Consider the following 55,734-nt stretch of genomic DNA (forward strand, 5'->3'; position numbering starts at 1 on the left):
ATCGCCCGGCCGGGCACCGCGCGTTCATCTGGGCGACACGCGCATCATTTAGCGTCCGAGGGATGACCGATGTCGAGATTCGCCCGATCCCCCGTGATGTCAGCGAGATCGCCGATCTCGCGACCGTCGTCAACCTGGCCGACACCACCGGATTCACGGTCGACGACAGCGACGACGACGATCCGATCCTGCTCACCGAACCCGGCGGCCTGGTCGTCGACACCTGGCGCGAGGGCTACCCCTACGACGAGCGTCTCTCACGCCTGCAGTACGACCTCGACAAGCGATTACTACAGATCGAACTGCTGAAATTGCAGAACTGGGTGAAGGCGACCGGTCGCCGCGTCGTCATCGTGTTCGAGGGTCGCGACGCCGCGGGCAAGGGCGGCACCATCAAACGGTTCATGGAGCACCTCAATCCGCGCGGGGCCCGGGTGGTGGCACTGGAAAAGCCCTCCGCGCGCGAATCCACCCAGTGGTATTTCCAGCGCTACGTCGAGCACCTGCCCGCCGCGGGCGAGATCGTGCTGTTCGACCGCTCCTGGTACAACCGCGCGGGTGTCGAACGCGTGATGGATTTCTGCACGCCCGAACAGCATCGACGCTTCCTGTCGCAGGTACCGCTGTTCGAACGGATGCTCGTCGACGACGGCATCGACCTGGTCAAGTTCTGGTTCTCGGTCTCGCCACTGGAACAGCGCACCCGCTTCGCCATCCGCCAGGTCGACCCGGTGCGGCACTGGAAGCTCTCGCCGATGGACCTGGCCTCGCTCGACAAGTGGGACAAATACACCGAGGCCAAGGAAGAGAACTTCGAGCACACCGACACCGACCACGCGCCGTGGATCGTGGTCAAGAGCAACGACAAGAAGCGCGCCAGGCTCAACGCGATGCGGCACGTGCTGAACGGGTTCGATTACGACAACAAGGATCTGGAGATCGTCGGCACCGCCGACCCACTGATCGTGGGACGCGGGCGCGACGTCATCGGTTCGTGAACGGTCTAGCGGCTCAAGGCGACCCGGTGGGCTTCGAGCATCAGCACGGTGAGCTCGTCGAACTCTTTCTCGTCGAGCACGTCGAAGCAGGGTGCGATCAGTTCGTCGGTCAGTTTCTCCGCCGCCTCCCAGCGCCCTCGCACATCGTCGGTGACCGTCTCGAACGGTTCGGTCCAGCCGAGAAATTTCGCGTGGCCTGGTCCGTCCAGGATCGGTGAGCCCGCGACCAGGATCGCCTGCAGCGGGGTGAGCCCGTTGGCCATCACCGCGACCAGGTGCAGTCCGCCGCGTAGTTCACGCAGCACATGCGTCAGCTGCAGGACCGCGGCCCGCCCGTCCTCGGGCACCGGCATCGCCCGCCACCCGGCGAACAACGGCAACCCGGTCGCGGGTGCGGCCTCGACCACGCGCCGCAGCAACTCGGCGAGCCGGTCGGACTGTTCGAACGCGGCGAGCTTGCGCTGCCCGAAGTCGCGACATGCGCCCATGTAGTCCACCGCGGCGTCGGCGGCGGGCATCGGCACCGATTCCCACGCGGCACGGACACATCCGGGCTCGAAGAAACCGAACGCCGCGGTCACGACGTCGGCGTCGACATCACCGAGCACCCCGCCACGTCCCCGCGTGTACGCGCCGTGGAACCCGGCCACCCCGGTCGTCTCCCCGAATGCCCTGGCCTCGCGCGAGATCATGAACGCCCCGCCGAGTTCGAGCACCTGCCGTTTGACCGTTGCCGACGTCATTCGTCTGTCACCTTCCGCTGTAGTCCACTCCAGGCAGACTTTAGCGTCCAATAGCCAGATCGAACAGTCCTATGCCGGGATAACGACCGAAATCCCATCGACCGCGGCGTTCGACCAGCCCTACGCTGGGTCCCATGACCACGCAACTCGTCGCGATCCTGTCCGGCGCCGGCGTCTCCACCGACAGCGGAATCCCGGACTACCGTGGCCCGGCGGGCCTGTGGCAGCGCGACCCCGACGCCCAGAAACTGGTCACCTACGACTACTACATGTCCGATCCCGACATCCGCCGCCGATCCTGGCTCATGCGCGGCGAACATCCCGCCTGGCGCGCACAGCCCAACCCCGCGCACGAGGCCGTCACCACGCTGGCCGCGACCGGAACGGCGGTGCGCGTGATCACCCAGAACGTCGACGGGCTGCACCAGCTCGCCGGCCTGCCCGACCGCAAAGTCCTCGAACTGCACGGCAACGCCCGCACCGTGCTGTGTACTTCCTGCGATGACCGCACCACCACCGAGCAGGCCCTCGACCGCATCGCCGCGGGCGAACCCGACCCCGCCTGCCTGCGCTGCGGCGGCATCCTCAAAACCGCGACGGTCATGTTCGGCCAAGCACTCGACCCCGAGGTGCTCGGACACGCCATGGCGATCGCGCAGGCCTGCACCGTTTTCATCGCCGTCGGCACCAGCCTGCAGGTCCAGCCCGCCGCATCGCTGGCAGGTGTCGCCGCCGAACACGGCGCGCGCCTGATCATCATCAACGCCGAACCCACCCCCTACGACGCCCTCGCCGACGAGGTCATCCGCGAACCCATCGGCACCGCCCTGCCCGCCCTGCTGGCGACGCTGGCCACGACGAGCGCCGAGCACCGCTAGGACGTCGTACCTGCCCGCACCCAGTAGGCTCGGGGCATGACCGTCGACACCGGCCTGGACAGCCGGAAGGCCTGGCTCACAGTCGAATTCGTCGCCCTCTTCTTCTGCCTGACCGGGTTGTACGCACTGTTCCTGCGCGGCGTCGGCCCGCTGCCTTTCCTGCTGGCGATCACCGTCGGCATCGTGATCTACCTGCGCCGCACCGGCTTCGACCGCCGCTCCTTCTGGCGAGCCGACGCGCTGCTGCCCGCCCTGCCCGGCATCCTCACACTCTGGGCGGTCTCGGCCGTCACCCTCACCACCGCGGTAGCCGTCCTGCGCCCCGGCTTCCTGTTCGATCTGCCCCGCGAACGTCCCCTGATCTGGGTGCTGATCCTCGTGTTCTACCCACTGGTCAGCGTCTATCCGCAGGAACTACTCTTCCGCGCCTTCCTCTTCCACCGCTACACCCCGATCTTCGGCGACGGTCCCCGCATGGTCGCCGCCAGCGCCACCGCGTTCGGTTTCGCCCACTTCATCGTCGGCAACTGGATCTCGGTGCTGCTGAGCGCCGCGGCGGGTGTTCTCTTCGCCATCCGGTACCGGCGAACACGCTCGCTGCTGACCACCTCGGTAGAACACGCCCTGTACGGCATCCTGGTGTTCACTGTCGGTCTCGGCGACTTCTTCTATCACGGCGCCGCGGCCTCGTAACGGCTCCGGCGACTTAGCCGCCCAAGGCAGTTGGCCCGCCCTGATGGTGAACCATCGGTGCGGCAACCTCGTATCACTGGGCAGGCCGAGCCCGCGGCCGCCGGGGCGATGACGGAGATCGGATGCGAGTGCTGTTCGTGGCCATGCCGTTGATCGGGCATCTTTTCCCGATGATGCCTTTGGCGCAGCAGTTACGCGAGCGTGGGCATCACGTGATGGTGGCCACCGGTGGGGACGCCGCCACGGCGGTGCGGGCGCACCTGCCGGTGGCCGATGTCGCCCCGCCGATCGACTACCTACGGGCCGCGGTGCGCGGGCTGGGCAGGCATCCGGTCCTGGCGTTGCGGTCGGGCAAGGGGATGGCGGATGCGCGCGGCGGTGCCCACGTTTTCGCTGTCACCAATCGGCCGATGATCGAGCCATTGTTCCGTGCCGCCACCGTGTTCCGGCCGGAGGTGATTGTGCACGAGCCGTTCGCCTCGGCGGCGGCGATCGTCGCCGATCGACTCGGTGTCCCGACGATCCTGCACAACATCGCCCTCGACGACGGCATCGTCATCCGCCGTGAACTGCTGCGCCTGCTCACCGGCACCGCACTGCCCGCACCCGCGACCACCCTGTCCATCGCCCCGCCCAGCATCGTCGGTGTCGACGGCCGCCCGATGCGCTACACCCCGTACTCGGCCCCCGACGCGGACACACCACGATTTCTGCGGGAACCATCGACTCGCCGACGCATCCTCGTCACCCGCTCGACCATGCTCGGCGACGGTACGGACCCCATGCTGCGAGCGATCGTGCGGGCCGCCCCCACTGTCGATGCCGAAATCGTCATTGTCCGACCCGATCGAAAGACGTTGCGCACCAACGCACTTCCCGCGAATATCCGCACGACCGGTTGGATCGCCCTGCACGAAGCCCTGCCCCACTGCACAGCCGTGGTCAACCACGCAGGGGCCGGTTCGGTCTACGCCGCCCTGCACGCGGGCGTCCCCCAAATCGCCACTCCCGCCCCGGGGGACCGCGCCTGGAACGCCCTCGCGGTGCAGCGACGCGGAGCCGGACTGTCGGTGCCCGCCCGCTCGATCACCGCCGCGCATCTCAATGCCCTGATCGACGATCTCGACCTGGCGTCCAACGCTCGTGCGGTCGCCGCCGAGATCGCCGCGATGCCCAGTGTCACCGAAATCGCCGACGACCTAACACAATTCGCCACGCCCACCCACTGACTTACGGCGCCTGCACCAGCGTCAGCTTCGACTTCTTTCGAACGGTGAACCCCAACGTCTCGTACAAACTGATCGCCGATGTGTTGTGCGCGACCGCATGCAGAAACGGCGTCTCCCCTCGCGCCCGAATTCCCGCCCCGACTGCCCGAATCAACCGCGACGCGATCCCACGACCCCGGAACTCGGCGTCGGTGCACACCGCACTGATCTCGGTCCACCCCGGCGGATGCAGCCGCTCCCCCGCCATCGCCACCAACCGACCCTCGACCCGCAACCCCAGATAGGTGCCCATCTCGATGGTGCGCGGCGCGTACGGCCCCGGTTCGGTACGGGCGATCAGCTCGAGAATCTCGGGAACATCACCGGCAGTGAGTATCTCGAGTTCGGGATCGACGGCAACCCGCAACCCCGCACCATCCATCTGCACCGTGTCGAACTCGGCCAGCACCGCCCATCCCGACGGCAGAACATGCCCTGTCCCACGTATCCCAGCACTCCCACCCGCCCCGAGCACGCTCCCCAGATCAGCCCAATCCTGCCCATCCAACACCGCCGGATGCCCGACGAACCGCGCCACCTCGGGCTCATAACGCCCGATCCGCCCCGTCCACCGCGCGAACCGACTGTGCTCCCCCCGCAACGAACCCCGCACCGGATCATCGAGCGGATGCACCGCGATATCGACGTCGACCGTCAACACACCCTCCTAACCACCGAACCCAACCGCCGAAACGCTAACCGACCACATCACCACCGGTCACCGGTTGCACTCACCACGATTCCGACGCCTCGGCCTCGAGCACATCCCGCAACCGCCCCATCGCCGTCCGCCGCCACCCCCGCTCCAACGCGTTGCGCGCCATCTTCTGCCTCTTGTTCCCGATATCGAATCCCGTCTGCGTCAACAACAACCGAGTCCCCCGCCCCTGCGCTTGAATCGTCCAATCCAGCACCCACCGCGCCGGCCGCTCCGCCCGAAGATCGACCCAACTGAACTGCAACTGCTCCTCGTCCCGCACCACCAACACCTCACACGCGATCTCCGCCGAAGGCTCCGACGGCACCACAAAAATGAAATGCGACCCCACAGTGGCCGAAAACCCGATCGACCGCATCAACCACAACTCGAGCAACCCCGGCTCCGTCAACGCCCGCCACACCACCCCCGGCGGCTGCGCGAAGAAACTCCCGATCTCGATAGCCGCAGGATCCAACTCGGAATCCGACGTCATCCACCCACCCCTTTGCGCGACTCGGCCTGATGCCATTGTGCATTCGATCACTCGGTCTGGCGAAACGGCTCAGTTCCTCCATCAGCCCAGATCGCTCGACCTAGCGTCTGATCATGACCGAACCATCGCCAACCTCATCGCCACGGAATCCGCACTACACCCTCCCCAACGATTGGGATTTCGCGAAGGAACGCCTTGCACTGCTGGGCGCAGCCTTCGACCCTGAGAGCATCGCGCTTGCTCAACGACTGGGCGTGGGTGCGGGATGGCGGTGTCTGGACGCCGGAGCGGGCGGCGGGTCGTTCGCTCGCTGGCTATGCAGCGTCACATTGCCAGGTGGTCGAGTGCTCGCGGTTGACGCTGACGCACGACACCTGACGGACCTGCCCGACCGTGGCGGCGAAGTCGCCCAGATCGAACTCGTCGCCGACGAACTGCCCGAAGGCGCATTCGATTTCGTCCACACACGGTTCGTGCTGCTGCACATTGCCAAAAGGGACATCGTTTTGGAGCGGCTGGTCGGGGCGTTGGCACCAGGCGGCGTTCTCGTTCTCGAGGAAGGCGATGGGCTCGGCGTCCTCGATGAAATGTCGGGCGCGTTCGGAGACGTCTGGCGGGCCTTTGCACGTTCGACCGAGAACGCTGGAGCGAACCAAGCCTGGGCCCGGAGCTTGCCCAGACACCTAGAGTCGCTGGGGCTCGTCGACGTCCGAGCAGAGGCGGGGATCCCGATGTTTCGCGGCGGTTCGCCGATGGCGCGCATGTGGAACCTCACCTGGATACAGGTCCACGAAACGTTGGTAGCGCACGGGGTCTCACACAAGGTCATTGCCGCCGCGCGGGCCGAGTTGGAGGACGAGCATCGATGGTTCTACGCCCCGCCCACGGTCCGCGCGTGGGGCCGAGCCCCCCTGTGAAGGGAGCGGGGACATAACTGTGTCAGGCCGCCACACCGACGCTCTCGCACAACTCCCGCACGTCCTTCGTCATCCCCACCGGTGGACGCTTTGACAGTCCGAGCAGTAGTTCCTTCGCGAACCCGTTGAAGCTGACCGTCTCCGGTGCGGTGCGATGCGCTTTGCCCAACAGTGCCAGCACGGCGACGCCCTCGTCATGCTGGTCGTAGGCGCGGGCCACCTCGATCAGATGACGAGACCTACGGGGCACCGACACGATCGTGTCCTCATCGAGCGCACGTGCCGCCTGCAGCGCTTCACCGGACCTACGCAGGTCCACACCGAGGGTGACCGCGTTCGCGCCCTGGACTGCCTGCCCGAAGCTGGTCTGAATGTGCCGGTAGCCCGGGCCCAACAGCTGCGCCCAGCGGTCAGCACGGTCCCATGCCGCCCAGGCATCACCGTGTCGGCCGCGGCGAGCTTGCACCAGGGCTGCGCCTCGGCTTGCAACGCACCGGTGATGCCCCGCCAATCGTCGGGGGTGTCGTCGCGCTCTAGGTAGGGGACGAGGATTTCGGTGCCCGATTCGATCAGGGCGAGCGCCTCGTCCCACCGGCCGGAGTCCCGCAACGCCTGCACCATTGACCACGATGACGCTGCAACCAGGTATGGATCGTCGGCTTCGTACGCCTGCTCCAACGCGCGGTCAGCGACCATCCAGACCAACGAACTGTCCCGCTGATAGGCACAAAAAAGTCCACCAATTGGTAGACACCGGCCAGAACTCGACGTGCCTCCCGTCGAACGGGGCCTCGGGCACGGGCCGCTTCCTGGGCATCGCGAATCAGACTCGGCAGGATGACGCCGAGCTGCGTCCGGTGGTCAGGGCTGGCGTGTCGGACCTCCCAGGCCAGGCGTAGCCGCTCGGCCAGGTGCCCGACGTTGTGGGCGCGCCCGGGCAGCGGTCGACGGAAGTCGGTGAGTGCGGCCTGGACGTCACCGAGGGCCGCATGCTTCGCCCCTGCGTAGAGATTCACTGAGACAGCGTGCCCGTTGCCTGTCAGCTCGGCGAGGTCTGCCAGTCCCAGGGCATCTGCGATGGCCAACAGCATCGGCAGCTTCGGCGTTTGCAGAACGCCGTTCTCGACCTGTTTCACCCAGTCAGGAGACCGGTTGATCCGGTCGCCAAGCACCGGTCGACTGATCCCCGCACGCTCGCGATGGCGTTTGATGCGAAGCCCAATGGGTGCTTGATCTTTCATGTTCCGTACCCCTTCACGGTGGGCGTGGAAACCAATGTGTCCAGTCTAAGTGGGATGGGGGAGAAATCCTCCCCGTACCCGTGCTTTGCCGACCTTAGCGTTGCGGCATATCAACCGCCGGGCTACCAGCAGGTCCGCGCGACATTCCCACCGTGAAGGGCAAACATCAATGACCCCAGTTGAATCCAGCATTCTCGCCGAACTCAAACCGGGCGGCATGCCCACGATCACGATGACCGCCATGCTCCTCTGTGGCCGTGACCCTGGGCCGCTGACCGCCGAACAAGCCCATCGGGCCATGCAGGTCCATCTGGAATGCGCGGTCGATACCTGCCGGAGTCGGCGCCGTGCCAGGGCCACATTGGTGGAGCAGAACCGGATGGTCCTCGACACATCGAATAGATCACCGGCAACCTCAAAGTCGGCCCGAAGGCCAATCGGCAATGCCTGATCCTCTACTTGATTCGGCCTTTCGGGGTCCAGTAGTAATCGGACAAAACAACGACACTGGCTTTACCAGCGGAGATAGCGAGCTCCTGATTTGTCCTGCGGGGCACCGTGATTGGTGATTGGCTTGGCCGCCGCGTCGAGGACGAGGTGCTGGCCCATATCAGCTGGATTCAGCGGTGTGCGGTGCCGAGATCAGGATCAGCCCGCCGAGCAGGGCGCGGGCCAGGTCTGCCGCCCGGGCGCGGCCCAAGGGGAGATCGTCGGATTCGGCGATGGTGAGCGACATTTCGGTGAGGGCGCCGTAGATGGCGCTGGCGAGTAGTTCGGGCGGGTGCGGCTGGATACGGCCGGCATCGAGCAGGTGCTGGGCGCCTTCGACGACGAGCCCACTGAGGTGGCGCTGGTCGATTTCACGCCAGCGTCGCCAGCCCAGCGCGACGGGACCCTGCAGCAGCACGATGTGGCGATACGCGGGTTCGGTGCAAATGTCGAGGAAGGTTCCCATCGCGCGGTCGACGCGTTCCACCGGATCGGTCGAGGAGTCGATTGCGGCTCGGATGCGTTGTGCTGCTTGTTGTTCCAGATCGTCGATGACCGCTTCGAACAGCCCCTTCTTGCCGTCGAAGTGGTGATAGAGCGCGCCGCGGGTCAGGCCGGCGGCCCGCACCAGCTCCTCTGCCGACAGATCGGCGTACTCCCGTTCGGCGAAGAGGCGAGCCCCGGTCTCGAGCAGTGTCTGCCGGGTGTTCTCGACATGCTTGTCACGCAACGACGCCATACGCTATGTTTAGCACATACAGCGTGTATGACAGATGCACAGTGCATGGAGTGGAGCTGTTGGTATGGACAAGTCGGTGGATGTCGTGATCGTCGGCGCTGGTGCCGCGGGCTTGGTCGCTGCTCGTGACCTGGTGGGCGCCGGATCCGAGGTGCTGGTGCTCGAGGCGCGGGACCGGGTGGGCGGCCGCCTGCTCAACGCCGAACTGCCCGGCGGCTCGCCGATCGAGGTCGGCGGCCAGTGGGTCGGCCCGACCCAGCATCAGGTGATGGCCCTGATCGAGGAGCTGGGCCTGCGGACCTACCCCACCCACACCACCGGGCGTCACATCGTCGAGCTGGGCCGCTCCCGCTCGGAGTACACCGGCCGCATTCCCCGGGTGAACCCGCTGACGCTGCTCGATATCGTCCAGACCCAGCTGCGGCTGGACCGATTGGCGAGCAAGGTCGTCCGGACCGAGCCGTGGGAGTACGAGCTGGCCGAGTCCCTGGACGCGCAGACCTTCGACACCTGGCTGCGTAACCACGCCCACACCCCCGACGGGCGAGCCTTCTTCCGATTGATCACCGAGGCCGTGTTCGCCACCGGACCGGAGGATATGTCGGCGCTGTGGGCGAACTTCTACATCGGCGCAGCCGGCGGGCTCGACGCGCTGATCAACGTCGCCGGGGGCGCCCAGCAGGACCGGGTCGTGGGCGGCACCCAGACCATCGCGCTGGCCATGGCCCAGGAACTCGGGGACCGGATCGTCCTCGACAGCCCGGTGACCGACATCGATTGGGACGACACCGGAGTGCGAGTCCGCGCCGAGGGTGTGACGGTGCGTGCGCGCCGGGCAGTGATCGCGGTGCCGCCGCCGCTGGTCGCCCGGATCCGGTTCACCCCTGGCCTGCCCGGTGATCGTGACCAGCTCGTGCAGCGGATGCCGATGGGCCGGGTGATCAAGGTCAATGTCGCCTACGACGAGCCGTTCTGGCGGGCCGAGGGCTGGTCCGGTCAGGCCAACAGCGACCGGCGAGCCCTGGGCACCGTCTTCGACAACACCCCCTTCGGCGGTGGCCTCGGCGTTCTCGTCGGATTCCTCGAGGGTCGCCACGCCGACAGCAGCGCCCGGCTGGCCTTTGCCGACCGCCGCGCGATGGTGCTCGAGGATTTGGCCGGGTACTTCGGCCCGCGGGCGCGCAAACCCATCGACTACATCGAAAAGGACTGGGCCGAAGAGGAATACAGCCGCGGCTGCTACGGCGCGTTCGCTACGCCCGGCACGCTGACCCGCTTCGGACCCGCACTGCGCCGCCCCGTCGGCCCGCTGCACTGGGCAGGCACCGAAACCGCCACCCGCTGGCCCGGTTACATCGACGGTGCCGCCGAGTCCGGCCACCGCGTCGCCGGAGAGATCCACAGCGCCCTGACTGCCGCTGTGCCGAACAAATGACAGCTACCGCCGATTCCGTTGCTCGCGCAGAGCAGGCCATCACGACACAGCGACACCCCGACCGACTCAGATTTGGACAGGGCGGTCTCCTCCGCCCGGAAAGGCAGACATGAAAAGCGAAGACCCCACGGATACTCAGGCACCCTCGGGTTCGGCCCCGACCACCACGACCGTGGCTGTGGTCGGGGCAGGATTGGCGGGACTGACAGCGGCCCGCGCCCTGCACCGGGCAGGTGTCGATGTACTCGTGCTCGAGGCCGCCGACCGGTTGGGCGGGCGCGCGATGAGCGAAACCACCGCACTGGGGTCACGCGTGGATCTGGGCGGGCAGTGGATCGGCCACGACCATCACCGCCTCGCGGCGCTGGCCGCCGAACTCGGTGCCACCCGGTTCCGGATGCACACCACCCCCGTGCCAACCATCCTCGACGGCGCTCGCCGGGTACTGCCGGGCGCGCCGTCGACGCTGGCGACCGTAGGTCTTCTGCTGAGCCTGGAAGTGTTGTCCCACATCCATCCGCGCCGGCGGTGGGACACCACGACCGTCGCAGACTGGTTGGCCAAGGTGCCCGGGCGCACACCACGACGACTGCTGGAACTGGCCGCCCTGATCTCGTGGACCGCCGACCTCGACCGGTTGTCGGTGCAGACGATGATGACGTTGATCCGCCTGCAGGGCGGACTGCGGACCATGCTGTCGACCACCGGCGGCGCGCAGGAGGATCTGCTGGTCGAAGGAGTCGGTACCCTCGTCGATGGCCTCGCCGACGAACTCGGCCCCCGTGTTCGTCTCGGGCACCGAGTCACCTCGATCGGAGAGGGCGCCGACGGCGTCACCCTCGCCACGACCGCTGGTACGGTCCACGCCACCAAAGTCGTGGTGACAGTTCCACCTCCGCTGCTGGAACGCATCAGCTTCCAGCCGTCCCTGCCGCCCGAACGGATCGCCGCCGCCACCCGCACCTACATGGGGTCGGTCTACAAAGCGATCGCGGTCTTCGACCGGCCGTTCTGGCGAGACCGCGGCAAGAATGCGGAAATCGTGGTCCTCGATGCTCCCAGGATCGCCGTATTCGACACCAGCCCGCCCGATGGTCCCGGCCACCTGTGCATGCTGGTAGGCGGCCCGCACGCACGGGCACTCGACCAGCTCGACGCCGCCTCTCGCCGCGAAACAATCCTCGGCCCCCTGGTTTCCTGGCTCGGCACCGAGGTCCTCGAGCCGGTGAGCTGGCACGAGAAAGCCTGGCATCTCGACGACAACGTCGGCGGCGGCTACTTCGCCGTTCCCGAACCGGGCGCCACCGACGCGCTCATGCCGCTGCCGTTCACGCCGGTAGGCGACATTCATTGGGCCGGTACCGAAACCGCGGTCGATCACCCAGGTTACCTCGACGGTGCCATCGAATCCGGCACCCGCGCAGCTCACGAGATCCTCGATACCCTCGCGCAGCGAGACCAGCTCACGCCGCGATAAAGACACCGAGCACGGCAACCTGCCTTCCTCTGGCATGTCCGCTGTGTGGCACATCGGGAGTGACTGCCGCCCGGTCCTTCCGAAAATCGACGCGCTCACCGCGGCCGGCGCGCGGGCCTTCACCATCGAGCCCGAACAGGATGGCCCACCTTGGAGGTAGATGTGATCTAGATCATGGTTGTAGTTGACCTTAGGTCAGGGTGGAAGCTGGGCGCAGCGGCGCGAAGCCGAACGGGCACAACAGATTCGATGGAGCAAACCACCATGTCGATCACCCTTTCCGACCAGGACAAGAGCACTCTGCGGACTGCCGCGTACGGTGCCGTCGCGCTGATGGCCGCCGCCGGTGCCGCGGGCAAGCCCCACAAGATCGCCACCGAAGGCGCGGTCGCGCTGTACACCGCGACCGGCATGGTCGGGCACGTACTCGCCGCGAAATCGAAGGACATCGACCTGACGGGCAAGTCGGTGGCCGAGCTCGCCGATCAGGTGCTGCCGGCGCTGACCGCGGCCATGCATCTGCTCGCGCAGCATGATCGAGCCGAGGCCGACAACTTCCGCAACACCGTCCTTGTCGCCATCGAACCAGCCCAGGACAACCCGGGCCGGCCCCGCCCCGCGACGGCCGAGATGGCCCGCAAGATCACCGCCGCCCTCGACGCCACCGGGGCGGCCGTGGCGAATGTCGCTGTCGGGCAGGATCGCCCGGAGTTGCAGAAGACGATCGAGGAGATCGTCGAGTCGGGGTTCCTCGGGGTGTCGCTGCGCGTGCACGACGAGCGCGGCGAGTGGGTCGGCAGCGCTGGGGTGGCCGAGCTGGGTGGGACCGCGAAGCCGCCGATCGACGGGCACGTCCGGATCGCTAGCAATACCAAGACCTTTACTGCGGCTCTGGTGCTGCAGCTGGTGGCCGAGGGCAAGATCGGGCTGGACGTCCCGGTGGTGGACTACCTGCCCGAGTTCGGGCTGGACGGGCGGATCACGGTGCGGATGCTGTTGCAGCACACCAGCGGGGTGTTCAACTTCACCGGCGAGATGTACGAGGACGGGACGATCGTGCTGGGGATTCCCGCCCCGGGAACTCCCTTGGGCAAAGAATGGGTGCAGGACCGGTTCAAGACCTACCGGCCGCAGGAGCTGGTGGAGCTGGCGTTGGCCAAGCCGACGCGGTTCGAACCGGGAACCGGCTGGAGCTATTCCAACACCAACTATGTGCTGGCCCGGCTGCTGATCGAGAAGACCACCGGCCGCTCGTTCGCCGAGGAGATGCGGCGGCTGATCCTGGATCCGCTCGGGCTGTCGGGCACCGTGGTGCCGGAAACCTCGCCGGAGATCCCCGAGCCGCACGCCCACGCCTACTACCGGTACGAGCAGGACGGCGAGGAGATAACCGTCGATGTCACCCGCCACAACCCGTCCTGGAACCCCTGCGGTGGTGACATGATCTCTACCACCGAGGATCTGGCCACATTCATCTCCGCGCTGTTGAGCGGCAAACTCCTGCCTGCCGAGCTGCTGGCCGAAATGTGCACGCCGCATCCGACGGGCATCCCGACGATGGACTACGGCCTGGGGGTGTTCGTGCGGGACCTGGGTTCGGACGGCGGCATCGTCATCACCCACAACGGCGGCCATGCGGGCTACGCGACGCTGATGTACAGCACCCCCGACGGCAGCAAGACCATGACCGCATCGCTGACCTGTGTGGACGACTCCGCAATGTCGGTGGCGGTGCCGTTCCAGAACGCACAGCAGAAGCTCCTCGCCGAGGTGTTCGGCGGCGGTCAGTCCGATCCGGGTCAGTAGCCGACTACATCTGGTGGCGCGGCGGCTTCGAGCACAAGGCAGGCTGAGCAGATGAGGAACGGGGTCACGATCGGGCAGGCGGCGGCATTCGTCAGCGTCACGGTGAAGACGGTGCGGCACTACCACAAGCTCGGCCTGATCGAGGAGCCGATACGTGACAGCTCCGGTTTTCGGCGGTACGGATCGGCCGATCTCTTACGGCTGGTGCAGGTCCGGACCCTGGCCGCCGCCGGGGTGCCGCTGGCCGAGATCGGGCCCCTGCTCGACGCCGACGCCACACAGTTCGCCGCCACACTCGCCGATGTCGGACGGCAGCTCACCGAACGGATCGACGAGCTGACCGTGCGACGTGACACGCTGGACCGGCTCGCCGACGGCGACCGGGCCCTGCTGGGCGACCGCGCGGTCGCACTGCTGGAGCGGATGACCGGCCTCGGCTTCCCCGCGGACGAGGTGGCGACCGGCCGGGAGGGCTGGGTCTTGGCCAAAGCCCTTGTCCCAGACGGCTTCGACGACTACCTCACCCATGTCGAGCATGCCCTCGACGACCCCGAATACGTCGCCTTGATCAAGCGCGCCGGCGAGGCCGCCGCCTGGGACCCGGACGATCCCCGCGTCACCGAGCTCGCCACCGCCATGGCCGAGCACTACCTCGCCAACCCCGCACACCTGAAGATCGTGACCGCCCTGCAAGCCCACACCGAGGCCGCGACCCGCTACACGCTGATCGCCCGCCACGGCGAAGAGCAGACATCGGCCACGACGCGAGCGGTTTTCGAGACCAAGCTCCGCGCCGCCGGTATCCACATCCCAAGATCGGATACCCGTTGACCGATTGCTGGGGCCAGTGGCCGTCCGGCGAATCCGCGATCAGCTTCTCGACCTCGGCTCGCGAAAACCCGATTGGACGAAACCCTTGCTCCCCCACCGATTTCCGACCGGGGACAACTGTTTGACCTTTCCCGGTGCGGGCATACGCACTGAGCAAGGACAATCCTCTACCGGAGGGACAGCTCCGTGTTCACATATCTACGAGGGGTCGTGTTGGTCGGGCTGCTGGTTGTTGCCGGCTGCGCTACCAGCACCGAGGCGCCGGATCCTGGTTTGCCGCCGTCGACCTCGGGTGCGCCCGAGATTTCCGATGACGCTGCCGGGCACCTGTGCGAGATGATGGCCCCGGATCTCGACAGCTGGCGTGCGCAGGGGACGAGGTTGGCGCGGGTGTCGTTCAATGCCACTGTGCAGAATTGGGCGGCGCGTAATGGCGGTATCAATGTTGCGGTCGCTCGCAATCGCGAGGTGATCGATACGGTCACTCAGCAGCGCTGCCCGGACGTGCGTGAGCAGACAATGCAGGTCTTGGATGTGCCGGATCTGGCCTCAGCGCTCGCCGGGGTGTGAGGCCGCGGCGTCGGAAACCTCGGCGTCTTCGGTTCCACGGCGCCGATCGCGCAAGACCAGCACCCCGGCCGCGATCGCCCAGATCACCGCGAACGCCACAGCGCGCATCAGACTCCAGTTGACCATCAGCATCACGAGGGCGACGCCGCCGAACAGGGTTAACAGCCGGGCGGTACTCGTCTGACCTTTCATCGCGAGATCATCCCACGGGCCGACCGCGGAGTCGCGACGAGCCACCATCGCGATCAGCTGTCGACACCCACGGGCGGACTCTCGTCACGGATATGTGGGCGGCGCGTGGCCCAGGCCAGCGCGGGCACGATCAGCAGTGCGATCCCCGCACCGAGGAAGGCCAAACCCGGGTAGTCGGCGGCCGCGACGATGACCCCGGATCCGAGCCCACCACCGGCACCCGCGATCGCGATCCCCACATCGACCGTGCCCTGTGTGCGAGCACGGGTGGCGACCGGCGTCGCATCCGCGATCATCGTCGTCCCCGCGACCAACCCCAGATTCCAGCCGACCCCGAGCAGCCCGAGCGCCACCGCCAGCGCCCCCACCGATGTCGCCGGGGCGAGCGCCGCGGCCACACCGGCCGCGACCAGCGTGCCCGCGGCCGCCACGGCGACCAAGCCCGGCCCGAATCGATCGACGAACATCCCCGACAGCAACGACGGCAGATACATCCCCGCGACATGCACCGCGATCACGAATCCCGCCGCGCCGACACCGTGCCCGTGATGCTGCATATGGATCGGTGTCATCGTCATGACGGCGGCCATCACCAACTGGGTCACGACCATCACCGTCGTCCCGGCCACGATCGGCGCCGACCACCGGGTCGGAGCGTCCGTCACCACAACCTCGCTGGGCGGCTCCGCGATCGCGCGGGCGAGCACGAGCGGGTCCGGACGCAACATCACCCACAGCACCAGCGCCGCCAGCACATACGCCACCCCCGACAGCACGAACGGACCGGAAAGCGCCGGAATACCCCAGCCCACAGCCATATTCGACATCGGTGTCGTCAGGTTCGGCCCGACTACCGCACCGACCGTCGTCGCCACCAGCACCGTGCTGATCGCGCGTGCCCGATGTGCGGGCTGCGCCAGATCGGCGCCGGCGTATCGCGCTTGCAGGCTCGTTGCGGTGCCGGCCCCGTACACGATCAGCGACACGAACAGCAGTGGCAAGCTCCCGGTCATCGCGGCCGCCACCACCCCGAAACTCCCCAGCGCACCGGTCAGGTAGCCCAGGGTGAGGCCTGCCCGGCGACCCGCCCGCTGCGAAATCCGACCCACCCCGACCGCCGCCGCGGCCGACCCGACCGTGAACATCGCCGCGGGCAATCCCGCCAGTCCGGTCGATCCGAGCATGTCCTGCGCCAGCAGAGCACCGACGGTGATACCGGCAGCAAGTCCCGCGCCACTGAAGATCTGCGCCGCGACCAACACAGCCAGAGTGCGCCGTTGCGCGGGATGCTCGCTCATGGCGTCATCATCGCGGCAAAGATGGACGCCGGTCCAGTCGTTAGACACAGAAAGGTCCAGCGACGACGAACCGGCCCCTTCGAGCCTCGCCGCTAGCGCAAGTACGGCCCCAGCTTGATATTCACCTCGGAGCCGACATCCTCGATCGACGTGATCGGCCACACCCGCCCGGGCTGCATCGTGCCCGCGGCTGTGGCGTAACCGACGACGTCGAGTGCCGCGACCCCCTCGTCGTCCTGCAGGATGCCGGCCTCGGTGCGCACCCCATCGGAGAACACCACATCGAACTCGTCAGCCATGCGGTCGGCGCGCACCACCACACCGGGGAACAGGTGCGAATAGTCGACGATGATCCGTCCCGGCTCAGCGCGTTCGTTCATCGACGTCCTTTCCGCGCTCCGACCTCAGTGACCACACGGATCGGTGAGGTGCAGCCCCTCGCCGACCTTGATCCGGCGATGCTCGGCGAGCACGATTCCCACCCCGAACAGCAAGCACACACCGCTGAGGATTCCGGCGATCACCGCCCATCCGACAAATCCGGAACCGGCGGCCGTCAGAGTGGCCGCGAGCATCACGATGCCGACTCCGACGAGGAACAGCCCCGGCCAATTGAGCGAGTCCTGAATCGACTCACCCGCGTGTGAGCGCGTCGTGCGCTCGGTGTCGGGAAACTTGTGTTGATGGGGATCGATGTAGTCGGTCATGGCACGGCCTCCTTCCGACGAGAGTTCTCCGTTTTCGGCGCGTACCCCCGATTCAATCGGGCAAACCGGCAGAATCGCTCGCGTTCTCCCGAACGAGGACGAAAAAGTACGGCTCGGGGAAATTGCGGTAGTCCATCAGGCCCAACACGGTGTCGTCGTCGACCCGGCGGAACACATCGATGATCGGCAGATGGTCGTACACCATCGCCGTGGTGACAACCCCACGATGCTCCACCGCCCGCAGCCGCGCCCGGTATCCACGGGCGCGCAACGCCGGTTTCAACACTCCGAGCAATCCCCGACCCCGGTCGACGATCTTGCTCGGCACCTTGCCGACCAGGCCCAACGGCACTCGCTGCGGATCGACAGCGAAGATATCGCCCGCGGGACCGCGGAACAGCAGCGGATGCACACTGTCCTCCCCGTCGAACTGCTTGCCATACCACCCGGATGCTACGAGCAGACCGTCGAGCTGATGCCCGGTCGCCAGCTCGCGACCGTGCCACCGGCCACTGAGTTGAGTCGCGGGCACCGGCGCGAGACTGTCGAACAGCGCCAGCGCCGCTTCCCTGGAACAGGCGGGTTCGAGCGTGGTGAGTTGGTCGATCGTCATGAAAATCCTCGTCTCAGACAGGTAGTCGCAGCGCACCGGGCGCGGAAGCGGGCACAGCGGGCTGATCCGGTGCGACCGGACGGATCCGCTGGTAGGCGGCACCGAGATCAGGACGCGGATCCGGCTCACCCTTGTTGGGCCAGAACGCCATCGCCCGCTCGGCCTGCGCGGTGATGGTGAGCGACGGGTTGACGCCGAGGTTGGCGGTGATCGCGCTGCCGTCGGCGATGTGCAGGCCGGGATAGCCATAGACGCGCTGGTAGGGGTCGATCACGCCGGTATCGCGGGAATCGCCGATCGTGCAGCCACCGATGTAGTGCGCGGTCGCGGGGATATTGAAGATATCGGTGGCGATATTGCCGGTGATGCCGTCGGATTCGGCCGCGTATCGCCGGGCGATCTCGTGCGCCATGGGAATCCACTCCGGATTCGGCTCCCCACTGCCCTGTTTGGTCACCAACCGCTTGCCCTTCAGGTAGGAGGTCAGCGAGTTGTCCAGCGACTGCATGACCAGCAGGATCACCGACCGCTCCGAGGCGCCGTGGGCGTTCTGCGAACGCAGGAATTGCACCGGATGCAAGATCATCGTCAGCAACAGCCGCAAGAACCGGAACGCCCCGCCGTCGACCATCGGCACGGTCTGCAAGAACAGTGCGTTCTGCCCCTTCCCGTAGGTGCACACCTCCACGTGCGTCTGCGGTTCCGGGTGGATGGAAGACGTGATCGCCACGCCCTGGGCGAAGTCACGGCGCGACTTGCTGGTGACCCCGATGATCGCCTCGGAGTTACTGCGGGTGAGCTCACCGACCCGCGCGGACAGCTCGGGCAGCGTGCCGTCGCCCCGCAACTTGTGCAGCAACTTCTGGGTGCCCAGCGCCGCCGCCGCGAACACCACCTGCTCGGCGGTGAAGGTGCGTCGTTCCTTGCGCAGCCAGCCGTTCGACGCGACCGTCTCGACGCGGTAGCCACCGTGGCCGTCGGGTGCCACCGACGTCACCGTGGTCAACGGATGCACCTGCGCGCCATTGCTCTCGGCCAGGTGCAGGTAATTGAGCGTGGTGGTGTTCTTGGCATTGTGCTTGCAGCCGGTGAAGCACTCCGAGCAGTGGATACAGCCCGCCCGGCGTGGACCCGCGCCACCGAAGTACGGGTCATCGACCTCGACACCTTCGGAACCCTCGTTGAAAAAGACACCGACATGGGTGCGATGGAAGGTATCGGCCACCTTCAGATCACGCGCGACCTGCAACAGCACATCGTCTTTCGGCCCGACGCGCGGATTCTCGACCACACCGAGCATCCGCGCGGCCTGGTCGTAGTACGGCGCGAGCTCGGATTTCCAGTCGGTGATGTGCGCCCACGCACGATCGCTGTAGAACTCCGGCAACGGTTCGTAGAGCGTATTGCCATAGATCAGCGACCCGCCACCCACACCCGAACCGCTGAAGACCAGGCACTTGCCGAGCGCGCTGATCCGCTGCGGTCCGGTGAGGCCCAGGCGCGGCGCCCAGATGGCCTTGGGGATGTTCCAGTTGGTCTTCGGGTAGTCCTCGGCGTTCCAGCGCCTGCCGGATTCGAGAACACCTACCCGGTAACCCTTTTCGGTCAGGCGCAGCGCGGTCACGCTGCCACCGAAACCGGAACCGACGACGATCACGTCGTAGTCGTAGTCACTCATCGCGACACCACCTCGTAGTCGGCGGGATCGAACCGCGCCTGCTTCTTGTATTGGATTCCGAGCAGTGGCCAGTTGGTCGTGATCCGGCCGTCGGCCTGGCGATACCACGACGAGCACAGGCTCCACACGCTCCCGGTGAGCTGGGACTGGATCCGCTCGTCGTAGGCCTGCTCCACGTCAGGACGGACCGTCAGCGCGCGACCGGACGCCGCCAGATGGGCGACATAGTCGCCGAGGTACTTCGCCTGCGCTTCGAGGAAGTAGATGATCGAGCCGCCACCGGTATTGGTGTTGGGGCCGTACATGATGAACAGGTTCGGAAACCGTGGCACGGTCATGCCGTAGTAGGCGTGCGCGCCGCTGTCCCACTCCTGCGTCAGCTCCCTGCCCTGCGCGCCCGTGATGGTCATCGGGGCCAGGAACTCGGTGCTGGTGAAACCGGTCCCCCAGATGATGACGTCGACCTCGTGGTCACGCCCGTCCGCGGTGCGTACCCCCGAGGGGGTGATCTCGGCGATCCGCTCGGTGGTCACCTCCACATTCGCTTCGGTCAGCGCCGGAAGGTAATTGTCGGAGAACAGGATTCGCTTGCAACCGACCGGATAGTCCGGCCACACCTTCTCGAAAAGGCCCGGTTTGGCCTTGGTCTGCCTGCGCATGTGCCACTTCGACATGGCCTTGATCGCGGCGGCGAGCGGTTTGGCGTACACCCACGCGACGCTGAGCCCTTCGACCACGCCGTACCAGGTGCCGCGTTCGGCGAGCTCGGTCACCGGCAACTTCTCGAACACCCGCTGATGGCGCGCCGAGAACTCGCGGTCGGGGCGCGGGATGATGTAGGGCGCGGTCCGCTGGAACACCGTCAGCTTCTCGACCTGCTGCTGGACCTCGGGAACGAACTGGATCGCGCTCGCCCCGGTGCCGATGACCGCGACACGCTTGCCCGTCAGGTCGACGTCGTGATCCCACTGCGCGGAGTGGAAACTGCTGCCGCCGAAGCTGTCCCGTCCATCGATCGCGGGCACAGAAGGTCGGGAGAGCTGGCCGACCGCCGACACCAGCACATCGACCACCACCGTATCCCCGCCGCTGAGCCGAACCGTCCACTTCCCGGTCTCGTCATCGAACGCGGCGCCGAGAACCTCGGTGCCGAAGCGGATGTGGCGGCGAGCATCGTACTTCTCGGCGACATGCCTGATGTAGTCGAGAATCACCGGCTGCCGCGAGAATCGGTGCGGCCAGCGCGGATTCGGTTCGAACGAGTAGGAGTAGAACGGGGACGGCACATCACAGGCAGCACCGGGATAGGTGTTCTCCCGCCAGACGCCACCGACATCGTCGGCCTTCTCGAACACGACGATATCGTCGAAGCCGCGCTTCTTCAGTTCGATAACGGCAGCCAGGCCGCCGAAGCCGCTGCCGATAACTGCAATGGACGGTGTCATGAGGTCCCTTCGAGAACGATGCGAGCGCAGGTATCGGGGTCGTCGCTGAACGGGAGGTGCCCGCAGCCGGGGAGGTCGAGATGACGCGCGAACGGCAGCACCGTGCGGGCACGGGCGCTCTGGGTGCGGTGCACGAGCACGATGTCGCGGGTGCCCCACGCGATCGTCACCGGAATCTCGCCCAGCGATCCACGGTCGTCGCCGGGATCGAGGACGTAATTGGCGAAGTCATCGCGGGCGGCCGCGAAGGAGGTCGCACCGGCCAGCCCCGCCAAGTCGGTACGGGCGGCATCGGGGTCCACCTGGACCGGGTGACCGAACATGCTCGAGAGCAGGACCATGCGGCCCGCGGGATACTCGACCAGCCGGTCCAATGCGGGCCCGGCGACCCGCGCGGCACCACGCATGCCGGTGAGCAGACACTGGGTCCACCGCCGTCCGACAGGCCCGTAGAAGCCGACCGGCGCGAACGCGGTGACCCCGGACGCCACCCCCGCGCGGCCCAGTTCGATGGCGATACCGCCGCCCATGGAACTGCCTGCCACATGCGGGCGCCGAATCCCGTTGTCCGCCAGCCATTGCGTGAGCCAGGTGGCGTACCCACGCGGACCCGGCCGCACCTCGTCGAGGGCGGGCGAGTCACCGAAGCCGGGGAGATCGATCGCGATGACCTCGTGCTGTTCGGCCAGCAGATCGATGATCGGCGCGAAAACCTGCCGGCGACTGCCGAGACCGTGCACGAGCACGATCGGCGAACCACTGCCCCGGCGGAGGTGAGAGATCTGCGTCATCGCAGCCCTTCATCCAGATAAACAGTTACTACGTACGGTTTCTTGATTGCATCAGCTCGATACGCCGTCGTCAAGAGGTGACGGCCGACACTTTCTTATCAATCTACCGAATCTTGTCGGCAGCACGTACGATTTCTCAGGTGACCGTGCAACAACCACGCCGGACCCAGGCCGAACGTCGGGCATCCACCCGCGCCAGAATCCTGGCCTGCACCGCCGAATGCCTGCTCGAACGCGGCTACGCGGCGACCACCGTCAGCGCGGTCCAGGAACGCGCCGGGCTCGCCCGCGGCACCGTGCAGCACCACTTCCCCACCAGAGCCGAACTGCTCATCGCCGCCACCACCCAGGTTGTGGACACCCGGCTCGAGAAGTTCCGGCGCGAAGCCGAACTCCTCCCACCCGGCCGCGACCGCCTGCAATCCGTCGTCGACCTGGCCTGGCGCGACCTGAACAGTCCCGCCTTCTTCACCGCACTCGACCTATGGGTCGCCGCGCGCACCGACGCCGAACTCCGCGACCAGCTCCTCACCGAGGAACGTCGCGTATTCACCGAAATGCGTCGGCTCTACCTGCAAGTACTCGGCGAACCGTATGCCTCGGATCCGCGCGCCGAGGTCCTGGTCGAGTTCACCATCGACCTGCTCACCGGACTCTCGATGACCGCCATGCTCACCGGCACACTCGGCGAACGCGAGGCGGTGCTGCGCCGATGGAAGCGTGCGCTCGCCGTGCTCATCGGACAGCTACCCAGCGATGAACTGCTCGACGGAAGTCCACTGCCGGCGGCGCTGAACTGAGCTCGGCTTCTCTTCGGGCTGAAGAGCTCGTCCCTAATCGCCCGTGGTCTGCACTCCGGACAATCCGTTCCAGCACAGCGCGACGACGGTGTCGACAGCGTCGCCCTTCGGAATCGGTTGACCCGCGTCCAGCCACTGCCTGGCCGCGAGGTGGCTGGCGCCGACCACCCCGAACGCACACGCGTAGGCCCGGACGTCATCCATACCCGCGGCCCGGAGCTCGGCACTGACCAACACCGCGCATTCGCCCATCGCATTGCGCACCCGCCACCGCACACACGGCTCGCTCGGCACCGGGGACTCGAAGACCAGGGTGTGCCCACCGGCGTCCTCGTCGACGAAATCGAAATAGGCGAGCACCGCGCGGCGCACCTTGTCCTCCTGGCCGTCGGCGTCGGCCAGCGCGTCCCGGATACCGTCGACCATCCGATCCAGATAACCCTGCAGCACCGCGAGATAGAGGTCGAGCTTGCTCGCGTAGTGCGTGTACAGCACCGGCTTGCTCATCCCGGCCCTGATACCGATGTCGTCCATGCTCGCCCCGTGGTAACCATGGGCGACGAAGACCGCACGCGCGGCACCGAGCACCGCGAGTCGCCGCTGGGTGCGGGCAGCCGTCTCGGCGCCCTCGACGGTCGGGATGTCGTTGTAGAGAAGTGTCATGAGACGTCCGGGGATTCGAGGGTGTTCACCATGTGAGCACCGGCTTGACGACAGCGCCCGCGCGCTGGTCGGCCAGCGCGGTGCCGACCTCGGTGTGCGGGTACCGGGCGATGAGGCGCTCGACCGGGAAACGACCGGCCGCGTACAGATCGAGCAGGTGGGGAATGAAGGTGCCGGGCACGCTGTCGCCTTCGAGGCAGCCACGAATCACCTTGCCGTGCAGCACCAGATCGCCGATATCGACCGGCGGCGTGCCGCGACCGAGACCGACGGCCACCACCGTGGCACCGACAGCCAGCGCGGCGACGGCATCGGCGAGAACAGTGGCGACGCCGGTCGTGTCGAGCGCGTGGGTCGCACCACCATCGGTGAGTTCGCGGATACGTGGCGCCGTCGGCCCGTCGGTGGGATCCAGCGCGGCGTCAGCACCCAGCGCGACAGCCAGTTCCCGCCGCGCAGCCGATGTCTCGACAACGACCACGCGGACGTCGGGAATCGTACGAGCAGCGAGCAGACCCGCCATCCCGACCGCGCCCGCACCGTACACGGCGACCCACGCCCCCGACTCCGGCCGCAGCGCGTTGAGCACAGCGCCCGCGCCGGTCTGAAATCCGCAGCCGAACGGCGCCGCCACCGCCAGGTCGATCGCCGGGTCGATCACGATCGTGTTGTCCTCGGTGGTCAGCGCGTAGCCGGCGAAACTCGACTGGCCGAAGAACCCGTCCAGGATCGGGGAACCGTCGACAAGGACCCGGGGCGTGTCGTGCGCACGTCGTCCGAACTGGTTGAGCGCGGTCGAGCGGTCGCAGTAGGCAGGGCGCCCAGCCGAACAGTTACGACAGGCACCGCAGTGCCGGAAGGTCAGCACGACATGGTCGCCGGGCCGGACCGTCCGCACCTCGGACCCCACCGCCGCGACGACACCGGCGCCCTCGTGTCCGAGCAGGATCGGACGATCCACGGCACCCGCGCGGCGGCTCACCAGATCGGTGTGGCAGATCCCCGCGGCGACGATCCGCACCAGGATCTCCCCCGCGCGCGGCTCGTCGACCTCGATCGGCTCGATCGAGAACCCCGCCGCCGGATCACGCGACAACACCGCCGTTGTCAGCATCAGGAGACCCGATCCAGCAGGAAATAGAAGTATTCGCCGCGGGAGAGAACCAGTTCGGGGCGCCCGTTCATGATGCCCATCAGGGTGGTGTCGTCGAGCCACTTGAAGTGATCGAACACCGCGCGGCCGTCGTAGACCATGGTCGCGGTGACCTCACCGCGGAACTCGATATTCCACAGGGTCGCTTCGCCCTGTCCCAGTTCGACATTCGAGAACAGGGTGCCGTCCTCGGCTCGGCAGATCAGCGGCTTCGCGTCGTCGAGGGCTAGAAAGTTCTTGCCGTACCACCGGCTGGCGGGCAGCGCGCGGCACAGCGGGTGACCGGTCTGAAAAGCGTCGCCGCGCCATTCGCCGAGGATCTCCTCGGCACGGGCCGGGCGTAGCCGGGTCCACAGCTGGTCCAGGTCGCCGGTCGTGACACCGTCGGCCTGGTCCCGGAGCTGCTGCCACCGTGGTTTGTCCGCGCTCATCAAGCCCTCGTCTCACAGAGTTCAGAACCGTACGGTTCCGCATTGGACCATAGTTCCGAACCAGATGGTTCGGCAAGAGGTACGATGCGGCGCATGCGGGCGGCAGGTCAGGCGACAAGGGAGCGAATACTCACCGCGGCGAAAGCGGAGTTCGCCGAATTCGGTATCGCCGGTGCCCGGATCAACCGCATCGCGGCCGCCGCACATGCCAGCAAGGACCGGCTCTACGCCTACTTCCCCGGCAAGAACGAGCTCTACGCGGCCGTCACCGAACGCTGGACCAGCGAGACCAGTACCGAAGCGGCCATGTCCGCCGACGACCTTCCCGCCTATGTCGGCCGCCTGTTCGACCACTTCATCGCCCACCCCGACAACGCCCGACTACAAGCTTGGGCAGAACTCGAGCCGTCCGGCGATATCCCCCAGGTTCTGCGCCGCACCATCGACATGAAAATCGCTGAACTCCGCCGCTGCCAGCACGAAGGACTCATCACCACCGATATCCCGGCCCCGATTCTGCTCCGCATGCTCACCGACCTTGCCCGCACCTCGGCCACCCATGCACGGGCCGGATCCGTCGTTGCCGGCCGTGACCGCCTGGCAGAGCAGCGCGCGGCGACGGTGTCTGCCGTCGCGCGCATGGTTGCCCCCTGACCTCCTTGTGTTTTTGGATACTGCTTGGCCGCTGAGGTGGCGATGGTGTAGTAACGAAACACATAGTTAGATGCGCATATCGCAGTATCGCGATTAATTAACCAGACAGGTGCACCGCAACTGGAGATCACCACCACCTGCACGATTGAAACCCGTACTGCCCCTGCGCTACTCCGCTCCCCCGCCACCCGTCAGACCGAGCAGGGCGGCCCCGCTCCCCCGCCTCGTACAGTTGCCGGAATGAACGAGGATCTACGCATCTGCTTCATCGGCGACTCCTTCGTCCAGGGCATCGGTGACCCGGAGTACCGCGGCTGGGTCGGCCGCGTGCTCGCCGCGACCGGCCCCGGCATCACCGCGTTCAACCTGGGCATCCGGCGCAACACCTCCGCCGATGTCCTGCGCCGCTGCTGGCGCGAGGTCGACCCGCGCATCCTGCCCGACACCGACAACCGCCTGGTGATCTCCTTCGGCAGCAATGACGCCGTCGTGGAGGACGGCAGCGTTCGGGTGGGCAAGGCACGCTGCCTCGAGAACCTCGCGACCATCCTTTCCGAAAGCCGGGAGCGCGCGATCCATCCGCTGGTGATCGGCCCACCGCCTGTCATCGACGGCCGCGAGGAGCACCTGCATCGCACAGCGGAACTCGCCGACGAGATGTCAGATTTGTGCGGCTCACGTGATGTGCCGTTCGTCGCCACCACAAGGCAATTGGCCGAAGACCCGATCTGGACCCGCGAAGCCACCGCCGGCGACGGCGCACACCCTGGCAGTGGCGGCTACCAGCGCTTGGCCGACCTGATCCTCGACGGCGGGTGGCACTCCTGGATCGCGCGGCCCAACCGGTGAGGGCTACTCCAGGAGTCCGAGATGGGTCAGGTCGCGGACATATTTGGCGATGAGATCTGCAGGCAGGTGCGGGATGTCGTTGTCGGGGCCGATCTGCGCGGCGCGGACGGCATCGCGGAACCCGTCGGCGGGCAGGGCCGAGCCGGGCAGTGGGCGGCCGGGCTTGCGGTAGGCGTCGAGTAGCGGGAGCAGGGTGTGTTTGCGCTGGGGTTCAGGGAGGGCGCGCAGCGCGGTTTCGAAGCGGGCGAACCAATCGTCGTAGTTGTCGATGCGATCGATGTGGTGGCCTGCTTCGATCAGCCAGTCGACGAAGACGTCGAGCGAGATGCCGTCGTCGTGCGGGTTGAGGACGTCGTAGGTGCGGTAACCACTCGTCGCGGCGGCACCGAGTTCGGTGATCGCCGTGGCGACGAAGTCGGCAGGCAATCCGTCGTAGTGGGCGCGCTGTCGTTGCCCGCCGGAATCGGTGCGGTAGAACGACTTCGGCGCGATCCCGGTGACGAGCACACTCAGCAGGAGCCGGGTGAAGACGTCGGGCACATTGAGCTGGCCGCGGAAGTGACTGTGCGCCAGGATCATGTCCGAGCGGAATACCGCGACGGGCAGTCCGAATCGCTCGGCCGCCTCGCGTAGCAGAACTTCGCCCGCCCACTTGCTGTTGCCGTAGCCGTTGGCATACGAACCGTCCAGTCGGCGGACCGGGCTCATGGTTCGCACGTCACCGTTTTCGGTGAAGGACTCCCCCTGTGCCGCGACGGCCACCGTCGACAGATAGCTCACCGGCTTGCGCGTAGTGGTCGACGCCAGCCGGATGATCTCGGCCGTGCCGACCACATTCGGGCCGAACAGCTGCGCATACGGGAGCACATGGTTCACCAGTGCCGCGGAGTGCACGATCAGATCGACCTCCGCGGCCAGCCGGTCCCATGTCGGCTGTGGCAGACCGAGATTCGGTTCACCGATATCACCGGGCAGTACTTCCAGGGTGTCCTTCGCGAGAGTCTCGAAGTGGGTGGCGAGCTCGCTGTCGCCGGTGTCGAAGGCCGCGTCGAGGCGCTCGCGGGCGGTGACCGCGTCGCCGCCCCTGACGACACAGATCACCTTGCCGCCCTGCGGGGCGAGCCGTTCCAGCCAGGTCAGGAGCAGGAAACGTCCGAGATAGCCGTTCGCGCCGGTGATCAATACCGTCTTCGCCTGCGCGGCTGCGGGCACGCGCGCCGCAGCTGTGACATCCAAGAACTTCTCGAGTGTCAGATCCGCGGCGCGAATCTCGGTAGCGCCGACGCCGTGCACCGCATCGGAATCGGTTCTGTGCGTGCCGGGTTCGCGTTCACGTCGCACGTAGTCGGCGATGCGCGCCAAGTCGCTGTCCGGTCCGAGCAGTACATTCACCGGCACGTCCACGGCGAGCAGTTCCCGCAGCAGGGTCGAATACGACAGGGCCGCCAGCGAATCACCGCCGAGATCACCGAAGCGGGCGTCCGGACGCAGATCCGCCGGATCGCCACCGAGCACCGCGCGAGCGGCACGGGCGACGGTGTCGTACACCGGCAGCCCGGGTGCATCGCGACGCAACCGCTGCAATTCGTCTTCCTGACCCCGCTCGAGGTCGGCATAGAGCTTCTCCAGACACTCCCCATACCGCTGCTTCAGCTTGGGCCGCAACAGTTTCCCGACTCCGGACAACATCCCGTCGGCGGTCGAGAACGGTTCGGCCTCGATGATGAAGTCACGCGGAATCTCGTACGGCTCGAGCTCGGCCGAGACAGCGGCGCGGTGCAGCGACGAACTCACCGCGGCGCGCAACTCGTCGGCAGGCCCCGCGAGCGCGGCCTCGGTGGGCACCACGACCGCAAGCAGATAGGACCGTTCACTATTGCCGTACACATAGATCTGGCGCACCAGGTCCGCGCCGGCGAACACCGCTTCCAGCCGCGACACCGTCACGAATTCGCCCTGGGAGAGCTTGAGGACATTGTTGCGGCGGTCGACATAGGCCAGCCGGTCGGGCGCCAGCTCGGCGACCACGTCACCGGTGCGGCAGAACCCGTCGGCATCGAAGACCTCGGCGGTCACCTCGGGGCGGCGGTAGTACCCCGCGATCATGGTGGTGGTCTTGAGCAGCAGCTCACCGCGCGGGTACGGCTTATCGGTGCCGAAATAGCCGAGTTCGGGCACGTCGACGAGTTTGTAGTCCAGTACCGGTGGGCGCATCACCTTCGTATCGAAGATCACCCCGCCGCCGGTCTCGGTGGAGCCGTAACCGTCGTGTAAGCGCAGCTGCAGCACCGATTCGACGAAGGCACGCAACTCGGGTGCGATCGGCGCGCTGCCGCACAGCGCCGACATCAGCCTGCCGCCGAGGAACTGTTCGCGCAGTTCGGCTTTCACCGCGTCGGTCGCCGCGTCGCCGCGCTCGGCGACCGCGCGGCGGAAGCGCTGCATGATCATGTCGCACACCCTCGGCACCAGGAAGATCTCGGTGGGCCGCACCAGTGTGATGTCGGTGAACAACGTGGACAGATCCGGTGCCGCCGCGAAATACGCCGTGCCGCCACGGGCCAGCACGCTGTTGAGGGTGAGCCGGGCGGCGATATGGCTCATCGGCAGGAAGTTGACATTGATCGCGGTCAGCGGCCGCGGGGGCTGCCAGCCCACCGCGACCAGGCGCTGGGTGTACATCGCGCCTTTGGGTGTACCGGTGCTGCCCGACGTGTAGATCAGCAGGGCGAGGGGATCCTCGCCGTCGGCGGGCACGTTCAGTGGAGCCGCGTCGACGAGGCGGCCCTGTTCTATGGTGCCGTCGAGGGTGCTGAGCACGAGGTCCGCTCCCCCGGCCCGCAATCGGGCGCGGGCCGCGTCGAGGGCATCGCGGTGATCGTCGTCGTCGGCGTGATGGTCGAACACGATCAGCGAGCGTGGCGTTGCGCCCGCCAGGACCGCGTCGACGGCGATGTCCAGGTGCGCGGTATCGACCGCGAACACCGTCGGCTCGGTCTCGTCGAGAATCGACCGCAACTGTTCCAGACCCGCGCCCGCCTGTAGCGGCACCGCGACCCCGCCCAGGTGGATCGTGGCGAGGTCGAGCACGGTGTAGTCGGCGCTGGTGAACCCGAGCACCGCGACGAAGTCCCCCGCGACGACGCCGTCGTGGTGCCAGGCCGCGGCGAGCGCGCGAGTGCGCTCCCACACCTGCCCGTAGGTCAGTACCTCGAACTCCGGCAACAGCTTTCGGATGGATCGTCCGCCGGTGCAGACCAGCTCGGTACGCCGGGTGCCGAGCGCCGGACGGTCGGCGTAGGCGGTCATGACGGTCTCGACGATGCGTGCTGTCGGAAGTCCGGGAGTCGTCACGATGGCGTGAACATCCTCGGCAGGCCGCGCCGCACGGACCTGCCCGTCTTCGGCATAGAGCGCCTTGATTCGGTCAGCCAGCGGGCCCGCGTCGAGCTCTACGGTCATGCTTCACACTTCCGAATGCCTTGCCATGCTTCACGTTGCGCGGACTCCGGGTCGACCAGCACGCGCGGTGGATTGTCGATGATGCAGGTGGTCCGGCGTTCGGCGGTGTAGGGCGTCCACGGCGACAGCGGTCGGCCGGTGCGGGCGAAGCTGAGCCAGTTGTCCTGGATGTAGTCCTGGACCGAGAGGAACGCGCGCCTGCCGCCGGCTGCTGTCATCGCGCGGCCGACCGGTCCGTCGACCCAGCCGAAGACGGGAACGAGGTCGAGTGCGTGGGTGGCACCGAAGCCCGCCAGGTGCAGTGCGCGCGGGGCGTAGTCGTACCGGTACGCATAGGTGGGGGCGTATCGGCTGTGGTTTTCGAGGACGGCCAGCGTCGGGCGTAGGAACAGGTGGTCGCCACCGACACGGACTGCGGTCCGCGCGGCCGGGTAACCGGGGTAGCGGCTGGTCACCTGCTGTTCGGTGCCCGGCTCGTAGCGTTCGAAGATGGTTTTGAGCTGTTCAGGGGTGTGCGGCACCGACTTGGCGAAGCGCTGGAACAGCGTCGCCTCGTCGCGGTTGGTGCCGATGATCAACGGCACCGGATGCGCGCGGCCCGCCGCCATCGCGTCCAAGGGCGTCTCCGGCAGGAAGTCGCCGTCGGCTACAGGGGAATACGGAAAGCTGCCGAGCTCCTCGCGCAGAGACCGGCCGAGCGCACCATCGCCCGCCCGGGACAGGTCTTTCGCGGGCACTGTGCTCAGGACGGTCGCGGCGTCGGCAGCAGTGGCGCCGAGCCGGTCCAGGCAGCGGCGGGCGAAGCGACGCGCCTCGTCCGGTGTCGAGGTCCAGTCGGCGGGGGCGCTCTGCGCGATCGCCCGATGGAACAGGCCGCGCGCGGCGGGGGTCGCCAGCAGGCTGACCACCGCGTGCGCACCGGCCGATTCACCGAAGATGGTGACGTTGTCCGGGTCACCGCCGAACGCGGCGATATTGCGGCGCACCCATTCCAGCGCCGCGACCTGATCGCGAAGTCCGAGGTTCGAATCGAAAGGCCTGTCCGGCGTGGAGAATTCGGTGAAATCGACGTACCCGAGCGCACCGAGGCGGTAGTTCACCGACACCACGATCACGTCGCCTCGCGCGGCCAGCCGCGCGCCGGAGTACATGCTCGACGTGCCGATCAGGTATCCCCCACCGTGGAAGAACACCATCACCGGGCGCGGGGTCGCCGATGTCGTCACCGGGGCGGTGACATTGAGCGTCAGGCAATCTTCGCCGGTGGGTTGCCAGGTTCGCGGCCCGACGCGGGCTCCGTTCGGGTTCTGCACCGCGGCGAAGCCGAATTCGGTCGCCGACCGCACCCCCGTCCACGGTCGAACGGGCTGGGGAGCGCGCAAACGCAGCGCTCCGATGGGTGGGGCCGCGTAGGGCAGGGCACGCCAGCGGGCGATCCGACGACCCGCACGACCGCGCACGACTCCGTCGGCGCTCACGATCTCGGTGGACAACATCCCTCGAATGTACGTGGTACCGACGGTACCGCGCAGCTGGTTCGGTCGGCGAACTGTCTCGAAGTCGCATCCGCGCCGCGGACTAGACTGTGCCGATGACCGGCGAGGATCCGGAAAAAGCCCCGCAGGCGGCGCAATACTCCCCCGATATCGCCGCCGTAGATCGCTTGGTTTCCACCTGCCGCGCCTGCCCCCGGCTCGTCGCCTGGCGTGAAGAAGTCGCCGTCGTCAAGCGGGCGGCGTTCCGCGACGAAGAGTATTGGGGTCGGCCGGTACCCGGCTTCGGCCCCGCCGATGCGCGAATTCTCGTGGTCGGCCTCGCTCCCGCCGCCCACGGCGGTAACCGGACCGGGCGCATGTTCACCGGCGACCCGAGCGGCAACGTCTTGTTCGGCGCTTTGCACGCGGTCGGTCTGGCGAGCGGCGCGCATCCGGTCAGCCGTGACGACGGCATCGAACTGGTGGACACGCGGCTCACCGCACCCGTGCACTGCGCCCCGCCCGAGAACAAGCCGACACCCGAGGAGCGGCGCCGCTGCGCGCCTTTCCTCAGCCGGGAACTGGAATTGCTCGCCCCGACGCTGCGGGTGATCGTCGTCCTCGGCGCCTTCGGCTGGCAGGCGCTGTTCGCCGTCCTGCTGGCAGGCGGCTGGACTGTGCCACGCCCACGTCCTCGTTTCACCCACGGCGCGCAAGTCGTCCTCACCCATCCCGACGGCCGATCGGTCACCGTGCTCGGCAGTTACCACGTGAGCCAGCGCAATACCGCCACCGGCCGGGTGAGCCCCGCGATGATCGAAGACATTCTGCTGCGCGCGAAGACGATCGCCGAGTCCTGACCGGAATTCGCGACTCCGTCACCTAAAATCCAGACGAATTCTTTCGGCAGAAGTTCACTGCGATGGCAGGAGATCCGAAGATGAGTTCGCTGGCAATGAGCACACTGGATGTCTCGAGATGGCAATTCGGTATCACCACGGTCTACCACTTCATCTTCGTGCCGCTCACCATCGGCCTGGCACCGCTCATCGCGATCATGCAGACGGCGTGGGTGATCACCGGAAAAGAGCACTGGTACCGGCTCACCAAGTTCTTCGGAAAACTGTTCCTGATCAACTTCGCCATCGGTGTCGCCACCGGCATCGTGCAAGAGTTCCAGTTCGGGATGAACTGGAGTGAGTATTCCCGATTCGTCGGCGATATCTTCGGTGCCCCACTGGCTTTGGAAGCGTTGATCGCCTTCTTCCTGGAGTCGACCTTCATCGGTCTGTGGATTTTCGGCTGGACTAGATTGCCCAAACTCGTTCACCTCGCGACGATCTGGGTCGTCGCTATCGGCGTCAACCTGTCCGCCTATTTCATTATCGCGGCCAACTCGTTCATGCAGCACCCGGTCGGTGCGAAGTTCAATCCCGAGACCAATCGTGCCGAACTGGACAGCATCTGGACGCTGCTCACCAACAACACCACCGTGGCGGCGTTCCCCCACGTGGTCGCCGGTGCTTTCCTGACCGCGGGTACCTTCGTGGCCGGCATCGCGGGCTGGTTCATGGTGCGCAACGCGCGCAGCGGCGACGCGGCGAAACTCGACGAGGCCAAGGTGATGTGGCGCCCGGTGGCCCGGCTCGGCCTCTGGGTCGTCGCCGCGTCGATCGTGGTGGTCGCGATCACCGGCGATATCCAGGGCAAGCTGATGTTCGAGCAGCAACCGATGAAGATGGCGTCGGCGGAATCGCTGTGTCACACCGAGACCGACCCGGACTTCTCGATTCTGACCGTCGGCACGCACAACAACTGCGACAGTGTCGAACACGTTCTCGAGGTTCCCTACGTGCTGCCGTTCCTGGCCGAAGGTCAGTTCAGCGGGGTGACCCTGCAGGGGGTGGAGGATCTGCAGCGCTCCTATGTCGAGGACTTCGGGCCGGGCAACTACCGACCCAACCTCTTCGTCACCTACTGGAGCTTTCGCGCCATGATCGGCCTGCTGGCCGGATCGGTGCTGTTGCTGCTGGCCGGTTTCTGGCTGACCCGCGGCGGTCGCGTACCCGACAAACGCTGGTTCTCGTGGCTGAGCCTGATCGCCATCCCGACCCCGTTCCTGGCCAACAGCGCGGGCTGGGTCTTCACCGAAATGGGTCGCCAGCCGTGGGTGGTGGTGCCGAACCCCACCGGCGACAAGACCATTCGGATGACGGTGGCCCAGGGCGTCTCGGAGCACGCGACCGCCACCGTCGTGTTCTCCCTGGTCGTCTTCACCTTGCTCTACGGCGCGCTGGCCGTGGTCTGGTTCTACCTGATGCACCGCTACACCGTGGTCGGGCCGGAGCCTGGGCCGTCGGCGTCCGACGATCAGTCCGGTCCCGATGACGACGGTGGTGGCGGCAGGCACCGCGCCGAACCTGTCGAGCCGCTGTCCTTCGCGTACTAGGAGACGACGATGAGTTTGCAGCAATTCTGGTTCGTGCTGGTCGGCGTGCTGTTCACCGGCTACTTCATCCTCGAGGGATTCGACTTCGGTGTCGGCATGCTGATGCCGATCCTCGGCAAGGGTTCCGACGTGCGCAGACGCGTCGTGCTCAACACCATCGGCCCGGTCTGGGACGGCAACGAGGTCTGGCTGATCACCGCGGGTGGTGCGATGTTCGCGGCGTTCCCCGAGTGGTACGCGAGCCTGTTCTCCGGCTTCTACCTTGCCCTGCTGCTGTTGCTGGTGGCCTTGATCATGCGGATCTGCGCCATCGAATGGCGGTCCAAGATCAACTCGCCGAAGTGGCGGGCCTGGTGTGACGTCGGTATCGGTATCGGCTCCTGGATTCCGGCGCTGGCGTGGGGCTGGGTGTTCGCCAATCTCGTGCGTGGCGTGCCGTTGAACGAGAAGCGGCAGATCGTCGGCTCGGTGTGGGATCTGCTCAGCCCCTACGCACTGCTCGGCGCGGCGACCACGGCCATCCTGTTCGCGCTACACGGCGCGATCTTCCTGGCGCTCAAGACCGGTGGTGAAGTCCGCGACGATGCCCGTAAGTACGTCCGGATCCTGTTCGTTCCGACCGTGGTGATCGTCGGCGGTTTCGGCCTGTGGACCCAGCTCGCCTACGGCTCCGGCTGGACCTGGGTCGCCCTCGGCGCCGCGGTACTCGGCCTCGTCGTCGCCGGTGGCGCGACCGCCGCGGGCCGCGACGGCTGGGCCTTCATCGGCACCACGCTCACGATCGCCTCGGCCACCATCCTGCTGGTCGGCTCCCTGTACCCGAACGTGATGCCCTCCACCATCAGCCCCGCCTTCGACCTGAACATCAACAACGCCTCCTCCAGCCGCTACACCCTCCAGGTGATGAGCTGGGCAGCAGTACTCGCCACCCCGGTGGTCCTGATCTACCAGGGCTGGACCTACTGGGTCTTCCGCAAACGGCTGACCGTCGACCAGATCCCCGCACCGACCGGCCTGCCGCTCACGAAATAGACTGCCCAGCCCTCACATTCATCGTGGGTGGCTGCCTGGAGACAATCTTTCAGGGGACCTCGGCGCCCAAGGCGATGTCGAAGCCGGCGCCGTTGCGTGCCAGGCTCACCAGGAGAATGCCGGCCCATTCGAGGGCGTGGGCCATCTCGAGCCCTCCCGCGTCGAGGGCCCGCATGTCCAAGCTCTCCAGAAACGCCGCGACACGTGCCTTCGCCTCGGTGCTGTCGCCGGCGAAGAACACGTCAAGGGGCTTGTCTGCAGCAAGGCCCTTGTTGTGTATGGACCAGTTGGTCGTGGGGTCTTACTGGCGGCGCCACGCTCAGATCACTGTGGTGCCACCGTCGACAACCAGCTCCATGCCATTGACGTAGCTCGAGTCGTCGGAGGCGAGGAACAACGCGACCGAAGCGATCTCTTTAGGGCGGCCCATCTCGCGCCGCGGGATCACGGATTCGAACTGCGCTCTACCAGCACTTCACCGGCAAGGACGAGCTGATCGCCGAATACCTGCGCCGATTCGATCCCGACATCGTGCCCGAAGTGTTCGACCGTGCCGACCTCACACCTCGCGAACGACTCCTCGCCGCGTTCGACATGCACGCGGCCCTGTGCCCGTTCATCGCGGCGGCCGTCGAGATCCCCGACCCGGGCCACCCAGCACGCGTATATGCGCGCAACTACAAAATGGGTTTTGCCGCCCGGCTCACCGATGCCGCCCGCGAGGCCGGCGCCGCCGACCCCGAACAGCTCGGCGAGCAACTGGCGTTGCTTCTGGACGGCGCGTCGGCCCGCAGTCGTGTCCTCGACACCGACACCTTCGCCACCGCCGCAGCCATTGCTGCCGTCCTCGTCGACAACGCCATCCCCACGGCAGCGGCCGACGCCGAACAGCTGTCGTGACCTACGACAGCTATTCGATCAGGTTCTCGCTTTTCAGCCAGTCGTAGGCGACGTCGGCGGGGTCTTCGCCGTCGATGTCGATGCGGCCGTTGAGTTCTCGCATCAGGTCGTCGGTGAGTCGTTCGGAGATCGTGTCGAGCAGGTCGCGCAACGCGGGGTTGGCGTCGAGGACCGCGGCGCGGACGACCGCGGTGCCGCTGTAGGGGAGGAAGAACTTCTTGTCGTCGTCCAGGACGAGCAGATTCAGGTTCTTGACGCGGCCGTCAGTGGTGTAGACCATGCCGAAATGGCACGGGGTGCCTTTGGCGGTCGCGGTATAGACGACGCCGGCGTCCATGCGGGTGACGTTGCCCGCAGGGACGCCGTTGGGATCGTTGTAGGGGATGCCGTATTTCTGCAGCATCGGAATGAAACCGTCCGAGCGGCTGAAGAATTCGTCGTCGACGCAGAAGGTACGTTCGGCGACCGGTAATGCGGCCACGTCCGAGAGCGACTTCACGCCGAGTCGCTGCGCGGTCGACGCCGACGCACCGAACGCGTAGGTGTCGTTGAAGTTGGACGGGGCGAGCCATTCCAGGTCGTAGTCACGCTTTTCGACATCGTGGACGCGCTGCCACAGCTCCTGCGGATCCGTGATCGTCTCGGTCTCGTTGTGGTAGTTGACCCAGCCGGTGCCGGTGTACTCCCACAGCACATCGGCGTCGCCGTTGAGCTGGGCCTGCCGCGACGAAGCCGAACCCGGAGCGCCGGTCAGATCGGTGACCGTGGCACCCGCCGCGGCCAGATAGGTCGCGGTGATCTTGCCGAGCAGCACACCCTCGGTGAAGCTCTTCGAGGTGACGGTCAGCTTCGCGCCATCGAGGGGACGTTCGCCGCCGGGCAGCGTCGCGTCGTGGAAGGTGCCCGACGAACTCACCAGCCCACACCCGGCGAGCAACGAGATCGTCGCGACCAGCGCGGAAATCAGCGGAACCCGTCTCATGAGACACCTCGTGGGGTCGCGGCCAGTTCGACGAGTCGGCCGAGCCAATCGATGATCAGCGCCAGCAGCCCGACGAGCACGGCGCCGGAGATGAGCAGCTTGGGCAGGAACAGGGTGACACCGGTCGTGATCAGGGTGCCGAGGCTGGTCGCGCCGATGAAGGTGCTCAGCGTCGCGGTGCCGACCAGGATGACCAGCGCGGTGCGCACTCCGTTGAGGATCACCGGCACCGCGAGCGGCAACTCGACCTGTACCAGGGTCCGTGCGGCCGAGAAGCCGATACCGCGAGCGGCCTCGATGGTGCGATGGTCCACCTGCCGCAGGCCGACGATCGTGTTCTGCAGGATCGGCAGGATGGCGTAGACGACGAGACCGACCACCGCCGTGCGGAATCCGGTGCCGAGCCAGAAGGTGAACAGCACCAGCAGACCCACTGCGGGGGCGGCCTGGCCGATATTGGCGACGTTCACGGCGATCGGCTCGAACCGCTGCAACGCGGGCCTGGTCAGCGCGACACCGAGGGGAATCGCGACGACCACCACGATCAACGTGGCGACCACCGTGAGCCGGATGTGTTCGAGGATCGTGGTCTGGAGATTGGCCCAGCCGAGCGAGGCCTGTTCGGTCGCGGTGAACGTCGAGGACCGATACCAGAGCAGGTACCCGATGCCGATCACCACGATGATGAGCGGTTCGAACCACACATCGATCGGGACCCGGCGCAGCCGGTTCATGCCGGTCCGGCCGATCCGGGTTCGTCGGCGGCGACGACCGGAGTAGGCGTGGGATCGGAACCGTCGACATAGGTTTCGTAGGACGGGTCCTCGACGGCGGCATGGCCCTCGGCGAGCTTGGTCTGGATCACATCGGTCACCGAGCCGATGTTCAGCGAGCCGACGACGGCGCCGCGACCGTCGGTGACCAGGGTGGCGCCCTGACTCGCCGCGAGCATGGCGTCGAGCGCGTCGTTGAGCGTGGAGGACTTGGCCACGACGGGCAGACGGCGATCCAGATAGTCCGAGACCTCCGGCTTGCTCGCCACCTCCGTCAGCGAGGGCCACGACCGCGGCCGCCCTGCTTCGTCGACGACCACCACCCAGGTGTGCCCCGCGGCCTTCGCCCGCCCGAGCACCACCTGCGACGATTCCCCGATCCGGGCGGTCGTCACCGGGTCGACCTCCACGTCGCGCACCCGCGACACCGTGAGATAGGCCAGTTTCGCGCCGGATCCGACGAATTCCTCCACGAACGGCGTCGCCGGATCGGTGAGGATCTCCTCCGGCGTCGCGTACTGCTCGACGTGTCCGCCCTCGGACAGAATGAGCACCTTGTCGCCGAGTTTGGTGGCTTCCTCGAAGTCGTGGGTGACGATCACGATGGTCTTGCCGAGTTCGTGCTGGATCGCGATCAGACTGTCCTGCAACCGAACCCGGGTGATGGGATCAACCGCGCCGAACGGTTCGTCCATCAGCAGCACCGGCGGGTCGGCGGCGAGCGCGCGGGCGACGCCGACGCGCTGCTGCTGGCCGCCGGACATGTCCTTGGGCAGCCGGTCGGCGAACGTCGCCGGGTCGAGACCGACCAGGTCGAGCAGATATTCGGTGCGTTCGGCGATCCGCTTCTTGTCCCAGCCGAGCACCCGCGGGATCGCGCCGATGTTCTTCGCGACCGACCAGTGCGGGAACAGGCCACCGGACTGGATGACATAGCCGATCGACTGGCGCAGCTTGTCGGGATCCTCGCGGGTGACGTCGCGGCCGCCGATGAAGATCCGCCCCTCGGTCGGCTCGATCAGCCGGTTGATCATCTTGAGCGTGGTCGTCTTTCCGCACCCCGACGGTCCGACGAACGCGACGATGTCGCCGGCGTCGATCTCGAGGTCGAGGCGCTCGACGGCGGGGGTGTCCTGGCCCTTGTACCGTTTGACGACCCCGTCCAAGGTGATGGAATCACCGGTCACATTGCGCTGCGGCGCCGTCGGCGCCTGCTGGCTGGTCACATCGGTCATCACAGTCCCTTGGCAATCGTGAGGCGTCCGAGCAGGACGAGGAGCGCGTCGAAGACCAACGCGATGGCAACGATGAGAATGGTTCCGGTGAGCGCCATTTCGAGGGCATTGGCGCCGCCGAGGCGGGACAGACCGTTGAAGATCAGCGAGCCGAGGCCGGGTCCGAGGACGTAGGCCACGATCGCGGCGACACCGACGATCATCTGGGTCGAGACCCTGATCCCGGTGAGAATCACCGGCCAGGCGATCGGCAGTTCGACGGTCAGCAGGATCCGCCACCGCGAGAGCCCGATGCCGCGCGCGGATTCGACGACCGTGGCGGGCACCGATCGCAGGCCGACGATCGCGTTACCGATCACCGGCAGGGCGGCGAAGAACGCCAGCATGATGAACGACGGCACCACACCGAGACCGAACGGGACGAGCAGCAACGCCAGCAGCGCCAGCGAGGGAATCGTCAGTGCCACCCGGCTCGAGGTCAGCGTCAGCGCCGACGCCAGCGGTAGCCGGTACACCGCCACGGCGATCAGGATCGCGACGACGGTTCCGACCAGCACCGTCTGAAACGCCAGCGACGCGTGCTGATAGGTGAGGAAGGTGAGAACCTCGCCCCGCCCCCGGACATAGCTCCACAAATTCACGGCATTCCGATCGTCGGACTGGGCCAGCGGGTACCTGTTCGCGCGTGATCAACGGTCGAATGTGCCGTCGAAGAATAGTTGATACCGGGTGTTCGTCCGGGGACGCGCGCGACGTCGTGGCGGTCGACGATGGCTATGCCGCACGCTCGAGCGGAGCAGCGTACGGCTCGGCATCGCCCGCGATGACCGTGCTCACGGAGCCGTCGACACCGACGGGCACCGGCCCGCCCAGTGTGATGCGGGTGAGCCTGCGGTGCTCGCTGCCGTCGTAGTCGTCGATGGCGTAGTGCTGGGTGGCCCGGTTGTCCCAGATCGCGACGTCGCCCAGCGACCAATCCCAGCGGGTGGTGTGCTCGAGCCGAGTGACCCGGTCCTGGAACAGGCGGAACAGCGCCCGCGACTCACTGCTCGACACCCCGACGATCTCGGAGACGAAGCAGCCCAGCAGCAGGGCTCGTTCGCCCGTCACGGGGTGGACCTCCACCACGGGGTGCTCGGTCTCGAAATAGGTGGACTCGAACTCGCGACGGTAGGCGCGGTCGGTGTCGGCGGATCGGTCCTCGATCTCCGCGGCATAGTCGTAGCGGTTCGAATGCCGCGCGCGCAGGCTCTCGGCGAGGCGCTTGAGCGGCTCCGGCAGCGCGTTGTAGGCGGCCACGGTGGAGGCCCATGTGGTCGAACCGCCGTAGCTGGGCAATGCGACCGCGCGCAGGATGGAGGCCTGCGGGACACGATCGACGAAGGTGACATCGGTGTGCCAGACATTGGAGCGGGTCTGGTGCGAATCGATGGCCAGGCTCTTCGCACCGGCCGAGGTGACGGTCGGGTGCGGGGTGGTCGGATCGCCGAGCAACTGCGCGAACTCGTACTGCCCGTCCTCGGTCAGGTGGTGCTGGCCCCGGAAGAAGATCACCTTGTGCTCGTCGAGCGCGGCGCGGATGGCAGCCACCGACCGCGCGTCCAGGTCACCGCCGAGCCGGACACCGTCGATCCGCGCGCCGATGTGGGCACCGAGCTTCACCACCCGCACACCTGGGACGGCTGCGTCATCGACGGACATACGAAGGCCTCTCGCTCGAACCTGGACGATCTGGTCACACGAAACCACCAGGAACGGGCCGCGACCAGCATTGGATTCAGGGTGAGCGGAATCGATGCCGTCATAGACGGACTTACGGAATGCGCAGTTCCGCCCCGTTGCGTCCAGCAGCGGACCAACTACTGAATCGTTTTTCGGCGGCTTCGGCCGACGGTGCGCTGATCACCCGGGCGACCGCTTCCCATGACGCTCCCGACGCGCGCACGAACCGGACGGCTTCGACGAGCCGCTGCTGTGCCGACGCGGTGTCCTCGAAGGCCAGCCGCACCGGGATCAGCGCCTGCATCTCGAGCTGGTGGTAGTCCCATTCCGCGAGCACCAAGCGGGACAGGTCCGCGTCGAGTCGGCCGGTCGAGCAATGCAGGACCCGTGCGGACGGGGCATGGTCGTCGAACCGGTCGGCGCGTAGCCAGGTTCGCCCGTGCCAGCTCTCGCAGGAGCACAGTGCCCGCCACCCGATCACCTCCTCCGGTGGGCGCGGGTGCCGATCTTCCGGGGATAGCGGTTGGGCGTCGATCGCGACCGTCGCGCGCGGGTCGGGGGCGTCGCTGCGTCCGTACAACCCGTCCGCGAAGATATCGGCGACCCATCCGCGATGGTTTTCGAGCAAGCTGTTCATCTGACTCCGATGTCGAATCCGAAAAGCTCGATCCCGAACCGGCCGGTCATGAGGCGACGCCAGCGGTTCGGTGTGTGGGACGACTACTCCCAGATACCTACGATCGACCTCATCGACACCGATGGCAATCACCTGGACGCATTCTTGTACCTAGTCACATACTGCCTGGTCGTGACCTGTGCCCGATGTGCGGTCGGGCCGAGTAGCGAGGTAGATCGTCGCGCTGGATTGCCCGCGGGTGAGCGGGTTGCCGAACACGATCGGCTGTGCCTCGACATCGACGAAGACGGATTCGAGAATCGCGCAGAACTCGTCATCGGGCGCGTCGTCGGACCACATGGCGAAGGTGCCGCCGTCGGTCAGGTGGTTCGCGACCGCGCGCATGCCCTCGCCGGTGTAGAACGCGGCATTCGGGCCGTGCAGGACGTGGCGTGGCGAGTGGTCGATATCGAGCAATAGCGCGTCGTACGTACGGCCGGGGCGTGCCGGATCGAACCCCACCCGCCCCGCCACCGCGGCGAAGAAGTCCGCGCAGACGAGCTCGACCCTGCGGTCGGCAGCCAACCCGGCGGTGTCGGGCAGCAGATCCCGTCGATGCCAGTCGATGACCGCGTCGGAATACTCGACCACGGTGAGCTCACGAATGCGCGGTTCCGTCAACGCTTCTCGCGCGGTGTACCCCAACCCGAGCCCGCCGACCAGCACATCCAGCCGGTCGCCCGGTGTCCGTGCCAACCCCAGCCGCGACAGCTCACATTCGGCGACGGTGAACAAGCTCGACATCAGGTACTCGTCGCCGAGCTTCACCTCGTAGACATCGGCACGCACCGTCGGATCGAACCGCCGACGCAAACTGATCTCCCCGATCGGGGTCTGCCGCCAGCCGAGTTCTTCGAAGCGTGCGCTCATCGCCGTCACGGTAGTCCTGCGACAACCGGAATCCGGCCGACGACGGGCCGGGCGGCGCCCTGAGATTTGTGGTGGGCGTGGTCTTTACGGCATGTTTACGGGTAGGCGAGCCGGGGAGCCTGGTCGGCAGCCCGGCTCGAGCTCGGCCGAGTGGGGTGCGATCAGTGACGGAAACCCACTCGTTCGGCCAGGAGTACCGCATGACTCACACCATCACCCACCTCAGCATCGGCCTCGGTTGGGACCCCGCCCACGCCGACGGAACCGGCTCCGCCCGCAGGGACATCGATCTCAATGTCGCGGCGCTGTCGTTCGCGGGTCAGAACTTCGTCGACGCCGCCTTCCACGATCAACTGACCTCGCGCGACGGCGCGCTGCGCCACCTCGGCGACAGTGTCACCGGCGATGGCGACGGTGACAACGAAGTCATCGTGGTCGACCTGACCCTTCTCGATCCCGCGATCACCACGATCGTGTTCCTCGTGACTTGCTACACCGGCCAGCGATTCGACCAGATCGCCAACGGCTTCTGCCGTGTCGTCGACAATGTCACCGGCATCGAATTGGTCCGCCTCGACCTCGACAGCATCGGCGCCCACACCGGTATCGTCGTCGCCACACTGCACCGCCCCCACCAGGATTGGGCCTTCACGGTGATCGGCCGGTCGATCAATGCCCAGCATGTCGTCGACGCAGTCCCTCAACTCACGGGCTACCTCCACTGAGGTCTGTCCGTCGTTAATCCGACAAGCGGTCGCGTGCTCGTAGTCGCGTCTCGAGCGCGTCGAGCACGTGCGTCACGTCCGCGTCGAACTCCTCGGCTAGCATTTCCAGTAGTGCCGCGCCGATCAGCAACAGCGTGGTGAAGACTACGGGCGCGATGGGCTCGGTGGCCTCGAGCAAGGGTCGGGTCCGGGGCGCTCCGCCGCGATGCCAGGCCTCGAGAAGTGCCAGTGCGCCCTGGAGGTAGACCGGTGGTTCCGGTCGGGCGCTCAGCGCGGGGATCGCTCGGTCGGCCGCGCGGCGCAGGACATCCGACATAGCCTCGGTGCCAGGGGCCATGGCCTCCACCGCGCAACAGGCCAAACGCAGGGCACCGTCGAGGTGTCGCGGGGTGTAGTGGGCCGATTCCGGGATCTGATCCCACGGCAGGCGCAGAACGTGCAGCAGGTCGGCGGTGATCGCGCTCGCCGTCGGTGCCTGCACCGCCGCCGGGGCTGAACCCGACGTGTGATCGACACCGAGCATGATCTCCAGCCCGATCGCCGATGCCATGAGATCGCTTCGGCTGCTGCGGGATTCGCGTCGAAGACGGCGATCCTCGACCAGTAGCCAGCCGACCGTCTGCGCATCGGCGGTTCGGAGCAGTTTCGCGTCGGCCTGCCAGCCGTTCGCCGTATCGCACCGCGACAGCGCGCAGACGAGGTCGGCCATGACGTGATTGCCGGTGACCAGCGTCGGCTGATGGCGTGGCCGGCGCGACACCACCGGCAGCTCACCCAGCCGGGCCGACGAGGAGACGAACGACATCGCGGCGAGCGCCGCCGCCGCCGTCCGCGCGGCGGACACGGCGTCGGCGGCGTTGGTGCGCAGCAGCGCGCGATGGATCGAGTCCGCCAGCGGCGCGACGCCGAACTCCGCGTAGTGCAGAAGTAGCCAGGCCAGCGGCATCTCGCCCAGGACCGGCGCGAGCCGTTCGTTCAGCTCGTACAGCAGCGCGGCCGACTGCTCCGGCCTGCGAGATCGCGGCGCCTCGCCGGTGAGGTCACGCCATTCCAGCAACGCCAGATAATTCGGCAGCAGCAAGCTATCCACCAGCTCACTCACCTGAGCGATGACGAATTCGAAATCCAGCTCCGTCATCGTGCCCGGCCCGACCGAATTCAGCACGGGATTACCGTCGAACGGGTCGAAGCCTGATTCACCGAGGGCGAGATCGAACAACAACTCCGCGTGCCCGAGCCTGCCGACGACCCGGCCGACAAAGGGCACCACCCCGCCGTCTTCAACGGCGGTCGCCGCACCGAGGAGGCAATTCACCATGGCGCCTTCAGCTTTGGCGTGCGCACAGAATCTCCGCAGCCGCTGATGCACGGTATCTTCGGCATCGAAACCCGTCCGCACGATCTCTTCGGCAATCGTCACTATTGCCGCGTCGACGACATATTCGGGCCTCCCCCCGGCCGCCTCGGAGGCCGACGCTGGGCCCGCGAAATAAAGCCGATCACTGAATGCGTCGCCCATTCGTCGCCTCACCACAACCTCCACTCGGATGCGCAGCCTGCCGTGCCCCTTGACAGCCTTCCAGCAAATTGTTCGCAAGTCGCGGCTCACACCTCACAAGGCGATAACGGCATGAGCACCGCACGGATCGGCCGGGCCTGCCGCGCGCACCACGCACCACCGTCGAGACCCTGTCGAGACACTATTTGCCCGAATTCGGGCAGGGATGTTGGCGAACCGGGTGCGGCGGGGCAAGATCGTGCGAGTGAATGACGGGGTACCCACCGAGCTGGTCCGCTACGTAGTGGCCTCCACCGGCCTACCCGAACGGGTGGCCGCCCGGGTCGTCGCCGATATCGTCGGCTACTTCGACGAGACGGCCGAGCAGTTCGTCCGGCGCAGGCACGCCGAGTTGCAGTCTCGGGAGATGCGCAACGCCGAGATCTGGCGACGACTCGAAGCCGAACTCGCCGAGCGTCCGGTCGCGGCCCCGTCCTTCACCGAACGGCAACTACGTCGCATCGTCTACGGGTAAGGGGTTCATCACGCCATGTGTGGAATCGTCGGATACATCGGTCACCGGCAAGCTGTTCCCGTGCTGCTGGAGGGCCTGCATCGGCTCGAGTACCGCGGCTACGACTCGGCCGGCTTGGCGCTGCCCCATCGAGGGAAGGCGCGCGTCTGCAAGACCCGGGGCCGGGTGCAGGACCTGCGCGACAAGGCCGACACCACTCCCCTGCGCGGCACCGTCGGCATCGCGCACACCCGCTGGGCCACCCACGGCGAGCCCAGCGATGCCAACGCACACCCGCATACCGATGTCAGCGGGCGCATTGCCGTGGTGCACAACGGAATCGTCGAGAACGCCGAACAGCTCAGGGCCGAGCTCACCGCACTCGGCATCGATCTGGTCTCCGATACCGATACCGAAGTGATCGCCCACCTCGTCGCCAGGGAACTCGAGGAATCCGAATCCCTCGAGGACGCCGTTCGCGTCGCACTGCACCGGGTCCGTGGTACCTATGGGCTGCTGGTGCTCGACGCGCGCCGCCCGACCGAGCTGGTGGTGGCCCGCAACGGCAGCCCCATCGTGCTCGGCGTCGGCGACGGCGAGATGTTCGTGGCCTCCGATGTGGCCGCCCTCGTCCACCACACCCAGCGCGTGGTGTTCCTCGACGACGGCGAGCTCGCGACGGTCCGCGACGGCGAATTCCGCACCAGCACACTGGGAGTCGAGTCCGAGCAAACCGACAAGACCCCCACCACCATCGATATGGTGGCCGAGGACTACGCACTCGGCGGATTCCCCGACTTCATGCGCAAGGAGATCGCCGAGCAGGGCGAGGCGGTACGCAGAGCGCTGCGTGGGCGCCTCGACGACCGCTTCGCCACCGCCCACCTCGGCGGGCTGAACATGGACGCCCGCGAACTGCGCAGCATCAGCAAGGTGGTTTTCCTCGGTTGCGGCTCGGCCTACTACGCAGGCCAGCTCGGCGCCCAGCTGATCGAGGAGCTGGCCCGGATCCCGGCCACCGCGGAGCCCGCGTCGGAATTCCGCTACCGCAATCCGGTCGTCGACCCCGACGCGCTGTATGTCGCGATCAGCCAGTCCGGCGAAACCCTCGATACCCTCGCCGCGGTGCAGGAGCTGCAGCGCAAGGGCGGCCGGGTCATCGGCGCCGTCAACGCGGTGGGCAGCGCGATCGCCCGCCAGTGCGGGGCAGGGGTGTTCCTGCACGCGGGCCCGGAGATTTCGGTCGCCTCGACCAAGGCATTGACCAACATGACCGTGTCGTTCACGATGCTGGCGCTGTTGCTCGGCCGGGTGCGCGATCTCTCGGCAGCCGACGGCCACCGGATCGTCGACGGGCTGCGCGCGCTGCCCGACGCCATCGACCAGGTCCTCACCGACGAAGACGCCATCGCCGAGATCGCGCACCGATACGCCAAGGCCCGCAGCATGTTCTTCATCGGCCGGGTGCGGGCGTGGCCGGTCGCCCGCGAAGGCGCGCAGAAGCTCAAGGAGGTCTCCTACGTGCACGCCGAGGCCTACCAGGCCTCCGAACTCAAACATGGTCCGCTCGCCCTGATCGACCAGGAGATGCCGAGCGTGGTGCTGGTTCCCGACGACGAACTGCTGGCCAAGAACCTCAGCACCATCGAACAGATCAAGGCGCGTGGTGGGCCGGTCATCGCCGTCACGAACGCCGACCTGCCGCCGAATACCGCCGACGAAGTGATCCGGGTCCCCAGGGTCGCACCGGAACTGGACCCCATGCTGCTGACGATCCCGCTGCAGCTGCTGGCCTATCACACAGCCATCGCCCTGGGCCGCGATGTGGACAAGCCACGCAACCTCGCGAAGAGCGTCACCGTGGAATAGAACTCCCGTGGCCGACGGTTCGGCTGGCAGGATCTAGGTGTGAACACCGCGAACCTGACCCGCTCCGAGACCGCCGCGCGATCAGCGGCGGTCACCGTCGGCGACTACCGCGTCGAACTCGATCTGTCAGCGGCCCCGGACCGGACCCGCGCCGGTTTCGCCACGACGACGACCGTCACGTTCGATGCCACGGTCGAGCAGACGTGGCTCGACTTCATCGGCCTGTCGGTGGAGTCGGTGACGGTGAACGGTGCGGACGTGGCGGTCGAGTACGACGGGGCCAGGCTCACTGTCGGCGGCTTGACCGAAACGAATGTCGTCGTCGTCCGTGGCACCGGTGCGTACAGCCGTTCGGGCGAGGGGCTGCACCGGTTCCTCGATCCGGTCGACGGCCAGACCTACCTCTACACCCAGTACGAGCCCGCGGACGCGCGGAGGGTTTTCGCGTGCTTCGAGCAGCCGGATATGAAGGCGCCGTTCACGTTCGCGGTGACGGCCCCAGCCGGTTGGCAAGTGATGTCGAACCGGCCTTTCGCCGCTATCCAGGACAACGGCGTGATTCAGAACGTCGAATTCTCCCCCACGCTGCCGATCTCGACCTACATCACCGCGGTGGCGGCAGGCCCGTACCATCGCGTCGAATCCTCTTGGACACGAGGCGAACTCACGATTCCGCTCGGAATCTATTGCCGCGCCTCGCTGGCTCGCTACCTGGACGCGGACACGATCTTCGAGGTGACGTCGCAGGGTCTGGACTTCTTCGCCGAACACTTCGACTATCCATACCCCTGGGGCAAGTACGACCAGGTGTTCGTTCCCGAGTACAACCTGGGCGCGATGGAGAATCCCGGGCTGGTCACGTTCACCGAGGCCTATGTGTTCCGTGGTGCGGCCACCGCCGCGCAGTACGAGGGCCGGGCGAACACGATCCTGCACGAGATGGCGCACATGTGGTTCGGCGATCTGGTCACGATGGTGTGGTGGGACGACCTGTGGCTCAAGGAATCCTTCGCCGACTATATGGGTGCGCTGGCGAGCTCCGAGGCCACCGAATGGACCGACGCCTGGGTGGCGTTCGCGAACCGCCGCAAGGCCTGGGCGTACTTGCAGGATCAACTGCCCACCACGCATCCGATCGTCGCCGACATCACCGACCTCGAGGCCGCCAAGCTCAATTTCGACGGCATCACCTACGCCAAGGGCGCCAGCGTGCTCAAGCAGTTGGTCGCTTATGTCGGCCGGGAGGAATTCTTCTCGGGTGTGCGCCGGTATTTCCGGACGCACGCCTTCGGTAATACGACCCTCGACGACCTGCTGACAGAATTGTCGGCGGATTCGGGCCGCGACTTGGCGGGCTGGGCGCGAGCGTGGTTGCAGACCTCCGGGGTGTCGACGCTGACCATCGAAAACGGTGAGATCGTGCAAACCGATCCGCGCCCGCATCGCCTGGCTGTCGGGCTCTACGACTTCGATGCCGCGGGCGACTTGGTGATCCGCGAACGCGTGGAACTCGACATCGTCGACGAACACACACCGGTCCCCCTCGCACCGGCGCCGCTGCGTCTGCTCAACGACGGCGATCTCACCTACGCCAAGGTTCGCCTCGAAATGGATTCGATTGCCACCGTGGAGAGTTCGCTGGATCGGGTGACCGACCCGCTGGCCCGCGGACTGATCTGGTCGGCGCTGTGGAACGCCACCCGCGACGGGGTACTCGGCGCCGAACGCTACCTGTCGATGGCTCGCGATTTCGCACCGACCGAAACCAATATGGCGCTGCTCACCGCGGTACTGTCGAACGCGTCGTTCACCATCGGGCACTATCTGCCGGACCCGGCGCGGGATCGGTGGCGCGGCGAGTGGCTCGAATCATGCTGGGCCACATTGCATTCGTCGGCGCCGGGTTCCGGCGCGCAGCTGGCTTGGGCGCGGGCGACGGCGACCGCCGCTACCGTCGACGGTCGCCGTGCCACCGACATCGCGGAGATCCTCCTCGGCCGGGCACCGGAAGGACTGGCCCTCGATCCCGATCTGCGCTGGGCGCTGTGGACAGCGCTGGCCGCCACCGGCGCGGCGCAGGTCGGCGAACTGGACGCCGAACTGGCACGAGACGACACCGCGTCGGGGCGAACCGCTCACCGGCGCGCGCTCGCGGCACGCCCGGAAGCGGAAGTCAAAGCCTCGGCGTGGGATTCGGCGCTCGGTGACACCACCCTGACCAATGACCACCTCGATGCCACCATCGACGGATTCCGCGCCGGTCGGCGCCGCGACCTGATCGCGCGCTACGACACCGAGTACTTCGCGGCGCTGCGCGCGGTCTGGGATCAGCGGAGCATCGAGATCGCCCGTCGCATCGTCATCGGGCTCTTCCCCGCCGCCGATTCGCTAGACGGGGTGGACCGGTGGCTCGCGGCGAACGCGGACGCACCGCACGCGCTGCGGCGCTTGATCATCGAACAGCGCGACCACCTCGCCCGGGATTTGCGCGTGCGTGGGGCGAATTGATGTTTCCCATTTCGCGGTGGGGTTAAACATCCAAATCCGAAACGGTCGCTCTGTCAACCCCTGTCAACCAATAACGGTTTAATAACCTCCGCGTTGGTGAACCCTTGATTCATGACCACCTCACGTAATCGGACAACGAGTACGCCGAGCATGGATCTGACCAGCACCACCATCATGTTGGCCACCTGCGTGTTCTTCCTCTTCGGCCTGGCGGCACTCACCGGGTCGATGCCCGCCGCGATCTTCGGTGCCGTCAGCCTGGGCGCGGGCATGATCATGACCTTCAGAATGCTCGGCCTGCACAGACTTTAGATCTCCGCCGAACCGGAGCGCATTCGAAGGCCAGGAGCTGATCCTCATGTCCAAGACCACCGACAACAGGACCTACGAACACGCCGAACCCTTGTTCGCGCACTTGATGCTGACCGACCCCCGCGGCCCCGAACACGCCGCATTGCGGGACCGGATCATCGAGATCTGCCTCCCACTCGCCGACCACATCGCTCGCAAGTACGCCGGCCGCGGCGAGGCCTTCGACGACCTGCTCCAGACCGCACGACTCGGCATGGTCATGGCGGTCGACCGCTACGACGTGACCACCGGTTCACCCTTTCTCGGGTTCGCGGTGCCCACCATCATGGGTGAGGTGCGCCGCCATTTCCGCGACCACATCTGGCCGTTGCACGTGCCGCGTCGCGAGAAGGAACTCCAGGGAAAGGTGCGGATGGCGACCGAAGAATTGAGCCGTCGACTCCAGCGCTCCCCCACCGCCATCGAGCTCGCCGCCCAGCTCGATGTGCCGGTCACCGACATCGCCCGAACCCTTGTTGCGGCCAACGCATTCCAGACGCGAAGCCTCGACACTCCCACCCGCGACAACGACGGTGACCCCGGCATGACCGTCGCCGAGACCTTCGGCGCCGAAGACCCGAGCTACCGTCTCACCGAAGACACGATCACCGTCGCGCCGCTGCTGGCGCAACTGCCACCGGAAGACCGGCAGTTGCTGATCTGGCGCTTCTACGACACCCTCTCGCAGGGCGAGATCGCCGAACGCCTCGGTGTCTCCCAGATGAGCGTCTCCCGCAAGCTCACCAGGTTGCTGGGCAGTTTGCGTGCCCAGACCGTCGACGAGCAACCGGTGCCCGCATCCTGAACGACCCTTCCCGAGCCACCGTGACGGCTTCGTCGGCGAGGAATTCGGCTGACCCCGCCCATTGACTGTGCGGTTGCCGGGCTGCACTGTTGATGGCAGTACTTCGCGCGTGTCGTGACGGCGTCAGCAGGGTTGTCGCTGTTCACATGGTGTATCAGTGTGATACTCGCCGGTGGGAAGGATGCGATGACGATGCGCGGTGGACGGAATCGACGTGATCGAGAAATTCGCGAAGTACGGGAAATCCGCGGGCGACCGGCCCACCAAGCCGCCAGGTTCCTGCTGTCGATACTGATGCTGGTCTGGTTCGGAGCCGGACTGGCCGCGGCGATGCAGCGAGACTATTTCACGAATACGCCGAACAACTGCGGCGACTTGGGCACGATCGGTCTCACGGTGCTCGCGGGCCCACTCAACTACCTGGGATTGAACCCGAGGGTCTCCGAATGCACGCTGCCGGAGCCGAGCCCATGATCCCTACGCCCCCCGCGCGCGGGTTTCCGGTAGTTCGGTGGACGTGATCGCTGCCGACGCGCGCTGATTGCCGCGGCAGTTCAGATCAGTTCGGCGAGTTGGTCGCGGTCGGTGGCGTCGAGTTTGATGCAGGCTCGGTAGATGTGGCCTTCGACGGTGCGCACCGAGACGCAGAGTCGTTCGGCGATCGCCCGGTTGGACAGGCCACGGCCGATCAGGGCGGCGATCTCACGTTCGCGTTCGGTGATCGGCAGGGGGCGGGCGGCGGCGGTGATTGCGGGGGTGCCGGCGCCGTCGCAGCGGGCGGCCAGGGCCATCGTGCGGGCGGCTGCCTGGGCGCTGGGCCTGCGCTGCCCGGCGTGGTCATAGATCGGTACCGTCTGCGCCGCGGCGTCGGCGGCGGACAGCAGCAGGCCCGCGGACTCGAACTCGCGGCTCACCGCCGCGAGCGCGCAGGGGTCCGCAGCGGCGAGCGCCGCGGCGTGGCGGGCGTAGATCGCCGCCACCGGTCCCTGTACGCGGTCGGCGAGGGTGGCGAGCCGGGCGGCGAGGGTGCGGTCGCCGAATCGGGTGGCGTGATGCAGCGCTTCGGCTTCCATGGCGTATTGACCGGCGCTGTGGGCCAGGTCGGCGGCCTTGCGGGCCTGGTCCACCGCCGCGTGAGCGCTGTGTTCGGCAGCGGCCACCCAGGCACGCGCGATCATCCGCTGCGGTTCGTGCAGTGCCATGTGCGGGCCGCTGTGTTCGTCGGCGTCACCGAGGACCCGTTCGGCTTGTTCGACCTCACCCAGCGCCGCGTAGGCGCGAGCCAGCAGTAGCCGCGCAGGCAGTTTCCACGGCAGCGAGGATTCGGCGTTGAGCGCGGCCAGCGCCTGCTCGAAGGCGGCGATCGCTTCGCGGAACCGACCGCGATAGGTGGCGACCACCCCGTCGGCGATTCGCGCGATCGCCCAGCCGACGAACTGGCCCGCCGAGGAGAACTCGCGGTATTCGGTGGCGCGACGCTCGGCGAGGTCGAGGTCGCCGATGGTGGTCAGGGCGAGGACGTCGCCGTAACGGACCATCACCCGGATGAGCCCGTCGGTGGACTTCTGCTGCGCTCGGCTCCGGGCCGCGATCGGCGCGAAATCGGCGCCGCGCCCGGCCACCGGCAGCGCCAAGCCGAGGGCGAATGCGGCGAAATCGATGGCCTGGCGGGGCGAGTTCGGGTCGGCGATCACCTGCTCGGCTGCCTCGATGCCCTCGGCGAGGTGGTTTTCGTGCACCGCCATCGCCGCCGCCGCCGCCTCGACCGTGAGGCGAAGTGCCGGATGCTCGACGCGGGCGCGCAGCACCTCGACCAAGTCACGGGCATGTTCGACATCGCCCAGCGACCAGAACCGCAAGCTGGCTCGCACCACACCCCACTGGACCAGTTGCAGCGGATCGAGGCGGTCGGGATCGAACCGGGCCAGGATCTCGTCGGCGTGCTGGGGCCTGCCCTGCCACAGCAGCGCACGGGAGACCAGTTCGGCCGCGCGCAGCCCACCGCCCCGCTCCCACGCGGCGCGCGCGAGCCGTTCGCCCAGCGGCAGATTGGCCAGGAACACCGCGTCCTTGGCGGCGTCGATCAGCAAGACGATGTCGATCGGCCGGTCACTGTCGACACACAGCCGAGCCAGCCGGATCCGGTGTGCCGGTGTGCTCAGGTCACGATCCTGCAGCGTCTCGACGAGACGTCCGCGCCGGGTGCGGGCGGCGGCGGTGCCGACCCGGCAGCGCACCACCTCACCGAGCAGGGGATGACTGAACCGGACGTCGACGACGCCGTTGTGGCTCGTGACCCGGATCAGGCCGGTGGCTTCGGCGGCGTCCACGGCGTCGGGACCGACGAGCTCGCTGAGGATGTCGATATCGAGCGGCTCGTGCACGGCCAGCGTCTCCAGCACGTCGAGCACGGGCGCACCCGCCCTGCTCAACCGCTCGTCGAGCAGCTCGACCAGCCCCGAGGGCACCGCGGTGGGCCCGCGCAACTGCCAAACACCGTTGACGTCGGTCAGAGTGCTCGCCTCGACACCGCCCTCGACCATGTTGCGCAGGAACAGCGGGTTGCCACCCGAGGATTCCCACATCACGTCGGCGCTGAGCCCCTCCAAGGTCCCGCCGAGCACGGTCTCGACGATTTCGGTGCACTGGGTTTTGGTGAACGGCGCCAGCTCGATCCGTTCGAGGTAGCCGTCCTTCCACAGTGAGGTGACCGCGTCGGGCAGCGGTTCCCCGGTACGGACGGTGGCGATGATGCGGGCCCGGTGGTCGACGGCGATCTGGTGCACCAGTGTCGCGGAGAGGGTGTCGAGCAGATGCGCGTCATCGACGCCGATCACCGTATCGGGCTGGGCGAGCAGGTTTTCCCTTGCGGAATGCAGCAGTGTGAGCGGGTCACGCGACGCCGATGCGGCGATCCAGGGCGCGAACGCGCCGAACGGAATGGCTTGCGACGACGCGGTACAGGCCACCCAGCGGACCGGCTCGGACAGCACCGCGGTGACCAGGCGGGCCAGCGTGGTCTTGCCGACGCCCGCGGCGCCGACCAAGATCACGCCGCCGGTGTCGGGGTTCGTCAAAGCGCTACGGACGGCTTCGTATTCGGTGGGGCGATCGAGCTGCTGCCAGATTCCGCCCATGCATGAAAAGTGTAGTTCTCGTCCGGCGCCGTCACAACGAATCGGCCCCGCGACACGGGTAGCGCGCGGGCGGACCGGCGCGGCGAGCGCGCGCGGCGGACGTGCGAGTGGCGTAATGGTCACGGCGGGAGCTCGGTGACGTCGCGCGGCTCGACGCGCGGCGCGTTGTTGACGTCGTGGCGGAAGTTGCTCGATGCCTCGTACACCCGCTTCTTGAGCCGGTTGATCGATCCGAGCGGCCGGTGCGCGTCCAGACCACGCCAGGAGTTGAACGAGAGCACATCGTCGCCGTAGGCACGCCGCTGCGGGGTGTACGGATCCTGCACGTCGAAGCGGATCGTCGCCACGGTGCGGTGCGGTGACTCGCCCTCGGGCCAGGCCACGGTCGCGTCCTCGATCGGCATGGTGGCGGAATCGGTGCACAGTTGCGCGCGCAGTTCGTAGGTGGCGCTGTGTCCGGCGAAGAAGTCGACGATCAGCTCCTGGTGCACATTGACGCCCGCGTCCGGGTCGACCGGTTGCCCTTGCAGCGCAACGACTTCCGGTGACACCGGCGCGTAGAGCAGCTTGGCCACGTAGTCCCCGTGCCGAAGGGGCGCCGAGGTGAAGAAGGTCTCGCCGAGGATGTGGGTGTTGGGTGCGACGAAGACACCGAGATTCGGTGGCACGCTGCGCCCGATCCTGCGCAGGACGTGGGTGTTCAGCGCGGCGACGAGGTCGCTGCCCGCACGCAGGGCGGCGTCGGGCAGCCGGGCCAGCACCCAGGCGGTCGGCATGCCTTTGGTGAGGTAGGCGTGCGCGTCGGCGAAGAGGAACTCGCGGTGGGTGACCATGACGAAGTCCTGCGTGCTCGCCTCGTCCTCTGGCATCGCGCGCGGCCCGTGCACACCGAGCACCTTGATCCCGAGTCCACGGACGCCGCGCAGTTGATCGCTGCGGATCACCCCGGAGGTGCTCGACAGCCTCGCGATCACCGGATAGGTGGCCGGGGTGGCGAACATGCCCTGCGCCAGTTCGGGCGGTAGGCCCGCGGGCACTGTCAGTTCGCCGCGCAGAATGCCGTGGCTCTTGGCGTGCGCGTCGCGCATGCCGCGCTTGTACTTGCGGTAGGCACGTTCGTTGTTGTCGCGCAGCACCGCGATGATCTTGTCGATGATCTGCTCTTCATCGGGGCGCGGTTGTTCGAGGTCGTCGCGGTAGCGCAGGTAGCTCATCGCGGACTCCGCCACGGTGCGAACGGATTTCCGACGCCGTCGAGTGCGGGCGCCAGAGTGGGGAAATGGCGCAGCAGCACGCTGCGCATGGTGTTGTCGCGCACCCAGGCCATGCCCGCCTCGGTGTAGACCTCGGCCCGGAAGTCGGTGGTGAAGAACCGGTCGGCCGACAACCGCCGCGACGCCATCAGCACGAACACGCGAAACGCGGTGTCGCTGAAGCCGAAACCGGGCGGCTTCGGTTCGGCGTAGAGGCCGATCATGAGGTCGACGTCGTCCACGTCGCCGTAGATCTGTTCGAGTTCGCGCGCCCACCGCGGATCGTCGGTGAGTTCGTCGAACGAGGTGACCGGTGGCAGCCGAAGTTGGCGCCGGAACTCGTTGTAGCGCGGCACACCTCGCTCACGGACCCGCAGGATGTCCACGGTCGCGAGGTCGAGCAGCGGCTGGCCGGGGCGTTCGAGCTTTTGCAGGTGCGCGGGGTAGTTGTGCAGGGTCAACGCACCGGGATTGGCTCGGCCGAAGGAGTAGAACAGGGTGTCCATCGAAGTCTCGGCGAGACGTTCGCGGATGTGGGCGACGCCGAGTTCGGGGAGGGGATGCTCGGCCAGCACGGTGTCGTCGGCGATCCTGCGGACGAGGAGCTCGTCGGGGATCAGTGGATGCATACGGTACACCGCGACGAACTCCTCGGTGAGCGAGTAGGGCACTCCGTTGTCCTCACGTGCGGAACCCGGTATGCCACACAGCACTTCGTTGCCGATCAGATCGCCCAAGCGACGCGATACCCGCTCCCCCAGCACGCCGAACCAGTTGGCGCGCATGGCGGCGACCGTGGTGGGATGGGCGATTATGGCCGGTGTCCAGTCGACGGTGTGGATCTTCGCGATCAGCGCCGAATTGACCAGTCGCGCGGTGTCGTAGAGCTGCTGGTCGTCCATGTCGGGGTAGCGCCGGATCAGGCGGGCGCAGATCGCGTTGTGTT

At 66.9% G+C, this 55,734-nt stretch carries 55 protein-coding genes and 1 pseudogene (1 of these 56 running past the window's edge); 24 read left to right on the forward strand and 32 right to left on the reverse strand.

From position 1 onward, the window contains the following. The first annotated feature begins 62 nt into the window (after window positions 1–62). Window positions 63–998, forward strand: coding sequence for a polyphosphate kinase 2 (gene ppk2 / locus ACFWPX_RS00705; RefSeq protein WP_378924648.1), 936 nt, complete (start codon window positions 63–65; stop codon window positions 996–998). 5 nt (window positions 999–1,003) lie between these two features. On the opposite strand, the gene ACFWPX_RS00710 is transcribed toward ppk2, so the two are convergent. Further along, a complete protein-coding gene (locus ACFWPX_RS00710; protein ID WP_378913578.1) occupies window positions 1,004–1,741 on the reverse strand; it encodes a hypothetical protein in 738 nt (245 codons plus the stop codon). A gap of 134 nt (window positions 1,742–1,875) precedes the next feature. On the opposite strand from ACFWPX_RS00710, the gene ACFWPX_RS00715 reads away from it, so the two are divergent. The 3 genes from ACFWPX_RS00715 to ACFWPX_RS00725 all read left to right on the forward strand — a co-directional run bounded on the left by ACFWPX_RS00715 (window position 1,876) and on the right by ACFWPX_RS00725 (window position 4,541). Next, the gene (locus ACFWPX_RS00715) at window positions 1,876–2,619 is read left to right on the forward strand and encodes an NAD-dependent deacetylase (RefSeq protein ID WP_378924650.1); all 744 of its coding nucleotides are present in this window, start codon (window positions 1,876–1,878) and stop codon (window positions 2,617–2,619) included. Window positions 2,620–2,655: 36 nt separating this feature from the next. Next, entirely contained in the window at window positions 2,656–3,312 is a 657-nt protein-coding gene (locus ACFWPX_RS00720; protein ID WP_378924652.1) for a CPBP family intramembrane glutamic endopeptidase, read from the forward strand. Window positions 3,313–3,434: 122 nt separating this feature from the next. Next, complete coding sequence (locus tag ACFWPX_RS00725; protein WP_378924654.1) at window positions 3,435–4,541, forward strand: glycosyltransferase; 1,107 nt, start codon at window positions 3,435–3,437, stop codon at window positions 4,539–4,541. 1 nt (window position 4,542) lies between these two features. Here ACFWPX_RS00725 and ACFWPX_RS00730 read toward each other — a convergent pair whose 3' ends face one another. Together ACFWPX_RS00730 and ACFWPX_RS00735 are read right to left on the reverse strand one after the other, a co-directional pair. Next, complete coding sequence (locus ACFWPX_RS00730; protein WP_378924656.1) at window positions 4,543–5,241, reverse strand: GNAT family N-acetyltransferase; 699 nt, start codon at window positions 5,239–5,241, stop codon at window positions 4,543–4,545. Window positions 5,242–5,311: 70 nt separating this feature from the next. Continuing rightward, window positions 5,312–5,773, reverse strand: coding sequence for an SRPBCC domain-containing protein (locus tag ACFWPX_RS00735; RefSeq protein ID WP_378924658.1), 462 nt, complete (start codon window positions 5,771–5,773; stop codon window positions 5,312–5,314). A 113-nt stretch (window positions 5,774–5,886) separates the two neighbouring features. Between ACFWPX_RS00735 and ACFWPX_RS00740 the strand changes: the two genes are divergently transcribed. Continuing rightward, window positions 5,887–6,690 carry a class I SAM-dependent methyltransferase gene (locus ACFWPX_RS00740; protein ID WP_378924660.1) on the forward strand — a complete coding sequence of 268 codons (804 nt, stop codon included), beginning with the start codon at window positions 5,887–5,889 and terminating at the stop codon, window positions 6,688–6,690. Between the two features lie 22 nt (window positions 6,691–6,712). On the opposite strand, the gene ACFWPX_RS00745 is transcribed toward ACFWPX_RS00740, so the two are convergent. The 3 genes from ACFWPX_RS00745 to ACFWPX_RS00755 form a co-directional block, all read right to left on the reverse strand. After that, window positions 6,713–7,156 (reverse strand): hypothetical protein, encoded by a 444-nt coding sequence (locus ACFWPX_RS00745; protein ID WP_378924662.1) that lies wholly within the window; start codon window positions 7,154–7,156, stop codon window positions 6,713–6,715. A gap of 103 nt (window positions 7,157–7,259) precedes the next feature. Beyond that, a complete protein-coding gene (locus ACFWPX_RS00750) occupies window positions 7,260–7,931 on the reverse strand; it encodes a helix-turn-helix domain-containing protein (protein ID WP_378924664.1) in 672 nt (223 codons plus the stop codon). A 610-nt stretch (window positions 7,932–8,541) separates the two neighbouring features. After that, the gene (locus ACFWPX_RS00755; protein WP_378913570.1) at window positions 8,542–9,159 is read right to left on the reverse strand and encodes a TetR/AcrR family transcriptional regulator; all 618 of its coding nucleotides are present in this window, start codon (window positions 9,157–9,159) and stop codon (window positions 8,542–8,544) included. Window positions 9,160–9,223: 64 nt separating this feature from the next. Between ACFWPX_RS00755 and ACFWPX_RS00760 the strand changes: the two genes are divergently transcribed. The 5 genes from ACFWPX_RS00760 to ACFWPX_RS00780 all read left to right on the forward strand — a co-directional run bounded on the left by ACFWPX_RS00760 (window position 9,224) and on the right by ACFWPX_RS00780 (window position 15,278). After that, window positions 9,224–10,594, forward strand: coding sequence for a flavin monoamine oxidase family protein (locus ACFWPX_RS00760; protein ID WP_378924666.1), 1,371 nt, complete (start codon window positions 9,224–9,226; stop codon window positions 10,592–10,594). Between the two features lie 109 nt (window positions 10,595–10,703). Further along, window positions 10,704–12,071: a flavin monoamine oxidase family protein gene (locus tag ACFWPX_RS00765; protein WP_378924668.1), complete on the forward strand. Its 1,368-nt coding sequence runs from the start codon at window positions 10,704–10,706 to the stop codon at window positions 12,069–12,071. 264 nt (window positions 12,072–12,335) lie between these two features. Beyond that, the gene (locus tag ACFWPX_RS00770) at window positions 12,336–13,877 is read left to right on the forward strand and encodes a serine hydrolase domain-containing protein (protein ID WP_378924670.1); all 1,542 of its coding nucleotides are present in this window, start codon (window positions 12,336–12,338) and stop codon (window positions 13,875–13,877) included. Between the two features lie 51 nt (window positions 13,878–13,928). Next, complete coding sequence (locus tag ACFWPX_RS00775) at window positions 13,929–14,708, forward strand: MerR family transcriptional regulator (RefSeq protein ID WP_378924672.1); 780 nt, start codon at window positions 13,929–13,931, stop codon at window positions 14,706–14,708. A gap of 210 nt (window positions 14,709–14,918) precedes the next feature. Next, window positions 14,919–15,278, forward strand: a complete 360-nt coding sequence (locus ACFWPX_RS00780; RefSeq protein WP_378924674.1) for a hypothetical protein — start codon at window positions 14,919–14,921, stop codon at window positions 15,276–15,278. On the opposite strand, the gene ACFWPX_RS00785 is transcribed toward ACFWPX_RS00780, so the two are convergent. From ACFWPX_RS00785 to ACFWPX_RS00820, 8 genes are all read right to left on the reverse strand, one after another. Then, window positions 15,258–15,470 (reverse strand): hypothetical protein, encoded by a 213-nt coding sequence (locus ACFWPX_RS00785; RefSeq protein WP_378924676.1) that lies wholly within the window; start codon window positions 15,468–15,470, stop codon window positions 15,258–15,260. The two genes, ACFWPX_RS00780 and ACFWPX_RS00785, sit on opposite strands and share 21 nt — an antisense overlap. A gap of 53 nt (window positions 15,471–15,523) precedes the next feature. Next, window positions 15,524–16,768, reverse strand: coding sequence for an MFS transporter (locus ACFWPX_RS00790; protein ID WP_378924678.1), 1,245 nt, complete (start codon window positions 16,766–16,768; stop codon window positions 15,524–15,526). Between the two features lie 92 nt (window positions 16,769–16,860). Then, complete coding sequence (locus tag ACFWPX_RS00795; RefSeq protein ID WP_378913561.1) at window positions 16,861–17,148, reverse strand: hypothetical protein; 288 nt, start codon at window positions 17,146–17,148, stop codon at window positions 16,861–16,863. 24 nt (window positions 17,149–17,172) lie between these two features. Further along, the gene (locus ACFWPX_RS00800; RefSeq protein WP_378628955.1) at window positions 17,173–17,475 is read right to left on the reverse strand and encodes a hypothetical protein; all 303 of its coding nucleotides are present in this window, start codon (window positions 17,473–17,475) and stop codon (window positions 17,173–17,175) included. A gap of 52 nt (window positions 17,476–17,527) precedes the next feature. Beyond that, entirely contained in the window at window positions 17,528–18,088 is a 561-nt protein-coding gene (locus tag ACFWPX_RS00805; protein WP_378924680.1) for a DUF4334 domain-containing protein, read from the reverse strand. A 13-nt stretch (window positions 18,089–18,101) separates the two neighbouring features. Further along, window positions 18,102–19,766, reverse strand: a complete 1,665-nt coding sequence (locus ACFWPX_RS00810) for a GMC oxidoreductase (RefSeq protein ID WP_378924682.1) — start codon at window positions 19,764–19,766, stop codon at window positions 18,102–18,104. Then, window positions 19,763–21,211 (reverse strand): flavin-containing monooxygenase, encoded by a 1,449-nt coding sequence (locus ACFWPX_RS00815; protein WP_378924684.1) that lies wholly within the window; start codon window positions 21,209–21,211, stop codon window positions 19,763–19,765. Before ACFWPX_RS00815 ends, ACFWPX_RS00810 begins: the two co-directional genes overlap by 4 nt. Continuing rightward, window positions 21,208–22,002 (reverse strand): alpha/beta fold hydrolase, encoded by a 795-nt coding sequence (locus ACFWPX_RS00820; protein ID WP_378924686.1) that lies wholly within the window; start codon window positions 22,000–22,002, stop codon window positions 21,208–21,210. Before ACFWPX_RS00820 ends, ACFWPX_RS00815 begins: the two co-directional genes overlap by 4 nt. Before the next feature lie 140 nt (window positions 22,003–22,142). Here ACFWPX_RS00820 and ACFWPX_RS00825 point away from each other — a divergent pair, with 140 nt between their 5' ends. Further along, entirely contained in the window at window positions 22,143–22,802 is a 660-nt protein-coding gene (locus ACFWPX_RS00825) for a TetR/AcrR family transcriptional regulator (protein ID WP_378924688.1), read from the forward strand. Between the two features lie 33 nt (window positions 22,803–22,835). On the opposite strand, the gene ACFWPX_RS00830 is transcribed toward ACFWPX_RS00825, so the two are convergent. Genes ACFWPX_RS00830 through ACFWPX_RS00840 form a run of 3 tightly spaced genes read right to left on the reverse strand, consistent with a single transcriptional unit; the run spans window position 22,836 to window position 25,049 of the window. Then, entirely contained in the window at window positions 22,836–23,465 is a 630-nt protein-coding gene (locus ACFWPX_RS00830) for a TetR/AcrR family transcriptional regulator (protein WP_378924690.1), read from the reverse strand. Window positions 23,466–23,490: 25 nt separating this feature from the next. Further along, window positions 23,491–24,579 carry an NAD(P)-dependent alcohol dehydrogenase gene (locus ACFWPX_RS00835; protein ID WP_378924692.1) on the reverse strand — a complete coding sequence of 363 codons (1,089 nt, stop codon included), beginning with the start codon at window positions 24,577–24,579 and terminating at the stop codon, window positions 23,491–23,493. Then, on the reverse strand, window positions 24,579–25,049 hold the full coding sequence (locus ACFWPX_RS00840; protein WP_378924694.1) for a DUF4334 domain-containing protein: 471 nt from the start codon (window positions 25,047–25,049) through the stop codon (window positions 24,579–24,581). Before ACFWPX_RS00840 ends, ACFWPX_RS00835 begins: the two co-directional genes overlap by 1 nt. A 93-nt stretch (window positions 25,050–25,142) precedes the next feature. On the opposite strand from ACFWPX_RS00840, the gene ACFWPX_RS00845 reads away from it, so the two are divergent. Continuing rightward, entirely contained in the window at window positions 25,143–25,703 is a 561-nt protein-coding gene (locus ACFWPX_RS00845) for a TetR family transcriptional regulator (protein ID WP_378924696.1), read from the forward strand. Between the two features lie 240 nt (window positions 25,704–25,943). Continuing rightward, complete coding sequence (locus ACFWPX_RS00850) at window positions 25,944–26,552, forward strand: GDSL-type esterase/lipase family protein (protein WP_378924698.1); 609 nt, start codon at window positions 25,944–25,946, stop codon at window positions 26,550–26,552. A 3-nt stretch (window positions 26,553–26,555) separates the two neighbouring features. On the opposite strand, the gene car is transcribed toward ACFWPX_RS00850, so the two are convergent. After that, complete coding sequence (gene car, locus ACFWPX_RS00855; RefSeq protein ID WP_378924700.1) at window positions 26,556–30,014, reverse strand: carboxylic acid reductase; 3,459 nt, start codon at window positions 30,012–30,014, stop codon at window positions 26,556–26,558. Then, window positions 30,011–31,510, reverse strand: a complete 1,500-nt coding sequence (locus ACFWPX_RS00860) for a carboxylesterase/lipase family protein (RefSeq protein WP_378924702.1) — start codon at window positions 31,508–31,510, stop codon at window positions 30,011–30,013. The genes car and ACFWPX_RS00860 overlap by 4 nt, the downstream gene beginning before the upstream one ends. 95 nt (window positions 31,511–31,605) lie before the next feature. Between ACFWPX_RS00860 and ACFWPX_RS00865 the strand changes: the two genes are divergently transcribed. From ACFWPX_RS00865 to cydB, 3 genes are all read left to right on the forward strand, one after another. Beyond that, a complete protein-coding gene (locus ACFWPX_RS00865; protein ID WP_378924704.1) occupies window positions 31,606–32,349 on the forward strand; it encodes a uracil-DNA glycosylase in 744 nt (247 codons plus the stop codon). Between the two features lie 95 nt (window positions 32,350–32,444). After that, entirely contained in the window at window positions 32,445–33,938 is a 1,494-nt protein-coding gene (locus tag ACFWPX_RS00870; protein WP_378926070.1) for a cytochrome ubiquinol oxidase subunit I, read from the forward strand. 9 nt (window positions 33,939–33,947) lie between these two features. Next, a complete protein-coding gene (cydB, locus tag ACFWPX_RS00875) occupies window positions 33,948–34,970 on the forward strand; it encodes a cytochrome d ubiquinol oxidase subunit II (protein WP_378913547.1) in 1,023 nt (340 codons plus the stop codon). Window positions 34,971–35,019: 49 nt separating this feature from the next. Here the strand turns inward: cydB and ACFWPX_RS00880 are convergent, their stop codons facing one another. Further along, complete coding sequence (locus tag ACFWPX_RS00880) at window positions 35,020–35,211, reverse strand: hypothetical protein (RefSeq protein WP_378924706.1); 192 nt, start codon at window positions 35,209–35,211, stop codon at window positions 35,020–35,022. Between the two features lie 78 nt (window positions 35,212–35,289). Next, window positions 35,290–35,436, reverse strand: a pseudogene (locus ACFWPX_RS00885) (SDR family oxidoreductase); the annotation flags it as partial. A 65-nt stretch (window positions 35,437–35,501) separates the two neighbouring features. On the opposite strand from ACFWPX_RS00885, the gene ACFWPX_RS00890 reads away from it, so the two are divergent. Further along, window positions 35,502–35,870: a hypothetical protein gene (locus ACFWPX_RS00890; RefSeq protein ID WP_378924708.1), complete on the forward strand. Its 369-nt coding sequence runs from the start codon at window positions 35,502–35,504 to the stop codon at window positions 35,868–35,870. 10 nt (window positions 35,871–35,880) lie between these two features. Here ACFWPX_RS00890 and ACFWPX_RS00895 read toward each other — a convergent pair whose 3' ends face one another. From ACFWPX_RS00895 to ACFWPX_RS00925, 7 genes are all read right to left on the reverse strand, one after another. Next, window positions 35,881–36,852, reverse strand: coding sequence for a glycine betaine ABC transporter substrate-binding protein (locus ACFWPX_RS00895; protein WP_378924710.1), 972 nt, complete (start codon window positions 36,850–36,852; stop codon window positions 35,881–35,883). Next, window positions 36,849–37,586, reverse strand: coding sequence for an ABC transporter permease (locus ACFWPX_RS00900; protein ID WP_378924712.1), 738 nt, complete (start codon window positions 37,584–37,586; stop codon window positions 36,849–36,851). The genes ACFWPX_RS00895 and ACFWPX_RS00900 overlap by 4 nt, the downstream gene beginning before the upstream one ends. After that, window positions 37,583–38,860 (reverse strand): ATP-binding cassette domain-containing protein, encoded by a 1,278-nt coding sequence (locus ACFWPX_RS00905; RefSeq protein ID WP_378924714.1) that lies wholly within the window; start codon window positions 38,858–38,860, stop codon window positions 37,583–37,585. Before ACFWPX_RS00905 ends, ACFWPX_RS00900 begins: the two co-directional genes overlap by 4 nt. After that, the gene (locus ACFWPX_RS00910; protein ID WP_378913541.1) at window positions 38,860–39,501 is read right to left on the reverse strand and encodes an ABC transporter permease; all 642 of its coding nucleotides are present in this window, start codon (window positions 39,499–39,501) and stop codon (window positions 38,860–38,862) included. The genes ACFWPX_RS00905 and ACFWPX_RS00910 overlap by 1 nt, the downstream gene beginning before the upstream one ends. 133 nt (window positions 39,502–39,634) lie before the next feature. Continuing rightward, window positions 39,635–40,561 carry a TauD/TfdA dioxygenase family protein gene (locus ACFWPX_RS00915; RefSeq protein WP_378924716.1) on the reverse strand — a complete coding sequence of 309 codons (927 nt, stop codon included), beginning with the start codon at window positions 40,559–40,561 and terminating at the stop codon, window positions 39,635–39,637. 112 nt (window positions 40,562–40,673) lie between these two features. Next, window positions 40,674–41,219 carry a hypothetical protein gene (locus ACFWPX_RS00920; RefSeq protein ID WP_378924718.1) on the reverse strand — a complete coding sequence of 182 codons (546 nt, stop codon included), beginning with the start codon at window positions 41,217–41,219 and terminating at the stop codon, window positions 40,674–40,676. A gap of 150 nt (window positions 41,220–41,369) precedes the next feature. Continuing rightward, window positions 41,370–42,128, reverse strand: coding sequence for a spermidine synthase (locus tag ACFWPX_RS00925; protein WP_378924720.1), 759 nt, complete (start codon window positions 42,126–42,128; stop codon window positions 41,370–41,372). A 200-nt stretch (window positions 42,129–42,328) separates the two neighbouring features. Here ACFWPX_RS00925 and ACFWPX_RS00930 point away from each other — a divergent pair, with 200 nt between their 5' ends. After that, complete coding sequence (locus ACFWPX_RS00930; RefSeq protein ID WP_378924722.1) at window positions 42,329–42,853, forward strand: TerD family protein; 525 nt, start codon at window positions 42,329–42,331, stop codon at window positions 42,851–42,853. Window positions 42,854–42,866: 13 nt separating this feature from the next. Here ACFWPX_RS00930 and ACFWPX_RS00935 read toward each other — a convergent pair whose 3' ends face one another. After that, complete coding sequence (locus ACFWPX_RS00935) at window positions 42,867–44,273, reverse strand: hypothetical protein (protein ID WP_378924724.1); 1,407 nt, start codon at window positions 44,271–44,273, stop codon at window positions 42,867–42,869. Window positions 44,274–44,616: 343 nt separating this feature from the next. On the opposite strand from ACFWPX_RS00935, the gene ACFWPX_RS00940 reads away from it, so the two are divergent. From ACFWPX_RS00940 to ACFWPX_RS00965, 6 genes are all read left to right on the forward strand, one after another. Continuing rightward, window positions 44,617–44,886 (forward strand): hypothetical protein, encoded by a 270-nt coding sequence (locus ACFWPX_RS00940; RefSeq protein WP_328662749.1) that lies wholly within the window; start codon window positions 44,617–44,619, stop codon window positions 44,884–44,886. Window positions 44,887–44,901: 15 nt separating this feature from the next. After that, a complete protein-coding gene (glmS, locus tag ACFWPX_RS00945) occupies window positions 44,902–46,734 on the forward strand; it encodes a glutamine--fructose-6-phosphate transaminase (isomerizing) (protein ID WP_378913535.1) in 1,833 nt (610 codons plus the stop codon). Between the two features lie 39 nt (window positions 46,735–46,773). Continuing rightward, window positions 46,774–49,242, forward strand: coding sequence for an aminopeptidase N (pepN, locus tag ACFWPX_RS00950; protein WP_378924726.1), 2,469 nt, complete (start codon window positions 46,774–46,776; stop codon window positions 49,240–49,242). A gap of 111 nt (window positions 49,243–49,353) precedes the next feature. Beyond that, window positions 49,354–49,554: a hypothetical protein gene (locus tag ACFWPX_RS00955; protein WP_378913533.1), complete on the forward strand. Its 201-nt coding sequence runs from the start codon at window positions 49,354–49,356 to the stop codon at window positions 49,552–49,554. Between the two features lie 46 nt (window positions 49,555–49,600). Next, entirely contained in the window at window positions 49,601–50,398 is a 798-nt protein-coding gene (locus ACFWPX_RS00960; RefSeq protein ID WP_378924728.1) for a SigB/SigF/SigG family RNA polymerase sigma factor, read from the forward strand. A 186-nt stretch (window positions 50,399–50,584) separates the two neighbouring features. After that, entirely contained in the window at window positions 50,585–50,872 is a 288-nt protein-coding gene (locus ACFWPX_RS00965) for a hypothetical protein (RefSeq protein ID WP_378924730.1), read from the forward strand. An 80-nt stretch (window positions 50,873–50,952) separates the two neighbouring features. Here the strand turns inward: ACFWPX_RS00965 and ACFWPX_RS00970 are convergent, their stop codons facing one another. From ACFWPX_RS00970 to ACFWPX_RS00980, 3 genes are all read right to left on the reverse strand, one after another. Further along, window positions 50,953–53,535 (reverse strand): LuxR C-terminal-related transcriptional regulator, encoded by a 2,583-nt coding sequence (locus ACFWPX_RS00970; protein ID WP_378924732.1) that lies wholly within the window; start codon window positions 53,533–53,535, stop codon window positions 50,953–50,955. 119 nt (window positions 53,536–53,654) lie between these two features. Further along, window positions 53,655–54,749: a catalase family protein gene (locus tag ACFWPX_RS00975; RefSeq protein ID WP_378924734.1), complete on the reverse strand. Its 1,095-nt coding sequence runs from the start codon at window positions 54,747–54,749 to the stop codon at window positions 53,655–53,657. Continuing rightward, a protein-coding gene (locus tag ACFWPX_RS00980; protein WP_378924736.1) for a peroxidase family protein crosses the window boundary here: on the reverse strand, window positions 54,746–55,734 show its 3' portion. Its footprint extends 799 nt past the window's final position; the window shows 989 of its 1,788 coding nt (coding positions 800–1,788); the start codon falls outside the window, past its right edge — the gene reads right to left on this strand; the stop codon is at window positions 54,746–54,748. The genes ACFWPX_RS00975 and ACFWPX_RS00980 overlap by 4 nt, the downstream gene beginning before the upstream one ends.

This window comes from Nocardia sp. NPDC058518 (genome assembly GCF_042719655.1).
Classification (GTDB): Bacteria; Actinomycetota; Actinomycetes; order Mycobacteriales; family Mycobacteriaceae; genus Nocardia.

Excerpts from the sequence above, each read along its gene's own strand:
- ACFWPX_RS00760 (WP_378924666.1), top strand. The coding sequence starts at position 9,224 with ATGGACAAGTCGGTGGATGTCGTGATCGTCGGCGCTGGTGCCGCGGGC.
- ACFWPX_RS00820 (WP_378924686.1), bottom strand. The coding sequence starts at position 22,002 with ATGACGCAGATCTCTCACCTCCGCCGGGGCAGTGGTTCGCCGATCGTG.
- ppk2 (WP_378924648.1), top strand. The coding sequence starts at position 63 with ATGACCGATGTCGAGATTCGCCCGATCCCCCGTGATGTCAGCGAGATC.
- ACFWPX_RS00740 (WP_378924660.1), top strand. The coding sequence starts at position 5,887 with ATGACCGAACCATCGCCAACCTCATCGCCACGGAATCCGCACTACACC.
- ACFWPX_RS00925 (WP_378924720.1), bottom strand. The coding sequence starts at position 42,128 with ATGAGCGCACGCTTCGAAGAACTCGGCTGGCGGCAGACCCCGATCGGG.
- ACFWPX_RS00785 (WP_378924676.1), bottom strand. The coding sequence starts at position 15,470 with ATGAAAGGTCAGACGAGTACCGCCCGGCTGTTAACCCTGTTCGGCGGC.
- ACFWPX_RS00790 (WP_378924678.1), bottom strand. The coding sequence starts at position 16,768 with ATGAGCGAGCATCCCGCGCAACGGCGCACTCTGGCTGTGTTGGTCGCG.
- ACFWPX_RS00800 (WP_378628955.1), bottom strand. The coding sequence starts at position 17,475 with ATGACCGACTACATCGATCCCCATCAACACAAGTTTCCCGACACCGAG.
- ACFWPX_RS00755 (WP_378913570.1), bottom strand. The coding sequence starts at position 9,159 with ATGGCGTCGTTGCGTGACAAGCATGTCGAGAACACCCGGCAGACACTG.
- ACFWPX_RS00840 (WP_378924694.1), bottom strand. The coding sequence starts at position 25,049 with ATGAGCGCGGACAAACCACGGTGGCAGCAGCTCCGGGACCAGGCCGAC.
- ACFWPX_RS00775 (WP_378924672.1), top strand. The coding sequence starts at position 13,929 with ATGAGGAACGGGGTCACGATCGGGCAGGCGGCGGCATTCGTCAGCGTC.
- ACFWPX_RS00900 (WP_378924712.1), bottom strand. The coding sequence starts at position 37,586 with ATGAACCGGCTGCGCCGGGTCCCGATCGATGTGTGGTTCGAACCGCTC.
- cydB (WP_378913547.1), top strand. The coding sequence starts at position 33,948 with ATGAGTTTGCAGCAATTCTGGTTCGTGCTGGTCGGCGTGCTGTTCACC.
- ACFWPX_RS00850 (WP_378924698.1), top strand. The coding sequence starts at position 25,944 with ATGAACGAGGATCTACGCATCTGCTTCATCGGCGACTCCTTCGTCCAG.
- ACFWPX_RS00930 (WP_378924722.1), top strand. The coding sequence starts at position 42,329 with ATGACTCACACCATCACCCACCTCAGCATCGGCCTCGGTTGGGACCCC.
- ACFWPX_RS00720 (WP_378924652.1), top strand. The coding sequence starts at position 2,656 with ATGACCGTCGACACCGGCCTGGACAGCCGGAAGGCCTGGCTCACAGTC.
- ACFWPX_RS00965 (WP_378924730.1), top strand. The coding sequence starts at position 50,585 with ATGACGATGCGCGGTGGACGGAATCGACGTGATCGAGAAATTCGCGAA.
- ACFWPX_RS00715 (WP_378924650.1), top strand. The coding sequence starts at position 1,876 with ATGACCACGCAACTCGTCGCGATCCTGTCCGGCGCCGGCGTCTCCACC.
- ACFWPX_RS00870 (WP_378926070.1), top strand. The coding sequence starts at position 32,445 with ATGAGCACACTGGATGTCTCGAGATGGCAATTCGGTATCACCACGGTC.
- ACFWPX_RS00970 (WP_378924732.1), bottom strand. The coding sequence starts at position 53,535 with ATGGGCGGAATCTGGCAGCAGCTCGATCGCCCCACCGAATACGAAGCC.
- ACFWPX_RS00975 (WP_378924734.1), bottom strand. The coding sequence starts at position 54,749 with ATGAGCTACCTGCGCTACCGCGACGACCTCGAACAACCGCGCCCCGAT.
- ACFWPX_RS00960 (WP_378924728.1), top strand. The coding sequence starts at position 49,601 with ATGTCCAAGACCACCGACAACAGGACCTACGAACACGCCGAACCCTTG.
- ACFWPX_RS00905 (WP_378924714.1), bottom strand. The coding sequence starts at position 38,860 with ATGACCGATGTGACCAGCCAGCAGGCGCCGACGGCGCCGCAGCGCAAT.
- ACFWPX_RS00710 (WP_378913578.1), bottom strand. The coding sequence starts at position 1,741 with ATGACGTCGGCAACGGTCAAACGGCAGGTGCTCGAACTCGGCGGGGCG.
- ACFWPX_RS00770 (WP_378924670.1), top strand. The coding sequence starts at position 12,336 with ATGTCGATCACCCTTTCCGACCAGGACAAGAGCACTCTGCGGACTGCC.
- ACFWPX_RS00895 (WP_378924710.1), bottom strand. The coding sequence starts at position 36,852 with ATGAGACGGGTTCCGCTGATTTCCGCGCTGGTCGCGACGATCTCGTTG.
- ACFWPX_RS00860 (WP_378924702.1), bottom strand. The coding sequence starts at position 31,510 with ATGTTGTCCACCGAGATCGTGAGCGCCGACGGAGTCGTGCGCGGTCGT.
- ACFWPX_RS00835 (WP_378924692.1), bottom strand. The coding sequence starts at position 24,579 with ATGCTGACAACGGCGGTGTTGTCGCGTGATCCGGCGGCGGGGTTCTCG.
- ACFWPX_RS00915 (WP_378924716.1), bottom strand. The coding sequence starts at position 40,561 with ATGTCCGTCGATGACGCAGCCGTCCCAGGTGTGCGGGTGGTGAAGCTC.
- glmS (WP_378913535.1), top strand. The coding sequence starts at position 44,902 with ATGTGTGGAATCGTCGGATACATCGGTCACCGGCAAGCTGTTCCCGTG.
- ACFWPX_RS00920 (WP_378924718.1), bottom strand. The coding sequence starts at position 41,219 with ATGAACAGCTTGCTCGAAAACCATCGCGGATGGGTCGCCGATATCTTC.
- ACFWPX_RS00750 (WP_378924664.1), bottom strand. The coding sequence starts at position 7,931 with ATGAAAGATCAAGCACCCATTGGGCTTCGCATCAAACGCCATCGCGAG.
- ACFWPX_RS00805 (WP_378924680.1), bottom strand. The coding sequence starts at position 18,088 with ATGACGATCGACCAACTCACCACGCTCGAACCCGCCTGTTCCAGGGAA.
- ACFWPX_RS00795 (WP_378913561.1), bottom strand. The coding sequence starts at position 17,148 with ATGAACGAACGCGCTGAGCCGGGACGGATCATCGTCGACTATTCGCAC.
- ACFWPX_RS00765 (WP_378924668.1), top strand. The coding sequence starts at position 10,704 with ATGAAAAGCGAAGACCCCACGGATACTCAGGCACCCTCGGGTTCGGCC.
- ACFWPX_RS00815 (WP_378924684.1), bottom strand. The coding sequence starts at position 21,211 with ATGACACCGTCCATTGCAGTTATCGGCAGCGGCTTCGGCGGCCTGGCT.
- ACFWPX_RS00810 (WP_378924682.1), bottom strand. The coding sequence starts at position 19,766 with ATGAGTGACTACGACTACGACGTGATCGTCGTCGGTTCCGGTTTCGGT.
- car (WP_378924700.1), bottom strand. The coding sequence starts at position 30,014 with ATGACCGTAGAGCTCGACGCGGGCCCGCTGGCTGACCGAATCAAGGCG.
- ACFWPX_RS00830 (WP_378924690.1), bottom strand. The coding sequence starts at position 23,465 with ATGACACTTCTCTACAACGACATCCCGACCGTCGAGGGCGCCGAGACG.
- ACFWPX_RS00955 (WP_378913533.1), top strand. The coding sequence starts at position 49,354 with ATGACCACCTCACGTAATCGGACAACGAGTACGCCGAGCATGGATCTG.
- ACFWPX_RS00845 (WP_378924696.1), top strand. The coding sequence starts at position 25,143 with ATGCGGGCGGCAGGTCAGGCGACAAGGGAGCGAATACTCACCGCGGCG.
- ACFWPX_RS00735 (WP_378924658.1), bottom strand. The coding sequence starts at position 5,773 with ATGACGTCGGATTCCGAGTTGGATCCTGCGGCTATCGAGATCGGGAGT.
- ACFWPX_RS00865 (WP_378924704.1), top strand. The coding sequence starts at position 31,606 with ATGACCGGCGAGGATCCGGAAAAAGCCCCGCAGGCGGCGCAATACTCC.
- ACFWPX_RS00725 (WP_378924654.1), top strand. The coding sequence starts at position 3,435 with ATGCGAGTGCTGTTCGTGGCCATGCCGTTGATCGGGCATCTTTTCCCG.